General features: G+C 69.8%; 38 protein-coding genes and 3 pseudogenes (1 of these 41 cut by a window edge). 15 read left to right on the top strand and 26 right to left on the bottom strand.

The genetic code is table 11. The annotated features are described in order from the left end of the window. Positions 1–11 precede the first annotated feature (11 nt). Positions 12–869, top strand: coding sequence for a hypothetical protein (locus IEZ13_RS15965; RefSeq protein WP_183221796.1), 858 nt, complete (start codon positions 12–14; stop codon positions 867–869). On the opposite strand, the gene IEZ13_RS15960 is transcribed toward IEZ13_RS15965, so the two are convergent. The 10 genes from IEZ13_RS15960 to IEZ13_RS15915 form a co-directional block, all read right to left on the bottom strand. Beyond that, the gene (locus IEZ13_RS15960) at positions 811–1,689 is read right to left on the bottom strand and encodes an SseB family protein (protein ID WP_183221797.1); all 879 of its coding nucleotides are present in this window, start codon (positions 1,687–1,689) and stop codon (positions 811–813) included. The genes IEZ13_RS15965 and IEZ13_RS15960 overlap by 59 nt on opposite strands. Continuing rightward, the gene (locus IEZ13_RS15955; protein WP_229794727.1) at positions 1,686–2,663 is read right to left on the bottom strand and encodes an SMI1/KNR4 family protein; all 978 of its coding nucleotides are present in this window, start codon (positions 2,661–2,663) and stop codon (positions 1,686–1,688) included. Before IEZ13_RS15955 ends, IEZ13_RS15960 begins: the two co-directional genes overlap by 4 nt. A 146-nt stretch (positions 2,664–2,809) precedes the next feature. Further along, on the bottom strand, positions 2,810–3,694 hold the full coding sequence (locus IEZ13_RS15950; RefSeq protein ID WP_183221798.1) for a hypothetical protein: 885 nt from the start codon (positions 3,692–3,694) through the stop codon (positions 2,810–2,812). A gap of 61 nt (positions 3,695–3,755) precedes the next feature. After that, positions 3,756–4,520, bottom strand: coding sequence for a hypothetical protein (locus tag IEZ13_RS15945; RefSeq protein WP_183221799.1), 765 nt, complete (start codon positions 4,518–4,520; stop codon positions 3,756–3,758). Positions 4,521–4,579: 59 nt separating this feature from the next. Continuing rightward, entirely contained in the window at positions 4,580–5,164 is a 585-nt protein-coding gene (locus IEZ13_RS15940; RefSeq protein WP_183221800.1) for a hypothetical protein, read from the bottom strand. Beyond that, complete coding sequence (locus tag IEZ13_RS15935) at positions 5,161–15,192, bottom strand: WXG100-like domain-containing protein (protein WP_183221801.1); 10,032 nt, start codon at positions 15,190–15,192, stop codon at positions 5,161–5,163. Before IEZ13_RS15935 ends, IEZ13_RS15940 begins: the two co-directional genes overlap by 4 nt. Before the next feature lie 27 nt (positions 15,193–15,219). Then, positions 15,220–15,585: a hypothetical protein gene (locus IEZ13_RS15930; RefSeq protein WP_183221802.1), complete on the bottom strand. Its 366-nt coding sequence runs from the start codon at positions 15,583–15,585 to the stop codon at positions 15,220–15,222. Next, positions 15,582–15,986, bottom strand: a complete 405-nt coding sequence (locus IEZ13_RS15925; RefSeq protein ID WP_183221803.1) for a YbaB/EbfC family nucleoid-associated protein — start codon at positions 15,984–15,986, stop codon at positions 15,582–15,584. The genes IEZ13_RS15930 and IEZ13_RS15925 overlap by 4 nt, the downstream gene beginning before the upstream one ends. A 79-nt stretch (positions 15,987–16,065) precedes the next feature. After that, a complete protein-coding gene (locus IEZ13_RS15920) occupies positions 16,066–16,350 on the bottom strand; it encodes a WXG100 family type VII secretion target (RefSeq protein WP_183221804.1) in 285 nt (94 codons plus the stop codon). 14 nt (positions 16,351–16,364) lie between these two features. After that, the gene (locus tag IEZ13_RS15915) at positions 16,365–16,706 is read right to left on the bottom strand and encodes a WXG100 family type VII secretion target (protein WP_183221805.1); all 342 of its coding nucleotides are present in this window, start codon (positions 16,704–16,706) and stop codon (positions 16,365–16,367) included. Positions 16,707–16,962: 256 nt separating this feature from the next. Here IEZ13_RS15915 and IEZ13_RS15910 point away from each other — a divergent pair, with 256 nt between their 5' ends. The 4 genes from IEZ13_RS15910 (at position 16,963) to IEZ13_RS15895 (ending at position 22,290) form a co-directional block, all read left to right on the top strand. Further along, positions 16,963–17,967 (top strand): hypothetical protein, encoded by a 1,005-nt coding sequence (locus IEZ13_RS15910; RefSeq protein WP_183221806.1) that lies wholly within the window; start codon positions 16,963–16,965, stop codon positions 17,965–17,967. A 4-nt stretch (positions 17,968–17,971) separates the two neighbouring features. Then, positions 17,972–19,924, top strand: coding sequence for a hypothetical protein (locus tag IEZ13_RS15905; RefSeq protein WP_183221807.1), 1,953 nt, complete (start codon positions 17,972–17,974; stop codon positions 19,922–19,924). Between the two features lie 23 nt (positions 19,925–19,947). Next, positions 19,948–20,487: a hypothetical protein gene (locus IEZ13_RS15900; protein ID WP_183221808.1), complete on the top strand. Its 540-nt coding sequence runs from the start codon at positions 19,948–19,950 to the stop codon at positions 20,485–20,487. Between the two features lie 444 nt (positions 20,488–20,931). Then, positions 20,932–22,290, top strand: a complete 1,359-nt coding sequence (locus tag IEZ13_RS15895) for a ricin-type beta-trefoil lectin domain protein (RefSeq protein ID WP_183221809.1) — start codon at positions 20,932–20,934, stop codon at positions 22,288–22,290. Between the two features lie 108 nt (positions 22,291–22,398). Here IEZ13_RS15895 and IEZ13_RS15890 read toward each other — a convergent pair whose 3' ends face one another. The 6 genes from IEZ13_RS15890 to IEZ13_RS15865 all read right to left on the bottom strand — a co-directional run bounded on the left by IEZ13_RS15890 (position 22,399) and on the right by IEZ13_RS15865 (position 29,308). Beyond that, entirely contained in the window at positions 22,399–22,896 is a 498-nt protein-coding gene (locus tag IEZ13_RS15890; protein ID WP_183221810.1) for an NUDIX domain-containing protein, read from the bottom strand. A gap of 310 nt (positions 22,897–23,206) precedes the next feature. Next, entirely contained in the window at positions 23,207–23,560 is a 354-nt protein-coding gene (locus tag IEZ13_RS15885) for a hypothetical protein (protein ID WP_183221811.1), read from the bottom strand. Positions 23,561–23,610: 50 nt separating this feature from the next. Beyond that, positions 23,611–23,979 carry a hypothetical protein gene (locus tag IEZ13_RS15880; protein ID WP_183221812.1) on the bottom strand — a complete coding sequence of 123 codons (369 nt, stop codon included), beginning with the start codon at positions 23,977–23,979 and terminating at the stop codon, positions 23,611–23,613. 170 nt (positions 23,980–24,149) lie between these two features. Next, entirely contained in the window at positions 24,150–24,758 is a 609-nt protein-coding gene (locus IEZ13_RS15875; protein ID WP_183221813.1) for a hypothetical protein, read from the bottom strand. Between the two features lie 513 nt (positions 24,759–25,271). Beyond that, positions 25,272–25,667, bottom strand: a complete 396-nt coding sequence (locus tag IEZ13_RS15870) for a hypothetical protein (protein WP_183221814.1) — start codon at positions 25,665–25,667, stop codon at positions 25,272–25,274. A 278-nt stretch (positions 25,668–25,945) separates the two neighbouring features. After that, a complete protein-coding gene (locus IEZ13_RS15865) occupies positions 25,946–29,308 on the bottom strand; it encodes a CARDB domain-containing protein (protein ID WP_183221815.1) in 3,363 nt (1,120 codons plus the stop codon). A gap of 438 nt (positions 29,309–29,746) precedes the next feature. Between IEZ13_RS15865 and IEZ13_RS47505 the strand changes: the two genes are divergently transcribed. Continuing rightward, entirely contained in the window at positions 29,747–30,415 is a 669-nt protein-coding gene (locus IEZ13_RS47505; protein WP_183221816.1) for a TetR/AcrR family transcriptional regulator, read from the top strand. On the opposite strand, the gene IEZ13_RS15855 is transcribed toward IEZ13_RS47505, so the two are convergent. Continuing rightward, entirely contained in the window at positions 30,416–32,239 is a 1,824-nt protein-coding gene (locus tag IEZ13_RS15855; RefSeq protein WP_183221817.1) for an ABC transporter ATP-binding protein, read from the bottom strand. Positions 32,240–32,258: 19 nt separating this feature from the next. Continuing rightward, positions 32,259–33,302: a hypothetical protein gene (locus IEZ13_RS15850; protein WP_183221818.1), complete on the bottom strand. Its 1,044-nt coding sequence runs from the start codon at positions 33,300–33,302 to the stop codon at positions 32,259–32,261. Positions 33,303–33,456: 154 nt separating this feature from the next. Between IEZ13_RS15850 and IEZ13_RS46515 the strand changes: the two genes are divergently transcribed. Both IEZ13_RS46515 and IEZ13_RS15845 read left to right on the top strand, forming a co-directional pair. Beyond that, positions 33,457–33,822 carry a hypothetical protein gene (locus IEZ13_RS46515; protein ID WP_229794726.1) on the top strand — a complete coding sequence of 122 codons (366 nt, stop codon included), beginning with the start codon at positions 33,457–33,459 and terminating at the stop codon, positions 33,820–33,822. Beyond that, positions 33,747–34,556 carry an SMI1/KNR4 family protein gene (locus IEZ13_RS15845; protein ID WP_229794725.1) on the top strand — a complete coding sequence of 270 codons (810 nt, stop codon included), beginning with the start codon at positions 33,747–33,749 and terminating at the stop codon, positions 34,554–34,556. Before IEZ13_RS46515 ends, IEZ13_RS15845 begins: the two co-directional genes overlap by 76 nt. 47 nt (positions 34,557–34,603) lie before the next feature. Here the strand turns inward: IEZ13_RS15845 and IEZ13_RS15840 are convergent, their stop codons facing one another. After that, on the bottom strand, positions 34,604–35,128 hold the full coding sequence (locus IEZ13_RS15840; RefSeq protein ID WP_183221819.1) for an STAS domain-containing protein: 525 nt from the start codon (positions 35,126–35,128) through the stop codon (positions 34,604–34,606). Between the two features lie 134 nt (positions 35,129–35,262). Here IEZ13_RS15840 and IEZ13_RS15835 point away from each other — a divergent pair, with 134 nt between their 5' ends. The 6 genes from IEZ13_RS15835 to IEZ13_RS15810 all read left to right on the top strand — a co-directional run bounded on the left by IEZ13_RS15835 (position 35,263) and on the right by IEZ13_RS15810 (position 45,205). After that, complete coding sequence (locus IEZ13_RS15835; RefSeq protein ID WP_229794724.1) at positions 35,263–37,257, top strand: SpoIIE family protein phosphatase; 1,995 nt, start codon at positions 35,263–35,265, stop codon at positions 37,255–37,257. Between the two features lie 47 nt (positions 37,258–37,304). Further along, a complete protein-coding gene (gene pdxY, locus IEZ13_RS15830; RefSeq protein ID WP_183221821.1) occupies positions 37,305–38,156 on the top strand; it encodes a pyridoxal kinase PdxY in 852 nt (283 codons plus the stop codon). A 148-nt stretch (positions 38,157–38,304) separates the two neighbouring features. Beyond that, positions 38,305–39,771, top strand: a complete 1,467-nt coding sequence (locus IEZ13_RS15825; RefSeq protein ID WP_183221822.1) for a protein kinase family protein — start codon at positions 38,305–38,307, stop codon at positions 39,769–39,771. Further along, positions 39,765–42,698 carry a DEAD/DEAH box helicase gene (locus tag IEZ13_RS15820; RefSeq protein WP_183221823.1) on the top strand — a complete coding sequence of 978 codons (2,934 nt, stop codon included), beginning with the start codon at positions 39,765–39,767 and terminating at the stop codon, positions 42,696–42,698. The genes IEZ13_RS15825 and IEZ13_RS15820 overlap by 7 nt, the downstream gene beginning before the upstream one ends. A gap of 29 nt (positions 42,699–42,727) precedes the next feature. Then, the gene (locus tag IEZ13_RS15815) at positions 42,728–43,843 is read left to right on the top strand and encodes a hypothetical protein (protein WP_183221824.1); all 1,116 of its coding nucleotides are present in this window, start codon (positions 42,728–42,730) and stop codon (positions 43,841–43,843) included. A 90-nt stretch (positions 43,844–43,933) separates the two neighbouring features. Next, positions 43,934–45,205 carry a serine/threonine-protein kinase gene (locus IEZ13_RS15810; protein ID WP_229794723.1) on the top strand — a complete coding sequence of 424 codons (1,272 nt, stop codon included), beginning with the start codon at positions 43,934–43,936 and terminating at the stop codon, positions 45,203–45,205. A gap of 71 nt (positions 45,206–45,276) precedes the next feature. On the opposite strand, the pseudogene IEZ13_RS47735 reads toward IEZ13_RS15810, so the two are convergent. The 6 genes and pseudogenes from IEZ13_RS47735 to IEZ13_RS15780 all read right to left on the bottom strand — a co-directional run. Continuing rightward, positions 45,277–45,525: pseudogene (locus IEZ13_RS47735) on the bottom strand (UvrD-helicase domain-containing protein); the annotation flags it as partial. Between the two features lie 87 nt (positions 45,526–45,612). Next, positions 45,613–46,352, bottom strand: a pseudogene (locus IEZ13_RS47730) (SNF2-related protein); the annotation flags it as partial. A gap of 224 nt (positions 46,353–46,576) precedes the next feature. Continuing rightward, complete coding sequence (locus IEZ13_RS15795) at positions 46,577–48,460, bottom strand: hypothetical protein (RefSeq protein WP_183221825.1); 1,884 nt, start codon at positions 48,458–48,460, stop codon at positions 46,577–46,579. A 6-nt stretch (positions 48,461–48,466) separates the two neighbouring features. After that, positions 48,467–50,986 (bottom strand): pPIWI_RE module domain-containing protein, encoded by a 2,520-nt coding sequence (locus IEZ13_RS15790; RefSeq protein ID WP_183221826.1) that lies wholly within the window; start codon positions 50,984–50,986, stop codon positions 48,467–48,469. Between the two features lies 1 nt (position 50,987). Then, positions 50,988–54,308 (bottom strand): pPIWI_RE_Z domain-containing protein, encoded by a 3,321-nt coding sequence (locus tag IEZ13_RS15785; RefSeq protein ID WP_183221827.1) that lies wholly within the window; start codon positions 54,306–54,308, stop codon positions 50,988–50,990. Then, positions 54,305–55,522: a restriction endonuclease-related protein gene (locus IEZ13_RS15780; RefSeq protein WP_229794721.1), complete on the bottom strand. Its 1,218-nt coding sequence runs from the start codon at positions 55,520–55,522 to the stop codon at positions 54,305–54,307. The genes IEZ13_RS15785 and IEZ13_RS15780 overlap by 4 nt, the downstream gene beginning before the upstream one ends. Positions 55,523–55,676: 154 nt before the next feature. Here IEZ13_RS15780 and IEZ13_RS47885 point away from each other — a divergent pair. Next, positions 55,677–55,871 (top strand): annotated as a pseudogene (locus IEZ13_RS47885) (DUF4839 domain-containing protein); the annotation flags it as partial. Positions 55,872–56,118: 247 nt separating this feature from the next. Here IEZ13_RS47885 and IEZ13_RS15770 read toward each other — a convergent pair. Continuing rightward, positions 56,119–57,671, bottom strand: partial view of an alpha/beta hydrolase gene (locus tag IEZ13_RS15770; RefSeq protein ID WP_183221828.1) — the 3' portion only. Its footprint extends 115 nt past the window's final position; 1,553 of the gene's 1,668 nt are visible here — the last part of the coding sequence; its start codon lies beyond the right edge, outside the window — the gene reads right to left on this strand; its stop codon occupies positions 56,119–56,121.

The raw sequence follows: 57,671 nt of genomic DNA, 5'->3' as shown, positions 1-57,671 counted from the left end.
AACCGTTGACCATGTCTCGTGGACGGATCATCCTCAGCGCCGTAGTGGTGCTTCTCGGCGCGGTCGCCCTGTTCGTCGTGTCGAACATCGATGCGCCCGGCGGCTCCGCGGACGCGCGGAAGCTGCTGACCGGCGTCGAGTCCCGGCTCCGTGCGGCCGGCAGCGCCCGGGTCGGATTCACCGCCGAGATCCGTCCACAGGTCTCCGGGCCGAAGGCGACGTTCGCGGGCACCAGCCTGATCAGGTTCGGCGAGACCGACGAATGGGACACCACCTTCTCCGGCATCGTCGCCGACGGCCAGGCACCGGTCGAGGGCCGGGCCATCCGGGCCGGGCGGCAGACGTACCTCACGTCGCCGAGCCTGACGGCCGACGACGGGCGCGCCTGGTTCGCGGCGACGACACCGGCGTTCTGGGGCAACACGATGGCCAACCCGAACCTCGGCCTCGCCGATCTCACGGTCTGGACCGGCTTCCTCGCCCGCACACCCGGGCAACTCGCGCTCAACGCCGCGACCGAGGAACTGCCCGACGTCGAGGACGCCGAACACGAGTTCCGGGTGCGGTGCACGCCGACTCAGGATCCGCATTGCCCGCCACCGTTCGGCACCGACCTGGACGCGCTGTTCGACGAGGCCGGCTTCCCGGTCTACCAGGCCTGGATCGACGGCGACGGCCTGATCCGCAAGCTCGAGGTGAGCTTCAGCGTGATCAACAGCGGGACCCGCGCCGCCGACCCGCTGCGCCCGCAGGGCGAGTACCAGGCCCACCTGACCTTCACCCTGGACGATTTCGGCACGCCGGTGACCGTCACCGCCCCGCCGGCTGATCAGGTGACGCAGAGCCGCCTGGTGCGCCGGCGGGAATGAACGTCAGCAGCACCAGCACGTCCTCGGCGGAGACCTCGATGGCGCCGTCGCCGCCGGGGTCCACCGCCAGCCCGTGACCCTCGGGCCAGACCGCCAGCGCGAACGGCAGCGCCACCTCGACCGCGGGCACCGGGCCGGGATGGCGGCCGGCCAGCGCCTGCGGGGTGGTGAAGACCTCGATCATCTGATCCGGGCCGGGCAGCCACGGGAAGCCGGGCTCGACGATCTCCTCGGCGGTCACCGGCCGGCCGGCCGGGATCAGCACCACCGAGTCGAGCAGGCGGTCCAGGTAGCCGTACACGTCCCCGGCGCGCGCGGCGGCGGTCAGGGCCGCCGCCGCGTCGTCGACGGGATGGTCACCGGCCGCCTGCAGGGCACGCAGCTCCTGCTCGGCGATCTCGTCCTGCTCGGCCTCCTCGGCCAGTTCCGCCAGCGTCGGCACGGTGACATCGCCCACGGCCGCCCGCTCGACACCCTCCACCGCGAGGTACGCGTCGATCGGCGTACCCGGGTTGATCGCCAGCCGCCATCGCGGATCGGGCCACTTGCGGCGCAGCTCGGCATAGGTGGTGACGGTGTAGCCGTTGACCGCGTGCCCGAACTGTCTCGCCAGCGCCTGCACCGAGGTGAAGACCGGTAGGAACACCTCGTCGAACGCGTGCACGGTGAGGAACCGCTGCCCGGGCGAGTCGTCCCCGGCGATCTGCGGCAGGTACAGTTCGGCGAGCGCCACCAGCTGGAAGTAGGACTGCCGGTCGTCCTCACCGGCGGCCAGCAGCATGGCCCGTTCCACCTCGTTGACCGGCTCCCAGCCGGTCACCGCGCGGCCCGCCGGTGCGAGGAGGGCAGAAGAACGCCGAGGCCGTCCGTCGAGACCGATTCCGCGGCGGCCGCGGCGTTCGCCGCGAGAGCTTCCAGATCGGAGGGTACGGGCCGCAGCGCGACCCAGAACGACGCGAAGTCGCCGGTGAGCCGGTGCAGCAGACGGGCACAGACGTCGTCGGCGGTGAACCCGTCACGATCGCGGGGATCGTCGTCGTCGAGGTAGCCCACCGCGCCGGCGTCCGGGCCGCCGGTCCGCAGCACGAGCAGGCCGCCCTGGACGTGGCCGATCGCCAGCCAGTCCGCGGTCAGCCGGTCGCCGAACCAGGCGTTGCGGTAGGCCAGGTCCTGGGTCCGGTCCTCCCGGAAACCGAACAGCGGCTGGTCCAGGACGAACCCGTGGCCGGGGAAGACGGCGGGTGCCCCGGGCGCGCCGCCGTTCGTGCGTTCCAGGAAGTCGCGGTACGCCGCCGGTAGGCGTACCCCCAGGGTCTGTTCGGCCTTGACCACCGCGGCGCTGGAGAGACGCTCGGAGACCAGGATCCGCGGAGCGGCGCCGGTCCGGGCGGTGAGCCCGCGCCCGGCGGAGCGTGCGGCGGCGACACTGACTCCGCCGAGATGCCGGAACGCGGCGTGCAGTTCGGCCGGCACCAGTGCGAGGAAGCGGCCCTGCGCCGCGTGCGCCCAGGTCCAGCCGGGCGGCGTGCCGACGCTGCCGTCCCACAACGGGTCGCCGTCCGCCCGGGCGGCCAGCTCGGCGGCCCGCACGGCGACCACCCGGGCCTCGTCGATCGTGAGGTCCGCGACCGGCGGTGGCAGCGCGACAAGGGTGCGCGCATAGGGCGTCCAGTCCGGGAAACCCCATGGATCGACCGGTACGCCGTGGCGGTAACGCACCCGCAGCATCGGCGACGCCGGGTGCGCTGCCCGGAAGGCGTGGCGCGCGCCCGCGATCCGCTCTCTGGTCACCACTTCGGCTCCGTCTCCGCACCGTAATGATCGGACAGGTAGGCGTCTCCGCCGTCGTCGAGCCGGACCGCAGGCGAGCGGAGTACGACGTCTCGGCAGCGCCCGATTCGCTCATGGCCAACGCAATCTACCCGCTTGACGCCGGCCGGTCAGATGTCGGTGCGCGCCCCGGTCTCGGGATCGAGACCCATGATCTCCCGGGCGCGCCTGGTGTACTCCCAGTCCGCCTCCGGCGACGCCTCGGCGTCGACGTGGTGCACGTTGTAGTCCGGCTCGTCAGGATGCCGATCCGGGCGGAACGGGGTCGTGGCGGAGTGCTTGCGCTCCCATTCCGCGTGCCAGGCGCCGAGTGCGCGCTGACGCTCCTCCTCGGTGAGTGGCCCCGGCTGACCCGGCACACCGGTCTCCTCGACCCGCTCCGTGCCTCCGGAAGCCGCTGCGATCTCCAGCAGCCGCCGGGCGCGCTCCAGCACATCCGGGTTCACCGGCTCCGGGAAGAAGAACCGCCGCGCCCTGATGTGGTAGTAGAACAGGTCCTCGGGCGGTGCGCCCGTCGCTCGTACGTCGTCCTCGATCGATTCCGGCCACACCCACATCCCGTCGGTGCGGTAGGTGCCGGCCGGTCCCGTCGTCACCAGCGGCGCCCCGGTGAGGAACCCGATCACCTCGGCCCGGGCCTCCGCATCCAGGTCGTCATAGTTCTGGGCCCGGCCCGGCATCGCCAGCCGCAGAGGAAACGCACCGGCGCGTTGCCGCTCCAACGCCCGGCACACCTCGCGGTAACGCTTCTGTGCGGTGGCCTGCAGCGCACCCGGCAGGAGGGCGCCCACCGGCCTCAGCGTCCCCGGCAGTTCACCGCGCTCGGTGCGTGCCAGCATGTCCGACGGCCGCCACAAACCGTCGAGGCCGAGAAGCTCATCCACCGTCCCCGCCGGCGAACTCACCCGGCGCATCAGCCATGACGGCTTGGAGAGCTTGTCGCCCGGGCGCAACCGACCGAAGTAGGTGGTGTCGACGTCGTTGGATGCGTCCATAGCCATGGGAATCTACCCGCCTCACCACGCCGCGGGACAGAGTTGCCCGAGGTAGGTCGATTCAGCGTCCACCGGTTCCTCCGCCGGCGTGGGAAGGCCGCCGGAACAGGGCCGAGCCGGCGAGGGCCGCCCGGTGGTACGGCGACAGATCCTCGCCGGTCCAGAACACCTCCACCTGAGCGCCGGAGTCGCCGTGTCGTTGCAGCGCCTGCTGGACCGTACGCATGATGTCCCACGCCGCCGCGCCGGCGGCGACCTCGACCAGAACCACCCGCACGCCCGCTTCGGGCGGGCATCGCCAGGCCCTGGCGATGGACAGCACGTCCTCGTTGCCGCGCAGCACGCTCACCGGTGAGCTGTCCTCGAGGTCGGTGAGCCGGTCGGCCAGGTCGTCCAGGGCGGCCAGGGCGGGCGGCAGGTCCCACAGGTCGTCACCAGGGCGGCCGCTGAGGTCGAGCCGCGGCGGGATCCGAGCCGCGTCGGTCGCCAGCACGTCGGCCGGCACCGGGAAGAACCGGTGCGAGGGCGCCGGGATCTCGTCCGAGATCCGCACCTGCTCGATGCGCATCGGCTCCCGCCCGCCGAAGAACGTCCCCACCGTCTCCCGCAGGAGCGCCACCTGGCCGGTGGTCAGCGGCACACCGAGATCGGCCACCGCCCCGGAGACGGTGTCCGGGATCTGCGCCAGGTCCCCTGCCGCGAGCATCGCCCGGACGTGGTTCAGCCACTCGTCCGGCACCCGGCCGGCCAGGTGCAGCAGCAGCCGGTGCAGGCCGCTGAAGAACCGCCAGCCTTGCTCACCCAGCTCAGGCCGCACGTCAGCCATGTCAACGCCCCTCATCCACGCCGATGGCTCGGCGTTGCTCAGCCCGCCCACCGGCTCCGTCAAGAGGTCGCACCGACCGGCTCACCGTCCGGCCCCATGATGTAGCCGAACTGGGCAAGCGATCCAGCACGGTCGATCTCATCGAGAGCGTCGGGGGCGAAGCTGGGCATCGGCGGACTGTCGGCTCGTTTGCGCCAGCCACGCATCGGTACGGACCGGTACTCGAGGTCGACCTCGCCGTTCTCGGTGTGGAATCCGCCGTCGCGTTCGAAGAGCAGGATCAGCGGCTCGAACGGGTCTTCCAGATGAGTGGGCAGGTCGATTCCCGGCGTGGCCCGCAAGGCGGCCCAGCGGAGGATGAACGGCGTCACCTGCTTGACATTCAGGCCGCCTCGGCCGGCGGCGATCTTCTCGATCACACCGTCGAGTACGTGCTGGTCGATGCGGACACGGGAATCGACGCAGAGCGCTATGTCGAAGAAGGGAACGGGCGAGTCACATCGGTAGGCGGCCGCCCATTGCGCGGCGCGACGGAAGTACTCCTTGAGCAGGACCGACTTCGACCAGCACCGGTGCCCATGCCGTTCCCAGTCGATAGCGCCCAGGCGGTCCGCCATGGCGCGTACGGATTCTTCGGGTGTCATCGTCCCCATCCTCGCAGAGCCGCTTGGACGATCTGATCCAGGTTCGAGAGGTCGTCGGCCATCCGAAGGCCGGAGCCGTCCAAGCCGAATTTCCGCCAGTGCGCGAAGGGCGCCTCCGGCCGCCACTGGTTCGGCGCCAGTTCGTGAGCCCCGGGGTGGTCGCGATGCAGGATGCGGTCACCGTCGGCGTCGAACGCGTCCGGATGTGCCGACCGGTAGGGCAGTCCGGCCTCCATCAGCTTGTTCTCCACGTACTCGTGGGCCGCGAGGTTCCGGAAGGCGGCCATCTCGTCCGCGGTCAGGGTGCCGTTGACGGCGCTGTCCCAGAGGTCGGCGATGAGCTCGTCCGGCGTGAAGTACCCGCGCTCCACGTGGTTGGGACCAAGGGCGATGTCGTGCTGCTGCACGAACAGGTTCTGGCGCACGACTTCGACGACCGCGCGATCGATGCCGGTGTTCGCGGCGGCGAGAGGAGTGTCCTGCGGGCTGTTGCGGATGCGCACGTAAGCCTCGGCGGCTCGATCCGAGAACCCCTGGCCGTCGTCGATGAAGTCGGAGCCCCGGGGAAAGTCCGGCCGGAAGTCGCTCGCAGCCTGGTCCTTGGGCGGGCCGCCCTGCTCCTCCAGCACGATGATCCGGGTCCGGTCGCGCCATTCCGGCGGCAGCTGGTCACGGGTCTGCTGCTCCAGGACCGGATCGTGCACCTGGCGGGTGTGCGAGCCGGGCGGCAGCACCGCCTCCTGGTCGCGGGGGAAGGAGGAGAACACCGAGATGTCGCGAGCGTTCACGCCGGTGAGTTTGTAGACCGCGATGATCCGGTTGTCGCTGGCCGGGTTCTCGGCCATGAACCGGACGGCGACCTCCGGCAGGCGGCTGACGCTCAGCACGCTCAGCGCCATGCCGTGCGGGAACATCTTGTTGCCGTAGATCGGTGACCAGACCGGTGTCGACCAGTCGCCGCGGTAGGCGATCACCGGGCGTTCGGGCGTACCGATGGCCGGCAGTTGCCGCAGGGCGTCGTAGACCATGTCGGCGTGCCAGCGGACCTCCTCGAACAGGCGGGGTGCCACCTCGCCGAGTTCGCGGCCGATCTGCTCGCGGGCCGCCTGTATCTCGGCGTCGGCGCGCATGACCTCGGCCTTCGCCTGGCGGGCCGCGGCCCGGTCGCCCTCGGCCAGGTGACGCTGCACGTCCTGTCTCGCCGCCTGCATGTCGTTGGCCGCGTCGAGCCAGCGTTGCGCCGCCGGGCGCAGTGGTGACGTGGAGTCCAGGTGCCCGGGGCCGTCGTGCAGCACCGGCCGCAGCGCCAGCGGCAGGGGCAGCGGCTTGTCACCCTCGGACAGCTTGCCGAGGTAGTTGTCGACCAGCTCGCCGATCTTGCGGTCGTGCACTGCCCGGACGGCCGGCTCGGACGCCCCGAACGTCAGCATCTGGGCCGTGATCACGTTGTTGATCAGGTAGTGGCTGTGCCGGGTGTAGACGGTCAGCGCCATGACGTGCGGCTTCGTCAGGCGCTGAGCGAGCTCGGTCGGGTCGACGCCGTTGCGTTCCAGCCAGTGCGCCAGGTCGGCGTCGGTGACCCGGCCGGTCTCCAGCTGAGGCCAGAGCCGGTCGGCGATCTGCGGCACCTTGTGCTGCGTCTCGGTGAACCCGTCCGGGTCGAGCGCGTGGTTGAGGTAGCGGGCCTCGTGCGGGAACAGGGCGTCGGGCGCGATCTGGGTACGCAGTGTGTGCGCGTCGATGCCGGGGATGCCGCGGTAGAGGTCGATCGCGGTCGGTCGCACACTGCGCGAATGCACGGCGACCGGCTCGACACCGGCGATGCCGGCGCCGCGGAGCAACTCGATCAGCGAGTGGTCGCGTGCCGGCAGCATCCAGCCGATCAGGCTGTGCAGGAAGCGTTCGGCGGCCACCCCGTGGATGCCGAGCATCTTCGCGCCGGTCAGCATGCGGGTGGTGGTCGCCGAGACGCCGTCCAGTACGGGGTAGCCGTCCCGCCCGATCCGGGTGGCCCAGGTGCTGCCGCCGGTGTCGTGCCAGACGTACCCCTCACGCCACGGCAGCTTGGTGTCGGCGTCCAGCCGGCCGACGATCGACTCGACGAAGGCTCGTTCGAAGCGGCCGAGCGGCGCACCCATCCGTTCGTAGTGCCCGAGGGTGGTGGCGAGCGCCAGTTGCTCGTCCACGCCGCGGGGCCGCCGGCCGGCTTGGCTGCTGATCACCTCGGTCAGGTCCCGGAACGGCCGTTCCGAGCGCATGATGACGTTGGCGGTGGCGAACGGATGCCGATTGAAACGCGGTGATTCCGACGGCGGGAACCGCTCCTCGACGCGGCCCATGATGGCGCGGTTGAGGCTGTGGTCCAGCTGGCGTTCCATGCCGCGCAGCTCGTCCACGTCGATGCCGGCCCGGCGCGCCTCCTCCCAACGGCCGTTGTCGATCACGTCGAGCAGCGTCCTGGCGAGGGTGTGCGGGCTGTCCCGGTTGAAGTACGCGGCGTTGTAGAACGCCGTGGTCAGCTCGCGGACGTTGCCGTCGCGCAGCAGCGCGTCCAGCGGCACGCCGAGACCGACCTGGCCGGCGCTGTTGTACGCGTTCTCGTCACCGCGGAAGAAGGCTGCCTCGACGTCGCGCGTGATCGCCGCCCGGGCTGCCGGGTCGGTGACGCCGCTGGTGGCGAGGTCGGTCAGCGCGTCGCGGAGTCGGGCGACCGCGTCCCGTGCGGCGTTGAGCGCCTCCGCGTCGTTGAAGTAGTGCACGCCGAGCCGCACCTCGAAGGCGAGGGCCTCGGGCGTCCAGTCCGGATCGCGGTAGAAGCGGTCGTAGCCGAACGGTGGCTCGTCCGGTCGCCGACCGCCGATCGGCCGGTTCAGGTCACCAGGATCCGGCCGACGGCCACCGGCGTCGGTGTCACGCGTTCCACCACCAGCGTCGTGAGGTTCAGTTCGCGAGTCCGGGGAGTCTCGAACTCCACCCCGAGGACCTCCGCCGTCGCCCCGGTCACCGCGTCCACCAGTCTCTGTCCCCGCGTGATCTGCCCCGCGAGCAGCCTGCCCGTCACCAGCAGACCGCCACGGCCCGGCAGGTCCACGACCTCCTCGATCTGGAACTGTGCCTTCTCGGACACCTTCCCACCCTTCGAATCCTTGCCGGAACCGCTGGAGCGCGGCCGCCTCGCTCGCGAACGCCTCGTCCTCGAGCTGGCGCAGCGTGTGCGTGCCGGGGTCGCGGCCCTCGCGCAGTTGAACAACATGTTGGTGCTCGTGAGCGACCGTAGCCGCCAGCGTCTCCGCGTCGGCGAAGGCCGCCGGGCCGAAACGGATCTCCGCGCCCCGCATCTCGGGCGGGGTGATGGCGCTGATCCGGCCGGCGTCCATGTGCCCGAGTTCCGCCATGTCGGTCACCAGGTGGATGTCCACCCCGGTGAGGTCGATGCCCATCAGCTCGGCGACGTGGGCGACGGCGTCCGGGTGCAGCGGCACGTCGCTGCCGTTGAAGAGAACATCGAGATTGGTACGGGCGGGCTCGTGGTGTACGGGCGGCTGGGGCTCCGGTTCCGGGAACCGGTCCGGGTTGAGCGCACGGTCGATCCGGTCGCGCTGGGCCTGCCTTTCCGCATCGGAGAGAACGTCGTCGTACCGCCGGTGCAGTGGCCGGTCGTCAGTCGTCGTGTCGCCGGGCCGGACGGGCTCGTCGGCCGGGGGCCGTTCCGGGTGGGCGGCGGGAGGCTCCGGCTCGGCCCGCAGCGGTGCTTCGGGGCGCGCCCCGGGCACCTTGGTTCCGTGCCAGCTGGCGCCCATCATGACCCGCTTACCGATCCAGCCGGCGTCCCTGCCGGTCTCGCCGGCCCGTCCCACCTGGCTCACCTCGTGCGGTGACGGGAAGCCCGGACGACCGAACGTGCTGCTGTGATAGCGCTCCAACAGTTGCCCGGCCGCATCCTGTTGATCGGCCAGACGTTGCACAGCGGTTCCGGCATCGGGAAAGCCATGCTTGCGCAGGATCTCGTCCACGGTTCGCGCGTCGCCGAGGCTGTCGGCCTCGACCAGCCGATCGAGGTCGCGCTCGAGCGCACCCAGCTCGGACTGGAGGCGCTGAAACACCGATTGCGCCTCCTGCGGACCGAACCGCTGGGTGTCCCAGCCGTAACCGGCCCGCGCCCAGGCGTACCCGCCGATGCTCGATGCGGCGTGCAGGCCGACGCGGCTCACGCCGGACTCGGCGTACCAGCCCTCCAGATGGTCGTTGAACGCCCGGGCGAACCCGGATCCCTGGATGCCGTGGTCCAGGGCCAGCGTGACGTGGAAGGCCTCGAGATGCCCGGTGTCGCGGTCGATGACGAACTCGCGGGTGATCCGCCCGACCGGGTCGGGCCGGTCCGGGTGCATGACGCTCATCCGGGCGACCATGTGGCCGGGCTGGGCATGCACGCTGTCGACGCGTACGTCGAAGCCGGCGTAGTCGCGCCCGCTCAGCTCGCGCGCGAAGGCCCGCTCGGCCACCGGCCCCCAGTGCGCGGCCTGCTCCTCGGTGCGCGGGAAGAGCTCCCGCAGGGGGGTACGGGGCTCGCCGGGGCCCCGTGGACCGTCGCCGCCGGGATCGTGCGGCACCGGCTCCGGCGGGACCTCGTCGCGTGGCGCCGGGTCATGCGGCGCCCCGTCGTCGTCATGGGGCCGGCCGGTCTCCGGCCCGGCGTCGTCGAAGCGCGGCATCGCCGGTGTCTCCGGCCCGTCGTTGCGATACCAGTCCGGCACCCGGTATGCGGGATCCGGCGCCGTGTGCTGCCGCCCACCGATCACCGGGTCGAGGCCGGTTCGTGCCGGGGCCGTCGCGCCCCAGTCGAACAACTGGCGGGGAACCCGATGCCCCAGCGTCTCCAGATCCCGGTCGAGGCCGTCGATCTCCTGCCGCAGCCGCTGCTGCTCCTCCGGCCGCCCGTGTGCCCAGTCGTGCAGGCGCTGCAGATGCAGCCGCTCGTTGAGCCGCGCGGCCGTGTGCGCGTCCACCCGCGGAACGGACGTCTCCGGCCGGGGTTGCTCCCCACCACCGAAGACGCGGCCGATCGCCGACAGCGCACGACGGACCACGCCGTGCGGCTGCGCCCGGTTCTCGCTCGCGTGCTGGAGCGCCAGCGTCTCGGTGATCTCGTGCACCCACACCCGGGACAGCTGATCCGCCGCCACCCGGTTGTTGACCCGGACGATGTGCGGGTCGTCCGGCGTACCGGACCGGACCGTGGTCTCCGCCAGGGCGCGCATGCCCTGGCCGACCTCCGGCCGGAAGTGCCGGACGGCGCCATCGGTCATCTCCACCCGGACGGTCGGCCCGTCCGGCACGACGTACGCGACCCGGCCGTCGGTGAAATCGCCCGCCAGCGCGTTGTGCGCGGCCTGGCGCAGGTCGCCCACAGTCACGTCGGGCTGCTGCCATGGCCGCCCGTCCGGCACGAAGTCGGTGCCCTCGATCGCGCTGGCCGTGTGCCGGACCCCTTCCGGCCGGGCCGTCTCCACCGGGGTGACGCGGTCGAGGGCCTCGTCGCCCAGCCGGTCGACGGTCGCGGCGATCTCCTCGGCGCTCTTCGGCCGCGGTGTCCCGTTCCGGTCGTGGTCGGCGAGATGCTCGCCCGCCCAGCGTCCGAGCTGTTCCGGCCCGCCGCGGCCGGTCAGCGTCTGCCGCACGCTGTCCGGGGTGAGCGGTGGGGGAGCCGGCGGCTCCGACGGGTCCGCCCGGTGCACACCGACCCCGTCGGCGTCCCGCACCGGTACGTCGGGCGAGGTCGTCTCCTCCAGCCCGCGCAGCGCCTCCGGCCCGTCGGCGCGCGGCGGCGGGGTGTCGTCACCCGGCCGCGACGGTCCGTCCGGTCCGTCGCCGCGTGGCGGCACGCCGTCGTCCGCCGGCCGCAGCTGCGGCCCCAGCTCGTCGTGTACCGCCCGGAAGGCCGCGTCCAGCGCGTCGGTCACGTGCGGCGCGCGGGCCGCCGGATCTCCCGGGACATGCGGCGACAGCACCACACCGGCCGGTTGCGTCTGCCGCCAGCCGCCGCCGTCCAGCGGCTCCAGCGCGGGCCGGACCACCACCGACCGCCCGGGCGGCACCGACTCGTTGACCTGCACGACGACGTCGATCTCGAGCCCGTCGCCGTAGCGGACCCGCAGGGTCCGTGACTCCGCATCCCAGTCGGCGCGGTGCGGCTGGTCCGGCGCCCCGGCCTCGCGGCCGGCGACCAGCGCGCCCAACTCGGCCTCCAGCACGGCGGCGACCTCGTGCGGCGCGGCCACCGGATGGTCCGGCACGGGCCCGTCGACCGACACCAGACGGTACGGGTCTACGCCGCGTACGTCCCGCCCGCCGGCCAGCTCTCCCGTTCGCGCCGCAGCCGAAGGATCTTCGTGAGCACCGCCGCGTACGCCCGGTCCACCGTCCCGTCCACCGGGCTCCCCGCCAGCGAAACCTTCTCGATCACCAGCGCCCGGTCCATCGTCGGGTGACCGAACTGATATTCCACCTGTCTCTCGTCCTCGCGGGTTTTCCGGAAGTCGACCAGCAGCGCCATCCGAGTGCCGCCCTCCCCATCTGTTGTCCAGGTCCTCGCCGGTGCGCGCCGGCACGATGTCCTGCCAATTGTGCTGCTGGTTGGCGGCGTCGTGGGCCTCCCGGTAGTCCGCCTCGGGATTGCGGCGCATGTAGTTGGACTCGGCCAGCTCGTGGTTGAGCAGCACCAGGTCCTCGGGGAGGTGCCGGCCCTCCCGCAGCCGGATCCAGGCCTCGGCGATGTCGGGGGAGGCGTCGAAGCGCCGGATCTCGACGGTGCCGTCGTAATCGGTGATCCGGTGCGGCTCCACCATCAGGTGCTGCTTGATCTGGTGGATCTCCGCCGGCGTGTAGCCGGTCCGGCCCTCGGAGCGGGGCACGTCCCCGAGGTTTCCGGCGATCTCGGCGACGTCCGCGTCGTCGGCCCGGAACCGGTCGTACGCCCGCTCCGCCCAGTCGTACGCCGCGAACTCGTCCCGCGGCCGGATGGACGCGCCGGTCATCGCGTCACCCGGCTCGCCGGAACGGTCAGCCGGGCCGTTCTCGAAGTCGGTCCGCAGCTCCCGCAGGCGGTTCTCCAGGGACGGGATGTCGGAGAAGTGCTCGCGCCGCCAGTTCTGCGCCGCCGAGTCGCGCTGGTGCACCTTCTGGTTCATCAGCGCACGGCGTTCGTCGACCCCGGCCAGGTGCTCGCGGGCCAGCGCGGGATCCACGCCGCGTTCGAGGAGCCGGATCGCCTCCTGCAGCCGCACGTGGTACTCGACGATCGTGTCGTACTTGGCCGACAGGATCCGCTGGGCGCCCTTGAGTTCGACGCGGGTGCCGTTGGCGCGCTCCCGGTACGCCTCGGTGCCCAGTTCGCCGCCGAACCGGTCGAGCATCTGCCGGACGTGGTCGAGCTCGTGCTCCAGATCCAGCCAGCGCATGCCGTCGAGGTGGCGCACCTCGCGTTCCTCGTGCAGAAACGTCTTGCCGTCGGCGCTGTAGACGTGCCGGATGACGACCCGTGGCCCGGCCGGGTCCTCGACCAGCCGGAAGCCGTTGTCGGTGAGGAACCGCGTCACGTCCGGGAAGTCGGGGTGCAGCTCCATGCGTACCGTGCCCTGCCGGATCGACTCCGGTGTCGGCATCTCGCCGACCTCGGCGCCGGCGCTGCGCAGCGGCGGTTCCTCGCCGGTTCGATCGGCCGGCGGGCCCGCCTCGTCAGGGTCCCGTGGTGGTCCGGCGGGCGGATCGCCGTCGCCGCGGCCGCGTACGGCGTCGTCGCCCTCGCGTGGCGCGCCGGTGTCCTGGTCCGCCCGTGGCGTGGCCGGGTCGCGGGGCGTCGGCGCATCGGCGTCGTGCACCGGCCCGTCGCCGCGGGGGCCGGTCGGCGTCGTGTCGGTACGCGCCGGGCCGTCCGCCGGCCGGCCGGGCGGGGGAGCGTCGTCCGCGCGCCGCTCCGGCACCGTGTGCTCAGGCGCCCCACGGTCGGTGGCCGAGCCGGTCCGGTCACCCGTGGAGGTCGTCGTGTCCGCTGTGGTCCGCGGTTCCGCGACCGGCCCACGGTCAGCGGCAGGCGTGCGGTCGCCGTCCGGGGCACGGTCCGTGACCGGCGTGCGATCGGCGCCGGGTCCCCGGTCGGTTGCCGGGCCGTTCTCGGCGACGGGCCCACGATCAGGGGCCGCAGGCCGCGCCGGCGTCCCGGAGTCCGGCGGGTGTCCGCCATCTGCCCCGCTGCGGTCCGCTGCCGGGCGGTCGGAACCGGCGGGTGGTTCGGCGCCCCGTCCGGCCCCGGCCCCGTCCGGATCAGCCGGTACCCGTACCCGTTCCTCGGTTCTCGGGGCCGGGTCCTGCGGCCGGCCGCCGGTGTCCCGGTCCCCACCGCCCTGCCGTACTCCGGTGGTGTTGTCCCCGGACCGCGCGCCGGCGCCACCGCCGCCCTCACCGCGTGGCGCGGGCGCGTCGACGGCGCCGCTCGGGAAGTGCTGGTTCATCGCGGCGACCACATCGGAGCGTCCGGCGATCTCGTCCGGGACACTGACCTCGCCGCGGCGCTCGAACGCCACGTAACCGTCGCTGGTCAGCAACAGCCCTTCGCGGCCGTTCGCCCGGGTCGACGCGAGGTTGAAGCCGCCGTTGTCGCCCGGCAGGAACTGCACGTCGGCGCCGATGCGGACCGAGCCCATCCGGGTGTGCGGCATGCCGGGGTTGGCGTTCTCCAGGACCGTCTGGCCGCCGAAGACGACACCCGCCATCGCGCCCTCGGCCGCGCTGTGCCGCACGGCGCCCCAGTCGATCTCGTTCTTGCCGTCGCTCTTGAGGTAGTCGACGAGCTCCTGGCCGTACGTCAATCCGCCACCGGCGAGGCCGCCCCCGACGCCGTGCCCGACCACGCCGCCGAACATGCCGGCGCCGTAGGCGGCGCCCTGGATGGTGTGCGTCCTGATCTGGCCCCAGTCGAGACCTTCGGTCCGGTTGCCGGACAGTCCCTGGCCGAACTGGCCGAGCAGATTGCCGCCGCCCATGAAGCCGGCGCCGAAGGCGACGCGGACCCCGACGTACTTGGCGAACTCCTTGCCGAGCGTGACCTCCGCGGCCCGGGTGGCCGCGATCCGGCCGACGGTGGTGGTGGCGGCCTGCTGGACCCCGCGGCGGGCCCAGTTCTGCACCAGCTGCCGGCGGATCTCCTTGGAGAGCTGGCGCTGCGCCTCTCGCATGGCCTGCCGGCGCAGCACGCCGCCGACCTGCTGGGCGGCGAGCCCGCGCAGACTCTGTGCGGCGAGCCGGTTGGCGACCGCTTTGGAGATGCCGCGCGCCACGATGGTGCGGGCTCCCCGGGCGATCGCGTCCCTGGTCATCGCCGAGGTGATCCGCGGGCCGGCGGCGGCGATGACGCGTGGGGCGGCGGCCCGGATCACGGCCGGGCTGACCCGGGTGGCGATCGCGCCGGGAAGCTTGGTGAACAGCGTGGCGAGGCTGCGCATGACGACCCGCAGCTCGAGCGCCGCGATCTTGCTGACCGTGGTGGTGGCGGCCTTCGCCAGGGCGATGCGGCAGGCGGCGAAGAGGCCCGGCGCGGCGCCGAGCGCGGCGCCGGCGGTCGGGATCGCGGCGGCGATCAACATGTAGATGGAGACCGCGAGCATGATCAGGTTCAGGGCCGCCATGAACTTCATCAGCTCGACCTCGAGCCCGAAGTTCTGGGCGCCGCGCTGCATCTGGGCGGCGCTCTCGGCGGTCTGGCGCAGACCTTCGAGGTACGCGAACCACTCCTGCGTGAAGACCTGCGCGGCGCCGTCGCCCGACCAGTTCTCCAGGATCGGGTTGGCCGCCTGCATGACCTCCTGGTACGCCTCGTTGAGCGCGTCCGCGAGCCGTCCCCACTGGTCGGCCAGGTCGTAGGCGTTGTTGGCGTACGCCAGCGGAATCGGGCCGATCAGCAGGTCAGCGGCCCACGACCCGGCACCGGGGATCCACTCCTCGATCTGGCCGAACCAGTCGAGGATCGAGGTCATGACCTCGTGTTCCTCGTGGCTCATGCGTCAGCGGGCGCTCTGGTTGATCTCGGTCGCGCCCTGCTGGTCGCCGGCCTCGTAGTTGACCATCGCCTTGTTGACGAAGTCGCCGATCTCGGTGAGTTTCGTGCCGCAGTACGCGGCGCCGAGCCGTACGGCTTCGTTGGCCGGGTGGCCGTCGCCGTCGGTGGCGTCGGCGACCTTCTTGTACTGCGCCACGAACGGGTCGGTGAACTGGTCGCTCGGGAACGTCTTGGGTTCCCGCTCCTGCGCCTCGATCTCGTGACAGATGCCGGACACCGCCGTGACCAGGTCGGCCCCGCGGTTACGGAGGCCGGTGGCGATGCTGATGATCTCGGCAGGGCTGGACCTGATCTCCACGAAGTTGCTCATTCGCGATCCTCGCTCCGCAGGCGTACGTCGGCGTCGTGGCTGCCGACGAACGTGGTCATGTCGGTGTCGCCGATGGCGCGCAGGTCGCCGGGCAGGCTGCCGCTGAGCAGCTCACGGCTCTGTTCGCCGGCGTTCTCGACGGCCGCGCGCACGGTTTGCACGATGCTCGCCGACAGGGCCTTCGAGTTCGGCTGGCGCAGCACCCGCGGGTCGATGTCCAGCTCGAGCAGATGCCCGCGCGGGCCGACGACCGCCTTGATCATGCCGTCCGGTGACCAGGCCGTGCCGGTCACCTCCAGCATCCTGCGCTGCAGGTCGGGCAGGCCCTTGGTGGCCTTCTGCAGGTCGGCCATCATGCCGCGGAGCACGCCCCAGTCGGGTCGCCCCGGTACGTCCGCCAACTTCCTCGCCTCTCTCACCCGGCCGGGCGACCGGCCGGACGATCCGATGGGGATGTCCGGCCGGCGCCGGCCGGCTCCACTACATTCCGGCCGCGATCTGCTGGTCGATCTGCTGCATCCGGTCCGCCGACGCGCCGAGCTTCACGCCGACGCTGGCCAGCGCGGCCTTGATCTCGGTAGCGCCCTGGTTCCACTTCTGCCGGGCCTCGTCGCAGGCGGTACCCGCCTGACCCTGCCAGTCCTGCGCGAACAGCTGCGTGAACGCCGTGTAGAGATCGTTCAGATCCTGGTCCATCCGGCCCTGGAAAGTGCCGATCGCGGTGGCGACGTCGTTGATCTGACCGAAGTTGTAGGTGATGCTCATGTCGAAATCTCCCCTCAGCCGCGCAGGATGCTGATCACGGAACTGTCGCCGGTGGCGGCCGCCGCGGCGCGGATCTCGTTGGCCGCGTCCTCGTCGTTCACGCCGTACTGCGTGGAGGCGTTGCTCATCTTGCCGGCCAGTTCGTCGAGCGCGTTGATGATCTTCTTGAGGCCCTCGTTGAGCTGCACGGAAACGTCCTGAAGAGCGTTGTTGGCCGCGCCCGCCATGCCCCCGCCGCCGAGCGACTGGACCCGGTCCAGCAGCTGCGCCATGCCGGTCGTGATGTTCTGGCCGGTGTCCTCACATCGCTGCGCCATCGCGTTCAGCTGGTCCTGGGTGGCATGGACCTGGCCCATTCCGGGTGTCGCTGACAAAGTGGTTCACCCCGCCTCTCGGTGTCGGCTCGCTCCGATCGAAGCGGCACACGATTCTGCATCGAACGCTGACGGTAACGGTGATCGTCCAGCCGCGGCCACCCGGAGTGGCCAATTCGCGTCAACGGTTTGTGCCACGATCGACATTCAAGTCCTTCTTCGCCACCACGCTCCCGGCCGACTACCCTGGCAGCGCTACGGTGTCGTGTCGGACGGGCAGCCAGGACGGGGAGGCAGGATGGGCCACGAACCAGGGGAGACCGCGCCGTACTCCTCGGAGACGTACGCGAACACCCACGCACCGTGGGTGAGCGGCGACCCACTGAAGGTCGATGTCGAGGGCCTGCGCGACTACGCCAAAGACATGCTGGACCAGCGGCTCGACCTGGCCGGCCGCGCCGCCCACCTCAAAGAGCTGTTCAGCATGCCGGTCGAGGCGTGGAACGGCATGGTGCTCGGCGAGGCGGCCTTCCTTCGGTCGCAGCTTCTGGCCAACGCCTCCGAGCTGAGCGCCTACCTCGGCAATCTCGGCGAGACCCTGTTCAACGTGGGCTCCGCGGCGCAGACCATCGCGGACATCTACGGCAACGGCGACGCCATCGGCGCCGCGGACCTCAACGACGTCCTGTTCGCCTTCGGCGACAAGAGCGTCCCGCGCCCGGCCGGGCTGCCCAAGGGCATCGGGCAGACGTACGAGGAGGCGCTGCGCGCGGGCGCCGCCGGTGTCGTTCCGCCGACCGAGACGAGCGCCGAGTGGGGTCCGGCTACCTCCACCGTCCAGTCGCCGTACCAGTCGACGCTGACCTCGGAGAACGTGGTCACCGGTCAGACCCGCGAGGTGGTGACGACCACGATTCCGGGCACCGGCGCCACGGTCGTCACGACCACGGTCTACAACAGCAAGGGTGACGTGGTGTCGACCAGCAGCACCCGCACCACGACGTCGTACGACGCCACCAGGAACCAGCAGGTGAAGGTGGTCACGAGCGGCGACACCACGACCACCACGACGACCACGTACGACGGCAAGGGCGAGATGACCGGGGAGACCGCGCAGACCAGCACGGGCGGGCGCCGCGAGATCACGATCGACCCGGAGACCGGTGCGCGCACCGAGACGACGTACAACGCGAAGGGCGACGTGACCGACCGGATCGTGATCGGCGCCGAGACCGAGGGGCAGCCCGGCGTGCAGAAACCTCTCAACGAGAAGTACGACCCGTACCTGAACGGCAGCCTCTGAGCACATGGTCGACTACTGGGGCGCCAAGGCGGATCCGAACTACGGATACAGCCCGTACAGCGGGCAGCTGCACTACGGCCAGCACGAGTCGTCGTCGGAACCGTTCACCTCGAAGGCGGGCGACGGCAACAACATGACGATCGAGGAGATCCGGGCACGCATCCACAACATGCACCCGGAGCAGGTCTCCGCGCTGGGCGACCAGTGGCAGAACGCGTGGACCATGCTGGACAACGTCCGGACGTACGTGTTGCGGGAGAGCACCCTGCTGCACGACGAACGCTGGGAGTCGCCGAAGGCCCGGGACGCGTTCCTGCGCAAAGGCCCGGGCGAGGCCCTCGCCTATCTGGACGTCTGGATGGACGCCGTCCAGAAGAACGTCACCGCCCTGCGCCATCTCACGCAGATCACCATCGACGCCCGGCGTGACATCGACACCCTCTGGACCGAGTACGAACAGGCGCTCAAGAACGCCCAGAAGGTCGACTTCGCCGGCCAGCTCAGCGAATGGGTCGACGTTTCACGGCACTACGGCTTCGAGACCTGGGACGACTCCAAGCAACAGCAGGTCAAGGAGCAGGTCGACCAGGTCACCCGGGACTTCCAACGACGGGCCCAGGAACTCGCCTACCGGGTCGGCAACGAGCACTACGAGTACACCTCGATGGTGAACACCGGTGTCGGCCCGCCCTACCGCCCGATGAACGTGGTCCTCAACACGCCGGGCAGACCCGCCATGCCGAACGCGCCGTCGCTGCCTCCGGGCGCGCCGAATCCCGGCACGCTGCCGCCGGGCGTCCCGCCGCCGCCCCCACCGGCTCAGCAGAACCAGCCGCCCGCCCCGCCGCTGCCGGGCGAGGACAAGCCGACGATCACCCCGCCGAAGGCACCGTCCGACGCGCCGGAGGCGCCGGCGACCGATCTGCCCTCGAACCCGGGCACACCGAATCCGGTGAACCCGCCGGTGAATCCGCCGATGCTCACCACCCTGCCACCGCCGCCCCCGGCGTTCACCAACCCGGGCGTGAAGCCACCGGTCACCAACCCCGGCACCGGTCCGGCGCCGTCACAGCTGAACAAGTCGGCCGCCCCGCCGGCGCCGAACACGAGCAAGCCGCCGAATCCCGGCCAGCTGACCAAGAACGCCTTCACCAGAGGACCGGGCGGCGGCAGCCAGCTCCCGCCGGGATCCACCCAACCGCCGGGCAAGACGCTGCGCCGACCGAACGTGCCGGCCGATCCGTCCCGGGCCAACCCGGGCCAGCCGCAGCCGGGCCGGCCAGGCGAGCGTGGCCGGGACGACCGCTCGGGCCAGCGCACGCCGGTCAAGCCGACCGCCGCCGGCGACGGCGCCTTCGGCCGCCCGACCGGCAACACCGCACCGCCGGTACTGAAGAATCCCACCGGCGACCGCGACCGGGTCCGCCCCGGCAGCCGGCAGGAGATGCGCCCCACCGCGCCCACCGGCGGTGACACCACGCCGCGCGACGGCACGACCCCGCCGGTGTTGCAGCGGCCCACGCGTACCTCTGAGCCGCCCACCCCGACGCGAAGCCGGACGGCCCCCACCACTACGGCGGGTCCGTCCTGGCTCGGCGCCGAACAGGCCCGCGCGGCCGCCGGTAACCCGATCATCGACGCCCCCGCGCCGCCGCCAACCGGCAGCCGCGTGTCCAGACTCGAAGAGGTGCCGAAGGAGCTGCGCAGCCGTGCCGCGACCAGCACCACCGGTCCGGCCCGCGTGGAGAAGCCGGGGACCGTTGCGCCCGAGCTCAATCGGCGCCGAGTCGGCGACGAGCGGACGGCCGGCGTCCACCCGGCCGACGACGAGGCCCGCGGCGTGGTCACCGACGAGCAGGCGTTCGAGGTGCGGACCCCCGGCGGGGGCGTGGTCACCGGCAAGCGCGAGGAGGCGGTCTACGAGCCCGAGATCCGCAAGATCCTGGGCGGCCGCTAGCCTGCGAGAAAGGGGGTGGACCGGTGAAACTGGGGTCGGACGCCGACTACAACGTTCGGGTACGAGCGCGCGGTTGGGACGAGGAGGCCGAAAACGCCTCCTTGTACGACGGCATGTACACCTTCGACCTCAACCAGACCGTCTCGGTGTCGTTCGTGCCGGCTCCCGGCACGGAGCGCCCGTGGTCGCTGGACACGCTGCCCGAGGACATCGCCGACTTCACGACGCCCGCTCAGGCCCGCCTGCTGGAGATCCTGACGGCGCAGTACTCGGTCACCCCTGATCCGGCCCGCGCCGGCACCGAGGAGCAACTCGCCTGGCCCTTCGACTGGGCCGGCGACGGCGATCCTCCCCGGCCGACCATCTTCTACGTGACGCCGGAGGAGTTCACCCGCTACGCCGGCGACCTGGAGGCCCTGTCCGAGTTCGCCGGCGGCACCCACTCCGTCGTACGGCGCTCGGAGGTCACCGGCCACCCGGTCGTACGTTTCCTGGAGCAGCGCATCCTCGCGTCGCCGAGACTCAGCCCGCTGAGCGCCCGGGCCCTCGGCCGCCGGCCGTGAACGGGGCTGCCACGGCTGCTGGACGAGGCCGGACTGGCCGGACGTCGACCAGATCCAGCTGAACCCGCGCCTTCCGCGCCGCGCACGGTGTCCTCACGCGGTCGTGAGCGCCTCTCGGTGGCGGCGACGTCGACGCGCTGACTCCGACGAGTTCGGTCCCTGACGCGCAGAGTGTCGGCGCGTTGTGTCCGGCACGCAGGGCACCGCGTGCGCAGCCGCGCGACGATCCCGAGCGGCGGAGCGGTCACACGCCGTGCTGTCCGAGTCGCCATGCGCAAACGCGATCGACCGGAATGACCGCCCAGGCGCTTCCCCAGCGCTCGGTCCGCCAGTGCCGACCCAACGCATCGACATCTGGAAATATTTACGTAACAATGTTTACAGAAAACGCTCTCATGTCACCCCCGCAGTAGATCGACCACTCCGTACGAGAGGACGTTCTCCGTGACAAAGAATGCAGGTTTCGCGGACCGAGCGCTGTCACGCAACCTCCGGCGCCTCCTGGTCCTCCTCACCGCGGCCGTCACCGCACTCGTCGGCAGCGCGGTCGTCCAGCAGCAGCCCGCACAGGCCGCTTGGAACCTCGTGTGGGCCGACGAGTTCAACGGGTCCGGCGCGCCCAGCAGCGCCAACTGGAACTACAACGTCGGCAACGGCCTCAACCCCGGCCTCAATGCTTTCGACGGCTGGGGCAACGGCGAGTGGGAGTGGTACCGCCCCGAGAACTGCACGCAGTCCGGCGGCAACCTCGTGATGCGCGCCAACTGGCTCACGACGCCCATCACCGTCAACGGCCGCAACTTCTACCAGACGTCGTGCCGCATGACGACGGACACGAAGCGCTCCTTCCAGTACGGCCGCATCGAGGCGCGCATGGCGCTCCCGACCGCCACCGGCTCGTGGCCGGCCTTCTGGATGCTCGGTGACGCGTGCGACGAGACGTCCACGAGCGCCTACAACCCTGCACAGACCTACTACGACCGCCTGCCCACCAACTGGGCCAGTTGCGGCGAGGTCGACATCATGGAACACGCGAACGCGAACGCGACCGTGACGAACAACATCTTCTGGGATCTCCGGACCGGCGTGTTCCCGTGGACAGCGGGTCAGAACGCCAACTACGTCGCGAACCCCGCCGTCAACAACGCCGCGGCCTTCCACGTCTACGCGATCGAGTGGACGGCCGCGCAGATCCGCTGGTACGTCGACGGTGTGCAAACGCACGTGATCGACACGACACCGGCGACCCTGGAGGAGTTCCGCAAGCCGTTCCACATCATCTTCAACCTGGCGCTGGGCGGCACGTACCCCGGACAGAACCCCGTGCAAAGCCAGTTCCCGCTCACCGCATCGATCGACTACGTGCGCTACTACCAGGACGGCGGGGGCACGACGCCGCCTCCGACGGGCGGACCCGCGACGCAGGTCAACGGGCCGGGCGGCAAGTGCGTGGACGTGGCCGGAAACGACACGGGCGGCAATGGCGCGGCCGTGCAGCTGTGGACCTGCCAGGGACCTTCTCTTTCGAAGGACCAGCAGTGGAGCTGGGACGGCCAGACCCTGCGGACGTTGGGCCGGTGCCTCGACGTCACCAGCGCGGGTACGGCCAACGGCACGAAGGTGCAGCTCTGGGACTGCAACGGCAGCGGCGCACAGAACTGGGTCCAGGAAGGTAACCGGTTGCGCAACCCGAACTCCAACAAGTGCCTGGACTCCCCGAGCGGCTCGACAGCGGACGGCGCGCGACTGCAGATCTGGGACTGCAACGGATCGGCCGCACAGTACTTCGTGAAGGCCGCGTGACGGCCGGCCGAGGGGCACACTGACGGTCAGGGCGCGGAAGCGGACAAGCTCCCGCGCCCTCTTCCGCGCGTTCCGGTGCGCGCGGCGTCCGACCATGGCAGAGATCTGCTAAGAACTGATCCCCTGCACAGGGCGGCCGTCCTCGAGATAGCGCACCCGTTTGGTCTTCCAGGCGGCGCGTACCCGACGTCGGACCGGTCCGCTCAGCAGAGGCAGCGCCGTGTCGATCGGCAGGATCCGGCTTTCGGCGATCTCGACCGGCTGGGGGACCACCGTGTCCAAGACGGCGTCGTCGAAGACGCCGCAGTCGAAAAGGAAGCGCATACCACCCGGACGGCCAGGCCGTGGGCGCAGGAAGTCTACGCACACGAGCCGCCCCGTGGTGACGTTGAGGCCGCACTCCTCGTTGGTTTCGCGGCGACACGCCTCCCAGGGTGACTCGCCGATCTCGACAATCCCACCCGGGATCGTCCAACCGCCCTTGTACGTCGGCTTCAGGATGAGCAATCGGCCCTTGCGGCCACGCACCAGAGCTCCGGCAGAGGCCGGGATGGTCGGGAGTGTGAACGCCAGCTCGGGTACCTCACCGGCGGTGACGTCGCTCATGGAGATCATGCTAGATCTGGCGCGACCGATCGGCCATCCGTCGGGCTTGAGCATCATCCCTCGCGGTTCGCGTGGCCCGGCCAGTAGTTGAGTCGCGGCTACTGGTAGAGGGCCCGGGTGCACGAGGGGCACGCGAAAGCACGGAACCGGCCCGAGATGGGTGGCGGATTCGCCATGCCGTTGCTCGGGCCGGTTCGGTAGCTGTCAGGAAGCGATGCCGCGGGAATCGGCGAAACCCATGGTCAAAGCCGTATCCGTCGAGGATGCAGGACCTTACGGTGATGCCCTCGATGAATTGTTGGCGACAGGGTCAGCTGGGCGCGTTGAGGGTGATGGCAGCGCAGTCTGTGCAGGTCTTGTGCCGACTCTGCTGGATCCTCTGCCCGGAGGGCGCCGGCAGTTTCGCCTCATTGTAATCGTGCTTCCAGGCAGACCAGGAATTGTTGACCTTGATCTGGACCCAAGCATGTCCAGCGCAGTCGTTGGGGGCTGAACGATGGGTCTCCGCCTCGAATCCCCAGTTCTCCGCCGTCCAGAGACAACCGCTTCGCTCGATGATTCGTGTGGTGGGGCCAGCCGCTGCGGAGGCGGACGACGGCACCATCACAGCGACTGCCGCCAGCGCCAATGCGGTAGCCGATCCCATGAAGCTGAGCTTCTTCATCTGTACTGCTCTCCTATTCGTCGTTGAAACTGCCAAGAGGAGGTGGAGTGCTAGAAAGTCGGAGTCAGCGTGTAAACGCCGCAGTCGGAGCAGGTCTTGTGCTGGCTCTGCTGAATCGGGTGCGCGGCGCTGGGCAGAGGGATGACGATCCACCTCTCCTTGTGTTGCCAAGAACGCCAAGACCCGTCGACCTTGATTCGAGCCCAACTGTGCCCCGTGCAGCCACCATCGGTGTCGACGCGCTCGGTCTCGGCCTCTCCCGACCAGACCTCCGCATGCCACCTGCAGTCCCCACGGTCGATGAACGTGCTGTTCGCAGCGAGAGCCGGGGCTGGAAACGCGATCACGCCCGTGACGATCGCAGTGGACACCGCCAGAGCACTTACGAACGGCGGCTTAGCCGCCTTCTTGACCCCCATGGATGAAACTCCTTACTTTGGTTGACCAGCTAAGATTCCCTGCTCACGGACGAACAACGGTGAGCAGGTTCGGTACCGAGAAATGCTCTGCCGGCCAATCGGGTTCCGCCCGGCTGAGCGAGATGGGGTGGAAAACGTCGCAGTCGGAGAAGGAAAAGAGATTCCCCGCTTCACACGCCGATGTTCAGCGACCGGTTGGGATGAAGTGTCTGCGCCGACTCCTTGACGCACTTAAGGACATCGTCGAACGCAGCCTTCCCCGCGCTGGCGACCAGGTCCTCTATGTTCGTCTCGTTCCTGGTTGTCTGGATTCCCTGCTTGGACAAGCAATTCTGCGACGCTTTCAGGATCGCGGGATCCATGACGGGCTCGGACGATGCCACGAATGACTCCTGGATTCTTTCCAGGTAAACCTTCTGGCAGCCGTCTCCGTAGCCGAGAACCTCATCGTCCGAGAGTTCGGGGTTACCGAAGGTGAAATCGATCGTCTGGTTTCCAACGGGGTCCCACCCCTCGTCGGTAAACCTCAGATTGTATCGCGCGAAGCATTCGCCCACCGCTTTTACCGCTTGCTCGTAATCACTACGGCTCACGGAGCCATCGGCCATCAGCCTGTTTTGGAGATCTTCGCCTTCTTTGATGTCACGATCGTCAAGGTGGTAGGTCTGCTGATTTATCGCAGTGGGTTTCCCACTTGACGGTTCACTGACATCGCTGCAGCCGGCGAGGCCACATGCCAGCAACGCTACTGCTATCGACAATACCCTCTGGGAACGCATGACAGTCTGCCTTGGAAATAGGGAGCGCGGGGCTCGGTGGGCCTTCTCATCACCAGATCAGGTGGAGGCCGTGCGGTTATCGGTTGCCAGATCCGTGGTGGAAATCACCGGCGACAGACAGTGTCGTTGCGTCGATGACGAATCCGGCTCCAGATGAGCCCCTGCGTGCAACTGTTGACATGCGAACCCGTTCCCCCGAATCGGTTTCTTTATGTGCGCGGTCATGGCGCGGGCTCCCGGGCCATGGCCCGCGACGGCGACATCCCGTGTATCGCGGACGTGGTGCCTGCCGGAATACGTCCGGGCTGGTCAAGCGGCATGCTCGTACTCGTGGCGGGCCAGCGTGAGCAAGAACGCCTCGATGTCACGGCGGACGGCTGGGCTGGTGATGGGCGTGGAAAGGACCCGCACCACGGGCGCCTCGCTGGCGACCCACTTCACTCGGCGAGAGGTCCAGAGCAACGGACCGGGCGTAATCCCGCCACCGCGCTCTGGACCTACTCAGCGGTCAGTTCAGGCCCAGATCCCGAAACCGAAGCGGTCGGCGACGGTGCCCGTGCCCCAGTCGAACTCCATCTTGAAGGTCGTGCCGTCTGACACGTTGGTGGCGACCACGATGCGGTTCTGGGTCCTGCTGTTGTACGACTTCCAGCTGCTCTGGCAGTACCCGGCGCCGACGAAGCAGACCCGCACCCTGCCGACGGCGTCGCCGCTCTCTGCGACCTCCCCGAGGGCGAAGTTGATGTCCTGGCAGTTCGCGGTCGTCGTGTAGGTCGGCGACTTGCTGTTTCCAGCGGACGCGCTGCCGTTCACGTACCAGGAGTGCACGTTGTCCGTGGAGATGCAGGCGGCCGCGGAGGCGGACTGGCTGGTGGCGACCTGGACGCCGACCACGGCGGTCAGCGCCACGGCGGCGCTCCCGAGGACGGAAAGTGCCTTTTGACCGATTGACCTACGCACAGAAATCCCCCGTACTAGAAATGTGAATCGTCCAAGTCGATGACTGGACGGGAAGAAGATACACGTTTCGCCCATGTGATGTGGTGGTGACATAGATCACCGGCTATGGGCGGTTGTCCTCCGAGTGCGGTGTGGGCGCGGTGGTGGTTGGGCGTTCTGGGGGAACGTCGTTCAGGGCCGGCCCCGGCGTACGCACCGGGGGCCGGCCCTGAGTTGGAGCCTCGACCTCAGCGTCCGGTGATGGTGAAGCTCGAGCCCGGCTGGATGACGACGTCTCCGTCGGCCGAGTTCGTCATCGTCACGTTGGACAGCGTCGCGTTGCCGCGGGCGCCGCCCATGGCCAGGATTCCCGCGCCGTTCCTGGAGCCGTCGATCTTGACGTTGGTGATCGCGACGTTGGGCATGTTGCCGCCGCCGGTCTTGAACTGGATGCCGTCGTAGGTGGAGTCGGCGATCTCGGTGTCCCGGATGGTGACGCCGGTGATGTCCCGCGACGACGGGAACAGCGTGATCGCACCGAACTCCTGCGCCTCGCCCCAGAACGCGCCGCCGGTTCGGTAGAGGCCGTTGTTGGCGATCAGGGTGGTTCCGCCGAACGGCAGCGGGCTGTGGTCTGTCGCCAGCATGATGCCGGGGTAGTTCATCGTGTCGTAGACCAGGTTGTTCTCGATCGCGTTGTTCGATCCGCCGTAGATGGCGAGGCCGTTCGCCCGCCACGGCAGTTGCACGGTGTTGTTGACGAGGCGGTTGTTCGACGCGATGTCCACCGCCTGGTCCTTCACGTACGGGTTGGCCCAGACCGCCAGTGAGTCGTCGCCCGTGGTGCGGAACGACGAGTTGAACACCCGCGAGTTGCGTGTGCCGTTGCTGAAGTTGATGCCGTCCGCGTAGGTGTTGCGGATGCGCATGCCGGAGAATTCGAGCCCGTCACCGGGGTTCCAGTAGGCGGGGGTGTCCGAGTAGTCGCGGCCGACCCAGGCGCCGACGTTGACGTGCTCGATCCAGACGTTGCTGATTTCGGTGTTCTTGCCGAACCGGCCGTTGAGGGCGTGGCCGCGGTTCGCCCGGTTCTGGGTGTTGCCGAAGATCGCCAGGTCGGAGATCTGCGTGTTGTCGTCGATCTCGAAGCCGACGTTGCCCTCGTGCGGGTGGTTGATGTTGCCCACCACGTTTTGCGGCTGGGTGTTCGAGTAGAGCTGGGAGTGCCACATGCCGGCGCCCCGGATGGTGACGTTGCGCAGGCCCTTCTGGTTGTACTGGCCGCGGGCCGGGTCCGGCGTGAGGATCTTCTGCTCCTGGCGCCACTGCCCGGCAGGTATCCAGACGCAGCTGATCACGCCGTTCTGGTTGTCCGTCACGGCCCGCTGGATGGCCGCGGTGTCGTCGTTGCCGTCGTTCGGGACCGCACCGTACGTGGTGATCGAGGTGCAGCCGGCCGGTTGGCTCGCGGCCGGCGCCACCTGCTCGAGGTCGATGAAGTCGATGATGTAGAACGACGCGTTGTCCCCGGCGTCGCGCTGCAGCTTGAAGCGGGTACCGGCCGGATACGACTGGGCGAGCAGCGCGTGCGACTCGTCGAACAACCGCCGCGCGTCGGCCGAGGGCGAGTTCGACAGGCTCTCGGTGTCGTCCGTCGTGCCGTAGACCCAGCTGTTGCGCGAGGAGAGCGTCAGTTTCCGTACGAACTGGTCGTTGACGTAGAGGCTGATGCTCGCCTCCTGGCCGCCGCCGCCCGGCGCGTCCGGGACGGAGTTGCGGACCACGATGGAGTTCGCCTGGTTGGTCGAGGTGAACTCGACGAACTGGCCGGTGCTGTTCAGCCGTACCGATCTGCGTCCCGAGGACTCGGTGGCGAAGTTGGTGTGCCCGAAGGTGCGGAGTGCGTCGGTCTCCAGCAGGGTGCCCTGGTAGCGGGCGGCCTCGGCTTCGTACTCGACGTACGGCACCGCGGCGCCCCGGCCGACCACGACCGAGCGGGTCAGCACGTTGTTGTTCTCGTTCGTCTCGGCGACGGCGTCGGTCGCGTCCGCGGTGGCGGTCAGGGTGGCTCCGCCGCTGGTCGCGGTCCAGGCGCCGGTGATGGCCACGGTGGCCGTCGCGTCGGCGCCGATCGCCGGGGTGGTGCCGCTCAGCGTCGTGCCGCCGACCGTGAGCCGGGTCGTCGAGGCGCCGGCGCCGCTGGTGCCGCGGTTGTGCACCGCGACGGTGAACGAGACCGCCGCGCCGACGGCCGGGTTCGCCGGGTTCGTCGTGATGCCCGTGACCCGCAGGTCCGGACCCGGTGCTTGACCGACCACCAGCTGCGTGGACGCGGTGAAGGTGTTGTTGCCGTTGTTCTGCTCCGCGACCGTGTTGTCCGGGTCGACGACTGCCGCGACGGGGTAGCTACCCATCGGCTGGGCGCCGATGTTCGCCGAGACGGTGGTCGACGCGCCGGGTGCGAGGGCGCCGGCCGGTGCGCTGCCGACGACGTTGCCGCCCAGCTTGAAGTCCACGGTGGTCGCGGCCGCGGCGGCCGTGCCCTGGTTCTTGACCGTCGCCGAGAGGGTGATCGCGCTGGTCTCGCCCGGTGACTGGGGTGTCCAGGTCGCGGCGGTGACGACGAGGTCGGGGTTCGGTGCCCAGCCGCCGATCACCTGCAGGTCGGCGACCTGTCCGCCGGGTGCTCCGGTGTTGCCGAAGAACTGCAACTGGACGTCCGCCGCGCGACCGGTGACCGGGATCGTGATCGAGTTCTGATTGGTCGCCGGGTTGAAGGTGTAGTCGGCCCGGGCCTTCAGCGAGGTGAATCCGGTCGCGGTCTGTGCCCGGCCGAGGACCTGGAGATTCTGGGTACGGGTGCTCCAGACCGGGTCCGGGTTGAGCTTGACGATGATCGCGGTGACGTCGGCGTCGGCGCCGAGCTGCACGGTCAGCGTCGCCGGGTAGCCGTTGGACTCCCAGTAGCTCGTCGGGCTGGTGTCGTTGGCGTTGCCGGCCACGAAGTCGTACCTGGACGACGACGCCGCGATCGGTTTGCCGCCGGCCAGGTTGGTGCCCGCCGGCGGCTCGCCCGGATCCCCGCCCCCGTCCGTACCGTGGATCTCGAACTCGGCGAGCTGAGCGGCCGGCCACCCGGTGTTGCCGCTGATGTTCACCCGGACGTACCGGACGGTTGTGGTGTCGAAGTCGAGGGTGACCGTGTTGGACGTGGCTGGATCGAAGATCCGGCCGGCCGAGGGGGAGAGCGCGCTGAAGCCGCTGCCGTCGGCGCTGCCCTGCACGCTGAGCGTCTGGGTCCGGGTGGCCCAGGCCGCCGCGGGTGGCAGCTTGAGCACGACCTGACCGACGCCGACGGCGCTGCCGAGATCGATCTGTACCCATTGCGGGAACGCGTTGGCCGGGCCTTCCCAGTACGTCTGCGGGTTGCCGTCGTTGACGTTTGCCGCGACGTAGGGGCCGTTGGCGCCACTGGCGGTGACCGGCTTGCCGGCGGCGAGATCGGGTCCGGCGGCCGCACGTGCGGGCGTGGGGGCGAGCGCGACGGCGGCGGTCAGGCCCGCCGCGAGGAGACGGGCCAGCAGCCTTCGGCTGAGTTGCTTGCGTGTCATGGCGTCTCAGTTCTGTGAGAACGACGGGGAGGACGGCGAGGTGCGGGCGACGCAGATGAACGGAGCAGGGCGGGCGGGGGCGTCCGCCTGGATCTTTCGGACCGTGCAACAGAAATTTCGTGGTGTTTGCCAGCTTCTTGCGGCATAGCGAATTCAAAGTTTCAGATTCATCACTGTTTTGTCAACGTCGAGTACGGCCGCCGGCGGATCTCGGCAGTAGCGCCGCGGCCGGTCCTGGTTCGGTGTCGAGCCGGGCAGGATGCGGGCCGACCCCGTTGGCGCTCGACGCGACCCGGCGATTTTTGCAGCACCCAGTCCATCTTTTTCAGCACTGTGAGGCGGTTGTTGCAGGTGTCGGAGCGATGTATTAGCGTTCATGAATGCCATGGGTTGAGGCGGATAAGTTGAGCACCCACCTCCGGTTGCTAGGCTGGGCAGGTGACTGACGCCACCCGAACCGCGCGGCCGCTACGCCGGGACGCCGAACGCAATCGGCAGCGCATCATCGAGGCCGCTCGTGAGGTCTTCGCGGCGCGCGGCGTGGCTGCCACCCTCGACGACGTCGCCCGCCAGGCCGGCGTCGGGATCGGCACGGTGTACCGGCGCTTCCCGACGAAGGAGGCTCTGCTGGAGGTCGCGCTGGAGGAGAAGCTGCGTGAACAGGTCCGGGTCGCCGAGGCGGCACTCGAGGCGCCCACCGGCTGGGACGGACTCACCATGTTCCTGCGAGCCGCGGTGCGGATGCAGGCAGCCGATCGGGGCCTGCGGGATCTGGCGCTGGGCGCCGAGCTGAGCCTCACGCTGTACGACCGCATCCGCGAACGGGTGGAACCACCCATCACCGCGCTCGTCGAGCGCGCGCAGAGCGAGAAGTCCCTGCGACCCGACATCACCGTCCACGATGTTCCACTGCTGCTGATGATGGTCACCGAGATCGCCCACCACAGCCATCAGGTCCGTCCCGACCTCCATGACCGTTACCTGCAACTGCTCATCGACGGGCTGCGCCGCTCCGAGAGCGCCGGCGCCCTCGGCCGGCCACCGTCGTCCGACGACGTCGACGCCGTCGCGAAAGCGTGGCTGCCCAGCGCTGCCGCGCGTCGCTAGTCAGTGGCCGCCGGCGCGGTGCCCGGGCCGGGTAGGTCGGTCGGCGGGGTTGTGGCTGCTCGGAACCCTTCTTGGAACAGGGTCAGCACCATGGTCACGCCGCCAATATCGAGTAGACACTCTCGCGGTCAGCTGCCCGTCGCGGACCTCGACGATCCGGTCGACCCGGGCCAGCGCGGCGGGGTGGTGCGAGATGACGAAGGTGGTGCGGTTGCGGGTGAGCCGGTGCAGGCCGTCGAGCACCAGCGCCTCGGAGTCGCGGTCCAGGCCGGTGGTGGGTTCGTCGAGGATGAGGATCGGGGCGTCGTGCAGCATGGCGCGGGCGATGGCGATGCGCTGCCGTTGCCCGCCGGAGAGGGTGCCGCCGCGTTCGCCGATCCTGGTGTCGAGTCCCTGGGGGAGCCGGTCGAGGAACTCGGTCACGTGGGCCCGCGTGGCCGCCTCCCACACCCGGTCGGGCGACGCCGTGGGATCGCCGTACCGGATGTTGTCCATGATCGTGCCGTAGAACAGGAACGGTTCCTGCAACACCAGGCTTATCTGCCGGCGCAGGTCGGTCAGGTGGAACTCCCGGATGTCCATGCCGTCGAGCAGGATGCTGCCGGCCTGCGGGTCGTAGAACCGGGGGATCAGGCTGATCAGGGTGGACTTGCCGGCGCCGGTGCGGCCCACGATGCCGACGTGCTCGCCCGGTTCGACGGCCAGGCTGGCCGCGTTCAGCACCCGCGGTTTCGCCGGGCCGTAGGCGAAGGTGACGTCGCGCAACTCCACCCGCCCGCGTAGGCGGCGGACCGGCCGGGCGTCGCGGGCCTGGGGGATCGTGTCGTCGGTGCGCAGCATGGCATCGACACGTTCCGCGCTGGCCACCCCTTGACTCACGACGTAGGACATCTTCGACAGTGCCCGCATCGGCCGGTACAGCGACCGGAGGTAGCTGAGGAACACCAGCAGCACTCCCAGGCTCATCCGGCCGTCGAGTACGCGCTGGACCCCGACGTAGGTGACCAGCAGGGTGCCGGCGAGTGACACCAGGTCGACCAGCGGTGGCAGGCCGGCCCGGAGCTTGATCGCGCGGAGGCCGGCCGTCAGGCTTTCCCGGCTCTGGCCGGCGAACCGGTCGTCCTCGAGTCCCTCCCGGCCGAACGCCTGCACCACCCGGATCGCGCCGAGCGTCTCGCTGGTCATCGCCGCCAGGCCGGCATCGGCTTCCCGGGCCGCCCGGGACGCGCGCCTGATCTTGCGGGTGAAGTGGTAGGTCACCAGGAACAGCGGCGGCGCGATGCTCAGCGCCAGCAGTCCGAAGGACGGTTCGACCAGCACCATCACCACGGCGAGCCCGGCCAGCATCACCGCGTTCGGGATCAGCGTGCCGAAGATCGCCACCAGCATGTTCTGCGAGCGGTCGATGTCGGTGGTGAGCCGGGCGACCAGGTCGCCGACCCGTTGGTTGAGGTGGAACGACAGCGAGAGGCGCTGGACGTGGGCGAACAGCGCGCCGCGGATGGTCACGGTGATCCGCGCGCCGGACCGGTTCATCAGCAGGTCGCTGATGTAGCCGATCAGCGCGGACAGGCCGACCAGCAGCACGGTCGCCGCCAGTGCCCGGATGAGGACGACGGAGCGGTCGCCGCCCGATCCGGCGATCAGGGTGGGAAGCCAGCCGTCCTGGGGCCGGCCGCCGACGACCCCGTCGACGATCACCTGCAGTGGCCACGGCTGTGCCAGGGCGAGCAGTGTTCCCAGCACCACCAGCAACGCGCCGGCGCCGAGGGCCGGCGCGTGCGGGCGCAGGAACCGCCGGAACCGCCATGCCGCCGTCAACATGCACGTGCCCCGGGTACGGTCATGCGGCGGCGACCGGTGCGGGCCGCCCGGCGTGCCGGTCACCCAGTTGCTCGACCAACGATGCGACGACGGTGCCGAGACCCGCGGTAGGGATGCACGGCCCGGCGCCGGCCAGGTCGACCTCCTGGCAGGCGAGTGGACTGTTGGTCACGACCCCGGTGACCGCGAGAACGTCGTGGCCCATCTGGCGCAGCTGCCTGACTCCGGCGACGGCCGCGAGGCTTTCCCGGGTCGCGAGCACGATGTGCGCCGGTCCCAGCCAGCCGGAAAGTGCTCGCAGGATCAGCTCGGTCTCACGTTGCAGCAGGCCATCGGCGATCTCCAGCACCCCGACCTGGACCGCCGCGGCCTGGAGCTGCCCGGTCAGTCCGGCGACGATCGCCGCGAGGTCCGCCCGGTCGCAGCCGTCGGTCGACGGCCAGCCCATGTCCAGGAATTCGAGGACCGGGTCGGCGCCGGCGTCGCGGTACGACGACAGGTCGCGCGGGCTCGCCGTACCGGTGAGTTTGGCGGCGCCGACGCGATATCCGGCGCCGGTCAGACCGTGGATGATCGACGCGCAAGCGGTCGTCTTGCCGGCATCCATCGCCGAACCGGCCACCACGATCCAGGTCGGCTTCGGGCCGATCGGCTGGGCGGGCGGCAGGAGGAACGACCGGACGTTGAGCGGGCGGCCCGCGTGGTGGGCCTGAGCGAGCACCCGGAGCGTCGTCGGCGGGGCCACCTCGGCGCTGCGCCCCACCACCTCACCGCAGAGGCCGGACGCACTGAGCATTTCGGTGACGTCCCCGGTGACGCGGGCGCGTCCTTGCAATATTGACGTCGAGTACCGGGCACCGACCACGCACGTGATCCGGTCGCCGGGGTAGAGCATGGCGCGCCGGCCGTCGGCGGTGTCGAGGTGCCGTAGCAGGGACGGGGTGATCACCTCGCAGGCCAGTACGTCGCCGACGATCGGGGACCCGATCGGCAACCAGGTCACGTCCAGCCCTGCCGGTATCCGGCGGGTCATCCAACCCGTCTTGGTGGGCGCGAAGTCCATGTCCTGCCCCTTCTCTGCACCGCCGTGCGCCCCGTCTCGGCGGGCACGGCGCCTGTTGTCCAACGAGGTCGCGTCTCCGCCCCGAACTTTGATGATCTTATGCGGCAATTGCGATTGTTCCGATGATTTGGGTGTCGCCCTCACCGTTCCGGTCGTGATCGTGCTGGTCGTGCTGGTCATGACCGGCACCGGGCAGCTGCTGTACCTGCTCGCACCGGGCTTCCTCGCCGTGCTGACCGTGCCGTTCGGCATCGCCTGGATCGCCCGGCCGAGCCGGTTGCCGAAGGCGGATCCGGTGCTCGACCGGACCGGCATCCGGCTCAGCGCGGACGGCCGGTTGCTGCGCCGGGACGTGGTGCTCCCCTACTGCCCGGCGCGCGGGCCGCAAGCCCGGCGGCGCTGGCGGCTGCCGAGTCCTCGCTGGGTGCCGCACTGCCCGCGGACGTGCGGGCACTGTACTTGTCGGCCGGCGCCGGCGACCTGGTGCTGCCGGCGGACCCGGACCTGTTCTACGGCATGAGCATCGTCGCGCTCGACGACGCGGCGGCCCGGGAGTTCCTCGAGCCGCGGTCCCGGTACGGGTCCTGGTCGGACGGTGCGATCGAGGTCGTCGTACCCGACCCGGCCGAGCGGGTGCAGCCGTTGGCGGCCTCCCCGGCATGGGTCGCCGTCGGTGACGACTTCGGCGGCAATCTCCTCGTGGTCGACCTGGAACCCGGCCCCCGCGGACACGTCGGACAGGTCCTCTACGTGGACCACGAAATCCCAGCGGGCGCCCGCTGGCTCGCGCCGTCGCTGACCGAGCTGCTCACCGGCCGGCCGAGCGAACCGGCCGAACTCGGCCCGGAGGGCGGCCTGGTGGTCCGGGTCGGCCCGCGCGGCCGGACTGTCGCCGACGTCCGCCCGGACACCGAGGTGGTGGTCGTCAGCGCCGCGCCGGAGCCGGCGGACCTGTCCGGCCTCGCCGGCAACAAGACGATTCGGACCCTGGTGGTCAGCCACTCCGCCACTGTCACCAACCTGGACGTGGTCACCACGCTGCCGGGGTTGGAGTACCTGGAACTCGGCACCGCGAGCTGGCAACAGCTCCTGCGCACCGACCGGGTGCCGCCGACCCTGCAGGCCGCCGGGATGCAGGGTCGCGCGGACTGGGGCACGACTGTCGAGGTCGTCGACGCCCTGCTCGCACGCTGGGACCGCCCCCGAATCGACGTGACGCGCATCCGGGTTTCCCCGGCTGGCACGTTCGGGTAGCGGGCCGATGCCGGTCCCAGCCCGCCTCGCCGACCGTGAACAGCGGCTCACCGATCTTCGGCGTCTGAGGTGCCGGTCTGGCGGATCGCCCGGCTGCGCTCGACGGCGTCGCGGGCCCGCAGTCGGGTCTCCGCGGCCTCCCGGCGGACCCGTTGGGACCATTCCCGCCAATCGCCCGGGCCGTGGTGGCCGGTCGACGCCGTGCCGGCCCGGCCCGGCTCCTCGGTGACGGGTCCGGCGACGCCGAGACGGGCCAGCAGACCCATGGCTTGGAGTACGCGGACGACCGTGGGCGCCGGATCGCACAGCACCATCGCGACGCCCGCCGCGTCGGCCGCCTCCCGGCAGGCGAGCAGGCATCGTACGCCCACGGCGTCGATGAACGTCAGCCCGGCGAGATCCAACTCCACCTCGGCGACAGTCCCGCCGGCGAACGCGTCGGCGACAGCCGTCATCAGCAGGTGTGTGGTGTGCCTGTCCAGGTCACCGCGAACACGCAGCCGCACCTGCCGCTCGGGCGTGGTGGCGATGCGGTCGATATCCAGATCGTTCGGGGCAGGAAAGAAGGTCATGCGACTGTCCCGACGTCGGGGGACTTCCGGCCGAAATTGTATCCGCCACCGCGGCCGGCGCCGGACGACGCTCGGACCCGTACCGGGTGATAAAGATGAAAGGGACGGGACTCCACGCTGGAAAGGCTGACGAGGTGGCCGAGCAGGTAGGTGACCAGGACGAGTTGTCTGCCGTGGCCGGTGACCCGTGGGTGGTTCGTGCCGCGTTCGAGCAGCTGCCGTTCGTCGCCTACGCCACAGAGGGCCCGGATCACCGGTTCGTGGCGTGCAACGCCATGTTCCGCGACTATGTCGGCCGTGACCGCATGATCGGCGCCAGGCTGCGGGACTCGTTCCCCGAAGCGATGGGCCAGCAGATCGAGCCGATCTACGACCAGGTGTTCACGTCGGGGCAGCAGGCCCACATCCGCAACTTCCGGGCGCAGATAACTCTGCAGAACACCGGCGAGCAGGTCGAGATGTACGTCGACCTGCGACTGCATCCCCGCCGCGATCCGGACGGTCGCGTCGTGGGCGTCCTCGTCGATCTGGTCGACGTCACCGAGCAGGTTCGCGAACGGCAGGCCGAACGGCAGCGGGCCGCCGAGACCGAACGCCGCCTGGAACAGGCCCTCGACGTCATCACCACCCTGCAACGGGAGCTGCTGCCCGCCGGAGTGCCGATCCTGCCCCGGGTGCAGGTGTCGGCGAGCTACCTGCTCGCCGACACCGACACCGCGGCCGGCGGTGACTGGTTCGACTCGTTCGCCCTCGCCGACGGCCGGGTCGCCCTGATCGTCGGTGATGTCGTCGGGCACGGCGTGGCCGCCTCGGCGACCATGGGACAGCTACGGGTGCTGCTCCGGCAACGACTCGCCGCCACCGCGGACATCGCCGCGGCGATGTCGGCGCTGGACACCACCGCCGCCGAGATCCGCGGGGCGCGGGCGAGCACCGTGTGCGTGGTGCTGCTCGACCCCACCAGCGGCAAACTGGAGTACTGCACCGCCGGCCACCCCCCACCGCTCGTGCTGTCCACCGACGGCCGGTTCCGCTACCTGCCGGCCACCGGCGCCGGACCGGTCGGGGTCGGCCGGACGTTCACCGACGCGTCGACCGGCGCCGCCGAGCTGGCCGACGGCGAACTGGTGCTGCTCTACACCGACGGCATCCTCGAGCGCCCCGGCCGCGACCTGCCCGGCAGCACGATCGAACTCGCCGAGGCGGCGGCCGCCATCGCCGCCGACCGGGCGTTCCGCGGAGACACCGACATCCCGGCCGAGCGGGTGTGCGTGCAGACGCTGGAACTGCTGACCCGGGCCACCGGCCACACCGACGACATCACGCTGCTGGCCGCCCAACGCGTCACCGCGCCGCCGCCGCTGAACCTGCCGGTGATCGCCGACCGCACCGCACTGAGACCCCTGCGCGCCCGCGTGCAGGCGTGGCTGACCGAGGCACGTGTCGCCCAGCCCGACGCCGGCGCCATCACCCACGCGATCGTGGAACTCGCCACCAACGTCGTCGACCACGCCTGGATCGACGTGGCAGCACAGCGGAATGCGTTCACCGTCACCGCCGCCCTGACCGGCACCGGCCACGTCGAGGTCCGGGTCACCGACCGTGGCCGTTGGCGCGAACCCGCCCCGTCACCCGACCGCGGACTCGGCCTGCACATGACCTCACAACTGGTCGACAGTCTGCGTATCGAGCACGACGAGACCGGCACCACCGCCACCGTGACCCACCGCGTGAGCCGGCCGGCCCGCCTGCTGACCGCCGACGACCTCACCTGGGCGACCACCGACCGGCCACCCGTCCCGGCCGACTTCCTGCTGATTCTGGACCAGCCCTCCGCGCCCGGGCCCCGCCTCCGTGTCGACGGTCCGGTCGACGCCGCCACCGTCACCGAGTTCGACCGCGAGATCCGCACCGCAGGCTCCACCGGCACCCGCTCGCTGACCGTCGACCTCACCGGCGTCACCCACCTGGCCAGCGCCGGTGTCGCCGCCCTGCACCGGCTCAGCGCACTGCACCGCGACAACAACACCCACCTGCGCCTGTACGCGCCGGCCGGCACCCCCGCGGGCACCATCCTGTCGCTCGTGACCCTCGACCACCACACCCGCGACCCCGACATGGTCGGCTGAACCCGGGCGTGAGGCGCGCGCCGGAGGCGGATCTCTAGGCTGGGGGCATGAAGGTTCTGTCCATCCAGTCGGCGGTGGCCCACGGCCATGTCGGAAACTCCGCGGCCGTGTTCCCGCTTCAGCGCATCGGTGTCGAGGTCGTCCCGGTTCCCACGGTCAACTTCTCCAACCACACCGGGTACGGGGCCTGGCGCGGGCCACTCCTGCCGCCGGCGGACGTCGCCGAGATCATCCTCGGCGTGGAGGAACGCGGAATCTTCCCGCAGATCGACGCGGTACTGTCCGGCTACCAGGGCGGGGCCGGCATCGCGGACGTCATCATCGACGCGGTGCGCCGGGTGAAGGCCGCGAACCCCTCGGCCGTCTACGCCTGCGACCCGGTGATGGGCAACGCCAAATCCGGCTGCTTCGTCGCGCCCGAGATCCCGGTGCTGCTGCGCGACCGGGTCGTGCCGGTGGCCGACATCATCACGCCGAACCAGTTCGAGCTGGGCTTCCTGACCGGCACCGAGCCGGCGACCATCGAGTCGACGCTCGAGTCGGCCGACCTGGCCCGTGCCATGGGGCCGTCGACCGTGCTGGTCACCAGCGTGGCGCGCCCGGACCGGGAGGCGGGCACGATCGAGATGCTCGTCGTGGACGCCACCGGCGCGTGGCTGGTCACCACCCCACACCTGCCGTTCAAGGCGAACGGATCCGGCGACGTCACGGCCGCGCTGTTCACCGCCCACTACGTGGCTACCAAGGACGCGGCGGTGGCGCTGGAACGTACCGCCTCCAGCGTTTTCGATCTGATCGACATGACCTACCGATCCGGCGAACGCGAACTCCGATTGGTGCAGGCCCAGGACTTCTACGCCACGCCGCGCATGCAGTTCAGCGCCGAGCAGGTGCGCTGAGGTACGCCGCGGTTGCGGCGTGTCGTTGCTTAGATGCGGAGCGTGCCCCTATGGTGGCCGGGTGAATTCGGCTGACGTCGATATGTATTTCGATGATCGCAATACCGCTCGGGCCACCCGGGGGCGCTTTCGCTATCAGGACGAATGTGTGGCCCTGCGCTGCATCCTGAACCTCGCGTCCGGTGGGTTGACCTCGGTCGTCGTCGAATGGTCCACCGACTACATCGCGACCTTCGAGGACCGGGACCCGGAACTGGTCTCGGTCAAACACCGTGATCCCGGCACTGGTGACTGGACACTCAGCAGGCTGCGCGAGCCGCTTCGGGACCTGCACATGGTCTGGCGAAAGATGGACGAGCGATGCACCTGCGCGTTCGTCTCCAGTTCCGGTGTCTCGGCGGGAGCCCTCAAGGGACTCCCGAATATCGAGTTCGACGGAGTGGGCGCCGCGGAGAGGGACCGTTTCCTCGGCGTTCTCTCGCTGCCGGATCCGCCGCTGCCGCGACGCTCGGAGATGACCACGATGGGCATCAGCGCCATGTCCGGGGCGCTCACCCTGCTGGGCCGGGACGAGCAGTACGCCGCCGAATGCTATTCCGTGCTTCTGCGCCGTATCGAGCGGGCCGCCGTCGAGGAGCCGGTCGATCCCGTCGAACGGATCGCCCGGCTCACCAGATCGCTGCGTGACCGGCGATGGCCCGACCAGGAAGCACAGACCTTGCGCATCGACGACCTGCGGGAGCTGGTCCTCGCCACCGAAGCCACCGCCGCACGTCGTACGCCGTCTCCGATCCGGTCAGCCGTGGTGGTGCGGGATCGGGGCGATCGGGAGGTCGAGGTCGGCGGCTCGCGGTTTCGGCTCGTCGGGGAACCGGAGGAACAGGAGGCGCCGGACGGGTCCTACCGGCTGCTGCGGTCGAGTGCCCGATACGTCACGGCGCCGTCCCGCGAAGTGCGGGTGACCCGGTTGGAGATCCTGGCCGAGACTCGGAAGGTCGCGGAGTTGCGGCAGGAGGCGAAGCTCCACGACACGGTCGCCGGGTTGCCGAGGGTGCTGATCAGGGCGGAGACGCCGCACTCGTTCGCCTTCGTCACCGCGTCGCCGCCGGGGGAGCCGCTGCCCAGCGCCTACGGTCGGCCGCCCTGTCCCAGGATCGCCCTGGACATGCTGGTGCGTGCGTTGCCACAGGTCGCCCGTACCCTCGAAGGACTGCATGCGTCCGGACGGGCGCATCGCGCGCTGCGGCCCGAGGCACTGATCGCGTCGCGTGATCGGTTGTGGCTGCGTGATGCCGGTCTGGCCGCGACACCGGCGGTCGCGGGCGAAGGGCCGGCCGAGTACCGGGCACCCGAGCAGGACCGGCCGATACTCACGCCACCCGGTCCGGCCAGCGACGTCTATCAGCTCGCCGCGATCGTCTACCACCTGGCGACCGGGGAGCCGCCGGGAGGTGACCCTCCGCCTCCCGGGCTGTTGCGGCCGGAACTGGCCCCGGAGCTGGAGGAACCGCTGCTGCGGGCGCTCGCGGACGAGATGGATCAGCGGCCGGCTCTGGGAGAGTTCGTGCAGGCTCTCGGCGCGACGCTGCGGCGGGGTGGGACGGTCCGGTGCTGATCGACGCGCCGTCGCTGCTCACCCTGAGCGGTCCGGTCGCGCTGGTGCCGGGTCTCTCCCTTCCCCAGTCGTACGCGAAAGCGCGCCGCGAGAATCCCCACCTCGCCGATCCCGCGTCGCTCGTGGCGGACCTGCATCTGCTCAGCGGGCAGGGCGGGTTCCCGATCGCCTTCGACGACAAGAACCGGTGGCTCCGCCTCTACGCGCGACGCGGCTCGGTGGCCGTGCGGCCGACGAAGCAGGGCGACGCCTACTCGATCGAGTTCGTCGAACCCATGACGCTGCGCAATCACGGTCGGCTGGCTCGTAGCAGGCTCCGGCTGACCGGTCCGGGCTGGTACTACGTGGCGCAGCTACGCGACGTGCCGTCCGGCTACCGGGCGCCGGACGCACAGATCCGTGCTGCCTGGCAGAAGGCGCAGACACCCCGCGAGGTGCCGGTGGCGCCGGCACGGCCCGCCCGCCATGACGCCTTCTGCGACGCACTGGACCTGGTCATCGAGGGCGGTCGGCAGATCGAGGCGGCGAAGGATCCGGCCGAACGGATCCTGCCCTACTACGAGGTGCGCAGCGTGGCACAGCCTCGCCAGTCGGCCGCCGGGATCTACGACTTCCTGCTCTCCCGGCCCGGACCGGCGCAGTCGGGTTCGATGGTGCAGATCCAGGGCCAGCCCGACCTGCGGGGCCGGGTACGCGAGGTCGACGGCGAGCGGGTGACCGTCGCCTTCGACAGCCCGGTCGACCGGCGCAGGATCCCGGAACGCGGTGAACTCATGACGACCGCGAACGATGTCGTGCCACGGGTGCAGAGCGACGCGGTCGCCAAGCTGCGCAACGGGTCCGCGCCGAATACGAGCCTGGCGGCGATTCTCATCGACGGGACGTTCGCCGGGTACCGGGAACGGCCGGTGAAACCCGCCGAACCCCTCGATGACAACCAGGCTGTCGCGTTGCGGCGGGCACTGGCCGTACCGGATCTGCTGTGTGTGGTCGGACCGCCCGGAACCGGCAAGACCCGAACGATCGTCGAGATCGCCCGTGCGGCGGCGGCCCGGGGTGAGCGAGTGCTGATCGCCTCACAGACCAACACCGCCGTGGACAACGTCATCGAACGGCTGCCGCCCGAGCTGACCGCCGTTCGCGTGGGCAACGAGGACCGGATGAGCGAGGCGGCCCGGCGGCGGACCCTCGCCCAGACCGCCGGGGAGTTGCAGCGCCGTATCGCGGACCGGACCGGCTCGACCGCGCAGCGGCTGGAACCCTGGCTGGGCGACTCGCCTCTCGCCGTACGCTGGCTGGATCGGCTCAGTGGAGAGCTCGCCTCGGCTGACGCGTCGATGGTGGCGCATGACGCGGCACTGGCCGATCAGCGATCGGCGGAGGCGGCCGTCGAGGCCCGGCACGGTGAGCCGGTACGGGCGAGCCTGGCCGGACTGCGAGCCGCTGAGCGTGCCGCGGAGTCGGCGTCGGAAGCGGTGGACCGGCTGGAGACGAGGCTGCGCCGGGCGGAGTCCCGTACCGGGGGCATCCTGGGCTTCTGGTACCGCTCGGCGGCTCGCCGGCACCGCGGGCGGCTCGCCGAGGCAGCGCCCCGGGCCGTCGCCGCCGACGCCGCCGGCCGATCCGCACGGCAGGAGTACGAGACGCTGCGCGCGGGCCTCGATCGTACGATCAAAGATGATCTTTCGGTGTGTGCGGAGAGGGACCGTGCGACGCAGGCGGAGGCGGCCGCACAACGGTCGCGGGAGGCGGCTCGCCAGGCGGCGCGGCGGTTGGCCCGCCTGGTGGCCGGGCTGGAACCGGCGCCGCCACCCGAGCCCGACATCGCCGCCTTCGCCACCTGGTGCCGGGCACATGCGCCGATGCTGCGGGAACGGGCGCAACTCCTCGCCGACTGGCGAGCCAGGCTGGAGCAGCCGAGCGAACAGTTGCACGCCGAGCTGATCCGCTACGCCGATGTCATCGGAGCCACCTGCATCGGGGTCGGGGTGCAGCGCAACCGGCTCGCGGACCTCGACTTCGACCTCGCCGTCGTCGACGAGGCGGGGCAGATCCCGCTGCCGTCCACCCTCGTTCCGCTGACCCGGGCCCGCCGTGCCGTGCTCGTCGGCGACCATCACCAGTTGCCGCCCTATGTCGACGACGACGTCCGGGAGTGGCTGGCGCAGCGGGACGAGACCGGCGTGGACGAGAACCTGGTACGGGAACTGCTCACCCACAGCGCGTTCGAGCGGCTCCTTCTCCGGGCGCCGGACGACAACCAGGTCCTGCTCGACCGGCAGCGCCGGATGCCGGCGGTGCTGGCCGACTTCGTCTCCGGGCAGTTCTACAGCGGCCTGCTGAAGACTGCGGACGGGGACCGGCCGCCGTCACCGCTCTTCCGCAGCCCGCTCGCGATCGTCGACACCTCCGGGCTGCCCGAGTCGCAACGGTCCGAGCGGCGCCGGGAACGCACCGAGACCTGGCAGGCCGCCGGCTGCGACAACCGCACCGAGGCCGGGCTCGTCGTCCGGCTGGTGCAGTGGTACACCGCGCACGGATGCGACTGGGCGGTGATCGCGCCGTACAAGGCCCAGGTCCAGCTGATCGACATCCGGTTGCGGACGCTGCTGGGCGACGAGGCGACCCGGGAACGGGTCGGCACGGTCGACACCTTCCAAGGTCAGGAGCGCGACATCGTGATCTTCAGCTTCACCCGCAGCAACGCGGGTGGATCGGTCGGCTTCCTCAGCGAACTCCGCCGACTCAACGTCGCGATCACCCGGGCGCGGGACCAACTCGTCCTGGTGGGGGACCGTGGCACCCTGACCCGCGCCAAGGATGCCGGTTTCCGTCATCTGGCCCGTGAGTTGTTCCGGTACGCGGATCAGCACGGCGACGTCCTGCCGGCCGAGGCGCTGCGGGACCGTTTGACGGCGGCGCGGTGACCGGGCCCGCTCACGTTCCCGTTCGGAGAGTGCTGGAACGGGTGGCCGGCATGCCCGGTGTCCAGCCTCTGCGTGTCTTCCCGGTGTTGCTGCCGATGTGGGCTGTGGAGATCCGGACCGTGGTCCTCGACGCGCAGCCCTACGAGGTGTTCGACCAGTACGTCTCACGAGCCGTCGCGGGAGCGGGACTTCGGGAACCGTCGCGCCTCGCCGCGTTCTTCGGTGTCGAGGTCGGCCTGATCGAGCGGGCCGTGCGGTTCCTGGAGTCCGTCGGTCACCTGCGCGGCGACGGTGCCGGGGTGGTGCTCACCGAGCTCGGTCGCCGGTCGGTCGCGGACGGGTGCCGGTACGTTCTCAAAGAGGATCGGCAGGTCGTCTACCTGGACGGGTTCACCTGTGAGCCGTTGCCGAAGAGCCACTACGCGGGAACGGAGTGGTGCGACGAGCCTTCGCTGCGGCTGGCCGATCGGACCGCGTTCCATCCGGTGACGGCGTCGCCGGCCTTCCGGGTCGGCGCGATCCAGGAGCTGGCCGACCGGCCCGATCGGGAGCGGTTCAACCTGCCCGGGGCGCTCACCTCGGTGGAGCCGCTTGAGGCGTGGCAGGCCTGGTTGCCGGCCTACATCGTCGAGTGTGTGTCCGAGCTTCTGGTCTTCATCAAAGCCGTCGACGGGCCGGACCGTCACCTCGGGAAGATCGTGACGCCCTATCTGTCCGAGGTCCTGGCCGCCGAGCCGCGAGTCGACGACATGCAGGTGTGGCTCACCTGGCTGGAGGCCAAAGGTCTTCCGGGCGCCCGGATTCGGCGAATGCCCAACCGGGTGCTGCGGGCCGGGTTGCCGGCGGCCGTCTTCGGTCAGGCGGTGCGGTGGGCGCAGCTCGGGTCCTTCGAGGTGCGGCAGCAGACGTTCATGCAGCTCTGGTGCGAGGACGTGGCGGCGCGGCGACAGGCCGTGCTGGTGCGCGCGGCGGCGATCACCGGGGCCGGCGGGGTACGCCGCCGCGCCGAGGTGGAACAGCGACTGGCCGACCTGGCGGGGCAACTGGAGGTGGCGGCTCCCGGGTGGGACGACCTGTACCGGTACGCGGAGGAGGCGGACGACCGAGCCCTGCTCGACCGGCTCAATGTCCTCGCTTCCGGCTGATGGAGTGCCGTTCAACAGCCCTACTTGCGGCGCCCGGTGTGCTCTGGTGGAGGATCAGGCTTCGATCGGGCGCATGTGCGGGGAGGGCCAGTGAAGCTGATCGACGGTCGTTACGAACTGGAGCATGTGCCGCTCGCCCGTGGTGGGATGGGGGACGTCTGGCTCGGCCGGGACGTCCGGCTCGACCGCGAGATCGCCGTCAAGTTCCTCCGGTTCCCCAACGGCGTGCCGGACGAGGCCTTGATCCGCCGATTCGATCGGGAGTCGCGCATCACCGCCAGGCTTGAGCATCCCGGTGTGCCGGCGGTCTATGACGTCGGTGTGCATGAGGACCGGCCGTACATGGTCATGCAGCGGGTGCACGGCGTCAGCGTCGCCGACCTGGTCGCCGAACAGGGGCCGCTGCCGGTGGGATGGGCTGCGGCCATCGCCGCGCAGGTGTGTGCCGTGCTGGTGGCCGCGCACGCGGCCGCGCTCGTGCACCGGGATCTCAAACCGAGCAACCTCATGTTGGAGCCGGACGGTGCGGTGAAGGTGCTGGACTTCGGTCTGGCCGTGGCGCCGACGCTCACCGACTACTCCACGATCACGCACACCCACCAGTCGCTGGGCACGCCCGCCTACATGGCGCCGGAGCAGGCGGAAGCCGGCACCAGCGAGGCCGCGACGGACCTGTACGCGCTGGGCTGCACCCTGCACGAGATGCTCACCGGGGAATGGGTGTTCCGTGCGCCCACCTCGTTCTCGTTAATGATGAAGCAGGTCAAGGACACCCCGCCACCGTTGCGGTCGCTGCGGCCAGACGCTCCCGCCGAGCTGGAGCGTCTGATCCTCGACCTGCTGGAGAAGCGGCCGCAGGACCGCCCGGCGGGTGCCGACGCGGTCCACCGGCGTCTGTTGCCGTTCGTCACCGGGCTGGGACCGCTGCCCGGCGCACTGCACCCGGCCGGAACCCTCAGCTCGGCCCGCCTGTACGCGGGTGTCCTCGCCGAGATCCCCGACAACCCGGACGGTACGTCCCACGACCCGATCGACCCGGACATGCTTCTTCTCAGCCGGCACCTTGCGACCGCCATCATGTCGCCGGAATGGCGCCAGGTGATCCGGCAGGCTGATCCGTCCGTCGCGGGACTGCTTCACGACCTCGCCGTACGGGATCTGCCGGTGCCGATCGTGGACTTCGAGCTGGCCGGCACATCCCATCGGGCGGCGCTGGCCTGGCCGGAGCGCAAGGTCGCGGTGCTGCCGCCGTCCCAGCCCTGGACCGCGGATCGGGCCGAAGCCTTCATCGCGGCGGGCTGGGACGCCCGACCGGCGAACACCTGGACCGCCGAAGGGCTGGCCCGGCGGATCGCCGGCTGAACGACTACTCCCGGCGGACGATGGCCAACTCGTCGCGGGCACGGGTCGCCGCGACATAGACCAGCGACCGGGCCGTCGAGGATCGCCATCGCGTACCGAAGGTTCTGAGCGGTCGTCCGGTAGTTGAGCGTGAGCCGCCGGGACCGTCCGACGGTCTTGATGCCGTAGCGGCCCAGGACCGAACGGGTGCCGTAGATCCGCTGGTGCGAGTCCTCAGCGATGAAGAGATCATCCGGCCCTTCGGCGACCAGGGCGCGCAGCATCTGCCAATGCGTGGGGGACAGGTCCTGACCCTCGTCGACGAGCACATGGTCGGCCTGGCCAGCCCTGCCGCTTCTCCTTCGGCCACAGCCAGACGTTCTCCAGCTCATGGGCCACCGCGTCCTCGGCCAGTGTCGCCGGAACCAGTTGTGGGATTCGTCGATGACGACCGCATCCCAGCGCTGCTTGCGCAGGCTGGCGACATGACGCTCGGACTTGAGCGTGTCGATGGAGATGATCGCCCGCCGGAAGTAGGTGAACGGATTGCGGTTGGCCGGCAGTTTCTGGCGGACGCGCTGGATTCCGGCGGTGTCCAGCCGGACGAACGGCAATGCGAACCGTGACCACAATTCCTGTTGCATCTGTTCCAGAACATGGCGTGGGGTGACGATGAGAATCCGGTCGTCCCGGCCGCGGCGAACCAGTTCCGACAGGATCATGCCGATTCGAGTGTCTTGCCGAGCCCCACCGCATCGGCGAGCAGAATCCTCGGCCGGAGATTGGCCGGGTCGAGAGCCTTCTTCACGGCGGTCTGCTGATAGCTCAAGGGCCGGGCGAGCGCCTGAGTGGCGACGGTCAGGGAGCGGTCGCCGAGCGGCACCGCCGTCTTGCGGAAAGTCGACTCCACCCAGAGCCGAGCCTTGCGGTACTGCGGGCTGTCGTCCGCCACCACGTCGGCGGCCGCGGGATCCAGGGGCTCGATGGTGTCCAGGCGGGCGAAGAACGATGCCGTGGTGTCGCGGACCAATTCGCTGAGACCGCGGACATGGACGAGTTGTCCGTCGGCGGTTTCTTCGACGGCCTGGACGAGCCATTCCTCGTCGCGAACGAATACCACGGATCCCGGTGCGGCATCAAGCTTTTCCCCGGAACGGATGTCTTCCATGGTTGTCCCCACGTTCCATCGAGCCGCTAGCGGTGCGGCCGACCGTATACTGATCAACAGGAGTGGATGAATTCGCACAATCGGTTCGTATCGAACCAGTCAACGGATTCCAGGGTCGGGCGAATGGCCGAATCGTTGCAGGTCAGCCACGCTCGTGAGTTCAGAGCACTTCCTGTACCTCTACACGTAAGGGTTGCTCCGCGACGGATTCCGGCCGTTCCGTACTACTTCGGCGCAGGAGGATCCGGCCAGGCGCCACCGCCGACGGCTGCATCGAGGATGTCACCGAGCCGTAGCCACGCGGTCGGCCCTGAATAGGAGGCCGGGCCACCCGCGAACCGTGTCCAGGCGTCCGCGTCGTCGCGCAGGGCGGTCGTCACCAGGGAGACGACCCTCTCGTGTGAGGGCCGGTATCCGTTGCTTCCACCGACGGTCATGGCGGACCAGGCCGGGAGCGCACGGATGACCGCCGAATCGCAGTCGGGCAGTGACAGCACCGCGCGCGTCCAGTTCTCTCGATTGCTCGGACCGCCTCCGACGTGCCGGCGTAGGCCGAGGGTGAGTCGGAGGAGCGCCTCATCCGGCTGGGAGTGACGACCGAGAACCGACGCGAATGTGAGCCTGTATCTCGCGTGGTGGCTGAACGACAGGAGTGCCTTCTCGATCAACTCGTCGCCGGCATGCCGTTGCAGGTAGTCCTCCAGCACATCCTCCGAGGTGCCGGCCAACTCCCGGACCGTGACGCGGCCGGGGTCGCCGAGAGCAGAGGAGCGATCCGGGCCGTCCAGGTCGCCGAGGATCCGCTCGATCGCTGCGCGGAGTTCGGCCGCTCGGCGTTCATCCTCATGCCAAGAGATGCGGTGATACCGCGGGTTGGCCTTGAGCACGTCGCGTACCCGTTGTTCGACCTCAGCGGTCACTTCGGGAAGGTGCAACAGCAGTACGTGCACCCACCGCAGCTCACGGACACGGTCGGCTCCGCCGTCGGACGACGGTTCCCAGAGTTCCAGCGCTTCGACGGCGGCCTCGGCGAAGCGGCGTCCGAGTTTGCTCAGCAGCTCGTCGGAGGCCTGCCAGGTGTGGGCTTCGCCGAATCGGCTCTTCGCCTGGGCCGGTGAAAGGATGTGCCGCCACGTCTTGTCCACCGCGCGGGATACCCAACGGACCGCGGCGTCGGCGCCGTACTCAGACAGTTCGAGAAGCTCGGTTACGAAATCCCGGGCGTCAGGATCGAGGCCGTTCATCTCAGCGTCGAAGGCGGCAAGCGTCTGTTCGGTGGTAGCCCCGTCACGTTTGAGCCGGTGCATCCGGGTCAGCAGGGCGTGCTTCGGGAACTCGGTCAGATCGTCGGCGGCGAGTTCCTCGAGCAGTAGTGGGTCGACGGTCCAGGGAAGCTCACTGAGAAGGGACTCCCGGATGGTCGAGTAGGTCTTGGTTCCGCGTGCCCACTCGACCAGCCAACGATGGCGGGAACTGTGCACGGCCAGGAGCCGTTCCCACATGAGTCGCCATGCCTTGGAGTGACCGATCCAGGCTTCGAAGTCATCCTGCTCCTTGAATTTCGGATGTGCGGGGAGCAGTACGACAGCAGCGGAGAAGACCACATCATGCAGGGCGGGATCGCGAAGGACCGCCTGCGCCGGTCCGGGGTTCTCCAGTAGATCTACCGTCATCTCCAGTGGCTGGGTGCATCGTCGCTGTAGCTCGGTCACCACCGCCTCGGTGAGGACCTCGGCGCTCGTGGACCGACCGAAGACGCCGAGCTGATTCGCGGAGCAATCGCTCAGGGTCTGCGCTCGCATCGCGGCCGGGCAGGACGGATGTGCTAGCGCCGTCGTCGCCGATTCCAGCCGGCTGTAGCCGTATCCCTGATCCTTGTCGGTTTTGAGGTCACGTTCGATGGCGGCTTCGAGCATCCACACGGGTGCGCTGTCCTTCAGCGCACCACGGAGCAGGGCGAGGATCAGACCGTCTCGGACCGTGCCATCGGCCATGGATCGGAGGCGTTCGACAGCCATGCCGGTCTGCGGGGAATCGGCGCTCGCACCGGCCACGACAGCGTGGAGGAACTCCACCGGCAGGCCGGACTGTGGTTCGTTGGTCGACATCGATCCCTAGCCTTCGATCCTGTTCGGCATGAGGTACTCCTCGACCTGTTCGGCGAGGTGCAGGGGCCAGGGCAGGTTCGTGGTGTCGCGGACGTAGGGTGCGGCGTTGCGCAGGTCGTGGGCGAGTGCCGCCCAATCCTCCGGGCGGTCGCCGTCCTGGATGCCGGCGACCAGCAGTTCCACGAACTGGGCGTTCCAGACGTTGCCCTGCGGGCGGGGGGTGGTCGGCTTGCCGTCGTAGTCACCCGGGACGACCTTGGATGCACCCTTGAGGGCACTGGTCTGGGTGACCGGTTTGGCGGCGGTGCTGCCGTAGAGGCGGGGGACCAGGTAGGCCCACAGTCCGCCCGGCTGGCCCACCTCGTCACCGCTTACGCCGAAGCATTCGGGGGTCTCGTCGCCGGGGTTCACCGTGCGTACGCGGACGTGCCGCAGGCCTGGCAGTTTGCTCATCGGCACCGGGTCGCCGGCCCCGAAGTGGAGGGCGTCGAGGACGAGATTGCCGTTGGTGAGGGTCTTCCACGGCCCTCGGAGGTTCTGTGCGTGGGTCAGCAGCAGCGTGTCCGGATAGGCCGCGACGACCCCCTCGATCGCCTCTTTGATGAAGCGGACCGTGCCATCGGCGGTGTACTTGAGATCGGCGTTCAGGTAGGCGTCGCCGATGCCGAGCAACCCGGAATGCAAGGGCTGCCAGTCGACCTTGGGGGCGCGGACCTGGACCTCGCGGCCGGTCGGGTCCACCAGGACGGCGATCGGGATCTGGCGTTGCACCCCGCGCGAACGGCCCTTGTTCCGACGGATCATCCAGAGCGCCAGCAACGCCGGCTGCCTTTCCAATGTTCCGGGCGCCGGGAACGGGAAGGCACTGGGACGTAGTCCGAGCTGGCGGAACAACTCGTCGACCGCGGCATTGCAGCGCTCCCGGTCGGCTTTGACGTCCGGTTCGGTGACCGGGGTGACGAACTGACTGAGCCGGCCGGTGCGGAGCAACCCGTGCCGGATGGCGAACTTCGGATCGTCGGCGGTACGGGTCTCGTACTCCTTCGGGCCACCGATCTCCACCAGGGCCGCCGTCGGGCCGGTTGCCGGGCGCAGGGCGGCCGCGATGTCGTCGAAGCGCTCCTGGACGGCCTCTTGCACGGTGCGCCCGCCGCGGTCGAGTGCGCTGCGCATCCGACCGTCACCGACGTGGCGGATGGTGACCGTGGTGGGTCCAGCACGGACGACCGTTTCGGCCCTGTCGAGGTCCGCGGCTGAGGGCAACGCACGGCCGAGCCGCATGGAGAGCCGCTCGAGGGCGTACTGCATGGCCTCTCTGCCGGTGAGGAGTTCGATCGTGAGTCGTGATCCGACCACCCGTTCGAGTTCAGCCGGGGCGATCGCGCCGTCGGCGATGCCGGAGAGGCCCGGATATACGGTCCGTTTCACCCGGGGAAGGGGGCCGACCTGGTGTAGACGGGGCGCCAGCTGCTCGGTGATCCACTGCAGGATCGGCACCCGGTCGGCGAGGGGCAGGCCGGCGCTCACCTTCTCCCTGCGGCCGTTGAGCATGCCGTTGCGGTACACCAGAGCGGCGGCGTCTCCGGTCCGCTGCAGGTAGTCCATGGGGGTGGCGACCACCTGTTCGGGGTCGGGCAGCCGGTTAAGACAGCCTGCCTGCTCCAGCACGTTCGCCAGGCTGTCGTCCCATCGCGCGGGGTAGGAGGTCTTGCCGTCGGCATCCTTGACACGCACCGAGCGGATCTTGGCCGTGCCGAAGTGGCGTGAGTTCTCCAGCCCGGCCAGGTACGGCACGGTCGGCGCGAGATAGACGGAATGCCCGTGATCCGAGGCGAGCCGGCCGCGGGACGGCAGCCAGCGGCGTACCCCGAAGGAGAGGTAGACGAGCCACTCGTCGCTGGTCGGGACCGTCTGCACGGTGATGCCGATCTTGACGGAGAAGGGGCGGCCGTCCTCGGTCCGCTCGGGCGGCCAGGACATCAACTCGGCACCGGTGGCGGCCGGGCAGCGTACAAATCGAAGGTTGCCGTGCGGACAGACCGATTCGGGCCGTGACAGAGTCGCGGCGATCTCCATCGGCAGAAGGCGGGAGATCTGGGCGAAACCACCGCGCCCGGTCAGGTCGATGCGCACCGGTGACCAGGTGAGGTCGGAGGCGTTCAGCTGCGAGAGGGTCCGGCGGATCTGCTCCGGATCCGCCTTCTGGGCGCGAACCCAGGCGGCGACCAGGTTGAACAGGGCCGCCGGATTGATCTCCCGGTAGGCGAGCAGCCAGTCCTCGTCGTCGTCGCCTTTACCGGCGTAGGCGAGGGTGACCACGCAGTCGGGTACCAGCGCGGTGATCGCCTCGTTCAACGGGGCGATGGGAACGGTCACCGGTCCGTCGGCCCGGCGGGTGCGCATCAGGGCCCGCAGCGGTTCCTTCCACCGGCCGGGGAAACGCATGACGTGATAGTCGCGCTCGAACGGATGCTCCGAGTTCAGGCGCAGGACGGTGACGGCGAGCTGGTCGTAGCGGGGTGCCATGTCAGCGGTCTCCCATCGTGGTGAGGGCCTGGTAGAGGGGTTGGTAGAGGGCTTGCACCAGGTGCCGGTTCGTGTCGGCGCCGTCGGCGGTGAAGTAGGGGGTGAGCACTTCGCGCATGCCGAGGAGCAGGCTGGTGCTCGCGTCGTCGAGGTCGGCCGGGTCGTCGCCGCCGTAGGCGGTCTGCGGGGCGAACGCGGCGTCGCAGAAGTAGACCTTCGCGGCCTGCCCGCCTCGAAGGAGACGGCCGACGACCTGCCAGATCGTCACGAGTTGAGTCCAAGCCACCCGGTTGCGCTCGTCCGTGCCGAGCCGGCTGTAGGCCACCAGCGCACGCAGCAGGCGACGCCACTGCCGTTGTGCCGACCGACGCCGTTGCCGTCCGGCGGTGGCGAGCCGCTCCGACTCCGGGCAGTCGTCGGCGAGAGGCTGCGGGCGGAGCTGCTCTATGGCGTACTGGTTGATGCGCTGGGTGACGTATCCCAGGTCCTTCGGCCTCGGGTGCGGTCGCACCAGGAAGAAGGCGGCGCCGATCGCGGCGATGCCCTCCTCGTTGAGGATGTTGTGGCCACGCTCCACGGCCAGTACCGGGGCGACGAGCAGCCAGGCGTCGTCGGTGCCGAAATCGGCGACCCGATGGCGGCGGAGCAGGTGTGCGTCGTCCCATCCGCTCTCCTGCTCGTCGTCGCCGACCAGGCATTTGACCTGATCGGCCCACGACGACTTCAGGCGCCGGATCTCGTCGGTGACCGTACGGGCCTCGGCGTAACTGCCGACCAGCAGCATGATCTTCCGGCGATCCGGTGGCAGCGTCGCGCGTTCTCGTTCCAGCCGGTTCGGTTGTCCCGGGCCTGGCCCCGGACGGGTCAGGGCCTCGACCACCTGCCGTAGAGCCGAGGTGCGTGCCTCGCCGTAGCGGCCGGAGATCCAGATCGGGGTGCTGCGTTCGCCGCTGTGCTGAATGTCGAGAGTGAACGTGGTCCGTCCGATCTCGGCGAGCTTGCCCGCGGTCGGGCGCAGGATCGCGGTCACCGGCACGTCGATGTGATAGCGCGGTGAGGTGCCCGCCCAACTGGTGCCCGAGAGCAGCAGGACGCCGGGTCCGGGCCCGTCGGTGGGGAACAGGTCCGGCAGGTTGATCAGGAGTGCGCGGCCGACACCGGTGTAGCGGAAGAAGCGGAACTCACCGAGCTGTCCGTCGCGGCTGCCGTTGTCGTCCTCGACGTACTGGAATCCGAGCACGTTGCCCATCGGGGACTCCGGCACCGCGACGGCGAGGTCGACGGGCGCTCGTCGTACCTCGGTGGGCAGGCTGTCGAACAGCTCCAGCTCGGCCGCGACCTCGGGCCACATGGTGAGCATCTGGTTGAGCCGGTTCTCCAGCACCGCGACCGCGACGGCCAGCTCCAGGCGCCACACGTTCGTGTCGAGGTCACTGGGGGAGACCTTCGTGTCCTCGGCGAGTTCAGCCAACCAGGTTCGGACGTTCTCTTCGCGAGCGTCCTCGTCGGTGTTGGTGAGCAACACTTCGGCCAGTTCCGCGAGCCCGGACGAGACGCCGTCGCCGGAGGTGTCGGTGGGCGCGTCGATGAAGTCGTTGAACCCGTCACGCAGCGACCGGTATAGCGGATCGCTCTCCCAGCCCGGCGCCGGCCGAGCGCCGAGGCCGGCCCAGTCCTTGGCGAGGTCGTCGAACAACGACCAGGCGGTGAAGTAGTTGGGGTCGACCCAGCTCAGCACCGGGCGGTCGGGACGGACGCGGTCACGGTGCAGGAGCTGATAGATGATGTCGGCCGCGGTCCGCGCATTGTTCAGCGCCAGCATGAACCGGCGGACCTGCCGTGAGCGGACCTGAGCCCGGCCCTCGGCTCGTAGCGTCTCTCGGACTCGCGCGTCGATCTCGTCGATCCACGCCTCCTCGCTCGGCCCGAGGAGAACCTGCGAGTTGGCGAACATCGCATCGAGGTTCGTCTGCACCTGGTCGGCCTCGTCCACCAGGAAAAGGTCACTGCGCCGCCACGCCGCCTCCAGGTAGCGCATCTGCTCGGCCGACAGCGGATCCGGCACCCGGGTGTGCACCAGGCTCCACGGCGTGGCGATCCAGACGTTCGCCGTCACGAGCCGGCGTGCCGCCTCGTGACGCTGACATCCGTGCCACAACGGGCAGGTACGGCGGGGACGGTTACGCCAGCCGTCCACCGGCTCGTCGTCGTCGGTGGCGATCAGGTCCTGGCAGGGTGCCTCCCGGATCGCCAGTGGTGGCGCCGCATCCCGCAGCGTGTTGAGAGCGCATGCGGTGCTGACCAGGTCGAATCCGTACGGTCGCCGCGGAAGTAGCTGTCCCGGCGCCGCGGGTTGAAGGTGATGCAGGCGCTCGGCGTGCCGCTGGCGGTTCTGGCCCATGACCGGGGCGGCGACCACCCCCGGGTAGCCGGACAGGTCGTGGGCGGCCCGCAGCGCGGCGGAGTTGTCACCCATCACGATCGTGACCCGGCGGTCGTGCTGAGCCGCCCACACCGCCAGGATCATGACCAGGGTGCTCTTGCCGACACTGACCATTCCGACCAGGTGGAGGATCCGGTCGATGCGGAGCACCGTGCCGTCGACGAACGTGTCGTCATCCAGACGCACCTGCAGAGTGACGTCGCGAAGTCGTTCCGCCCAATGGTTGTCGTCGCGACCGAGCCGCCGGTCGTCCCCGTCCATCGCGACCGCGGTCGCCTCCAACTGGTCCCAGGTCACCTCGATCGGCTCACGGGTCCGCACGGTCAGATCGTGCAGAACCGGATCTGGAAGGATGGGCAGGTTCTCGGGGATGTCGACACCGACGCCGCGCGCCGTCGACCTCATCCGGTGCCGTCCGGGTTCGGCGGGCCGTGCCGCGGTGACGGTGAACGGCAACGGCTCGGTGAGCAGCCGCTCGTACCAGGTCCAGCGATCCGGAGCGACACGGCACTCCTGCCGTACCGGGCGTCCGAGCTCGTCCAGCCGGTAACCGCGGACGTCCGCGGTCACCGACAGGTAGCCGCGAAGGGCGCTGTCCCACCCGTACGATCGCTGATTGGGCCAAAGGAGAGTGCGGGCGTTGGCCAGCCGCACTCCGGCATCGACCGGGATCAGGGAGACCGCGTCCCAGAGCGCCCGATAGCCGTCGAGCAGGGCCGGCACACCGGTGGCGGCCTGGCCCTTGGCGACGGTCTCCAGGAGATACAGACACAGCTCGACATCCATCAGGCCACTCGCCGACGGCTGACCGTCGGCCGGTGTGTAGACGCCGGCCAAGGCTCGGCGGAACCGTGCGCGAAGGTTCTGGATCTGCCTCACCGTCGTGCCTCCACCTCGCGGCGCACCGCATCCAGGAACTGCTTCTCGGCGACGGCGGTCACTCGCTTGCCCGGCTTCAGCGCCGGACAGGCCCGCCGTAGCACCGCGACGTAGCGGGGGTGCATCCGTACCTGCTCGCTGCCGATGACGATGTACGCCTTCTCGGCCTCCGGTGGCACCCTGAACATCCGCTCGCGCAGCGCCCGGCCCAGGCGGGTGGGGTTGCGCCATGCCTTGATGTCGGCCACCCATGGCCGGTCGGCGAAGACGGCCAGGTCGCAGGAATCGAAGTCGGGCCAGAGCTGTACGGGCACGCCCATCGCCTCGATCGCCTCGGCGATGCGCAACTCCGCCCGCCCCGGACCGGTGACGAAGGTACGGAGCTCTCGGCGCAGCCAGTGCACGCCCTCGGCCGCTGAGTGATCGGGACCCGGTGTGCCCGGCGCCGGGCAGGAGTAGTCCTCGCACACCCACGTCCGGTCGTCGTCGAGAGGCAACCGCAGGCCGTTACATCCGCCGCAGGTGCGGACGATTCCGTCGGCCCTCGCCTCCGGCGGAGCCTCCGGATATGCGAGCCGAAGCTCGTCGGCGACGACGGCAAGCTCCGGGTCGGCGAGTCGGGCGTCGAGCCCCAGTGCGGTGATCGCCGGACGTTCGATCAAAAGGCGGCGGAAGGCGACGTACGAATCGGGCGCGCCCGCCGCGCGGGTTTTGTCCATCACCGCGAGCATCAGTGCGTTCTGGCGCATCTCGGCCGCCACGTCGCCACCAAGGCCGCCGAGCTCCTCGCATGTGACGGATGGGCGTCCGTAAGCGAGCAGGGTCTCGCCGGGATCCACATCGGCGTCCGAAAGCCGGATCGGCCAGGATTCGAAAGGCCTCGCCGCCAGCTGAAGGAGTTCCACGACGTTGCTGGGTGGCTCGGCGTTCTGCTGCCAAGCCACCATCGTCAAGCGGTCGAGGGCGAGTTGAAGGTTCGGGGGGTACGGCAGCCGAAACGTCTTGCCGGCGGACATGGCGGCTGCGTAATCGAGGACGCCGGCTGCCAGCTGGGCGATGACGATCCGTTCTGAAAGCCGCGACGAGTCGGTGGTCAAGTCCTTCAGCTCCATCGAAGTAATCGTGAGCAGACGGTGGATTTGATGTCGGACGAAGTGTCCGACGAGGTGAGGGTGCCGCCCAGCCTCGGCGACGCACTGTTTCGGCAACAACATACGCCTTATGTATCCGTTGTCAACATGCTATACATGTCGAGTGTTGCTCACGGATGGGTGAGGGGCACCGTTCGAGGGCGTTCGGCATTCATTCAGATCAGGGAGGGCGTAGCCGCATGGCCGACGAGATCAAGTACGAGTACATGACGCGAACCTGGATTTCGCGACCAGATACGAGGGCCGGAACGTCGCGTTCAACGGCTCGATCGTGAACCTGACGCCCCACGGTGACTACGACACCCGCTACGACGTCCTCTTGGGACCAGGCGACGAGGGGCCGAAGACGACGGCGGGCCCGGCCTTCAAGTACGAGAACGTCGGCATCCTCGACCTCAACCTGACCGGCAAGAACATCCCCGCCGCGGTGGGCGAAGGCGACAAGTTTCGCTTCGTTGCGGAGGTGGCGAGTTCAACGCGGACCAGTGCCTCTTCCTGCTCGACCCGGTCTCGACGGAAGTCCGGTAGCCGGCATGGGCCCAATAGCAGGGGCACTGTCCGGCTCTGGGAACGAACCATCCCCATTCGATGCAGGTCCCAGGCTAAGGAAACGGCGTGGGATTGTCGCCGGGCCGCGGTGGGCGACCCGGCGACCACGATCACGGCCAGACGTACGGTGACCGGACCGGTTTCGGCTCGTGCGGCTGCTTTACCGGATGGGCCGCGAACTGTTCGGCGTGCAGCCCGAAGGACCGGTCCAGCTTCGGCATCCAGTACGCGTCATCGTGCCGCCCGGCGCCCAACTGGTAGTCGTGCCGCACACCCTTGGCGGCCAGCGCCGTGCTCATCTGCTGTGCCGCCGCCCCGAACCGGTACTCGTCGGAGTCGCCGCCGTCGAAGTAGTACCGGTGCCGGTTGAGGTCGTCCACCGGCATCCCGGCGACCAGCGTGAGCGGCCGCAGCCCGGCGTTGGCGGCCTGCTCGGCGGACGTCCCGACCAGCGGCGGCAGGCTCAGCGCGCCCATGTGGCTGGCGATCGAGCTGAACACCGCCGGGTTGGTCAGCCCGAGCGTGAACGCCCCCTGCCCGCCCATCGAGACGCCGCTGATCCCGCGGTGCTCGCGGTCGGGAATCGTCCGGTACGCCCGGTCCACCAGCGGCACGATCTCGTCCACGATCATCGTCCGGTACCTACCGGCAGACGTGTCGACGTACCAGCCGCTGCCGCCGTCCGGGAACACCACGATCGCCTCGACGCCGAGCCCGTCCAGGACACTGTCGATGTCGCGGGCCTCCCACTCGATGTTGCTGCCGTTGAACCCGTTCAGCATGTAGACGACCGGGAACCGTTTGGCGCTGGTACGGGTGTAGCCCGGCGGCAGGTACACGTTGAACTGCGCACGCCGGCCCATCGCCGCCGACTGGTAGTCGTCGCGAAAGAACCGGGAGTGGTCGCCCAGTTCGACCGGCCTGCGCGGGTCGAGGTAGAGCAACTCCCGGGTCGGCGGCAGCCCGGTCCAGGTGCGGATGGTGTCGACGACGAGGCGTCGCTGGCTGTCCACATACACCTCGGCCTGCGCGTCGGTCAGTGTCACCTTTCCGGCCTTGAGCAGCTGCCGCAGGTCGGCGACGCGGCGCGAGGCGGTGTCGCCCTGGTGGAAGAACCCGTCGGCCAGCGTCGCGGCATAGCCGCGGACGTCCCCGGCGGCGACGGCGCGATGCTGCCGGTCCAGCACGGCACAGGCATGAGCCAATTGGGTACGGGTGGCAGCCGTCCCCGTGTTGCCGGCCAGCGCTCGTAGCCGCGCCTTCGAGTAGAGCCCGACCGGTCCCTGGTAGAAGCCCCCGCCACCGGTGCCGTCGTAGACCCGTACGGCGAGGACGTTGGTGGCGCCCCACTTCAGCAGGCCGTCCGCCGGGTAGTACTCGCGCGGCACCTCCCACGTGGAGTCGAAGGTGGGCGGGAAGCCCCCGGTCCGCCCGATCTCCTGCCCGTTGAGGAACGCCTGATCCGCGTCGTCGATCTTGCCGAGCGCGGCGACGACCGCCGAGTCGGTCACCCCGTCCGGTCGCGCGGGCAGGGTGAACGTCTTGCGATACCAGGCGAAGCCGTCGTACGAGGTGAGGTCGGTGTGCGCGCCCCAGTTGTCCGGAACCGTCCAGTCCCGCCAGCCCGTGTCGGCGAAGGAAGGATCCGACCAGGCCGGATCGT

It is taken from the genome of Actinoplanes campanulatus (genome assembly GCF_014647795.1).
Lineage (GTDB): Bacteria > Actinomycetota > Actinomycetes > Mycobacteriales > Micromonosporaceae > Actinoplanes > Actinoplanes campanulatus.
Note: the sequence above shows the minus strand (reverse complement) of the source record. Positions and strands in the feature narration are given on the sequence as shown.

Bases quoted from the DNA above. Each gene is read 5' to 3' on its own strand.
- IEZ13_RS15855 (WP_183221817.1), bottom strand. From the start codon at position 32,239: ATGTTGACGGCGGCATGGCGGTTCCGGCGGTTCCTGCGCCCGCACGCG.
- IEZ13_RS15880 (WP_183221812.1), bottom strand. From the start codon at position 23,979: ATGGGGGTCAAGAAGGCGGCTAAGCCGCCGTTCGTAAGTGCTCTGGCG.
- IEZ13_RS15910 (WP_183221806.1), top strand. From the start codon at position 16,963: ATGGGCCACGAACCAGGGGAGACCGCGCCGTACTCCTCGGAGACGTAC.
- IEZ13_RS15920 (WP_183221804.1), bottom strand. From the start codon at position 16,350: ATGAGCATCACCTACAACTTCGGTCAGATCAACGACGTCGCCACCGCG.
- IEZ13_RS15840 (WP_183221819.1), bottom strand. From the start codon at position 35,128: ATGACCTTCTTTCCTGCCCCGAACGATCTGGATATCGACCGCATCGCC.
- IEZ13_RS15950 (WP_183221798.1), bottom strand. From the start codon at position 3,694: ATGGACGCATCCAACGACGTCGACACCACCTACTTCGGTCGGTTGCGC.
- IEZ13_RS15780 (WP_229794721.1), bottom strand. From the start codon at position 55,522: ATGTTGTTGCCGAAACAGTGCGTCGCCGAGGCTGGGCGGCACCCTCAC.
- pdxY (WP_183221821.1), top strand. From the start codon at position 37,305: ATGAAGGTTCTGTCCATCCAGTCGGCGGTGGCCCACGGCCATGTCGGA.
- IEZ13_RS15890 (WP_183221810.1), bottom strand. From the start codon at position 22,896: ATGAGCGACGTCACCGCCGGTGAGGTACCCGAGCTGGCGTTCACACTC.
- IEZ13_RS15875 (WP_183221813.1), bottom strand. From the start codon at position 24,758: ATGCGTTCCCAGAGGGTATTGTCGATAGCAGTAGCGTTGCTGGCATGT.
- IEZ13_RS15850 (WP_183221818.1), bottom strand. From the start codon at position 33,302: ATGGACTTCGCGCCCACCAAGACGGGTTGGATGACCCGCCGGATACCG.
- IEZ13_RS15935 (WP_183221801.1), bottom strand. From the start codon at position 15,192: ATGACCTCGATCCTCGACTGGTTCGGCCAGATCGAGGAGTGGATCCCC.
- IEZ13_RS15885 (WP_183221811.1), bottom strand. From the start codon at position 23,560: ATGAAGAAGCTCAGCTTCATGGGATCGGCTACCGCATTGGCGCTGGCG.
- IEZ13_RS15905 (WP_183221807.1), top strand. From the start codon at position 17,972: ATGGTCGACTACTGGGGCGCCAAGGCGGATCCGAACTACGGATACAGC.
- IEZ13_RS15965 (WP_183221796.1), top strand. From the start codon at position 12: ATGTCTCGTGGACGGATCATCCTCAGCGCCGTAGTGGTGCTTCTCGGC.
- IEZ13_RS15945 (WP_183221799.1), bottom strand. From the start codon at position 4,520: ATGGCTGACGTGCGGCCTGAGCTGGGTGAGCAAGGCTGGCGGTTCTTC.
- IEZ13_RS15930 (WP_183221802.1), bottom strand. From the start codon at position 15,585: ATGAGCAACTTCGTGGAGATCAGGTCCAGCCCTGCCGAGATCATCAGC.
- IEZ13_RS15865 (WP_183221815.1), bottom strand. From the start codon at position 29,308: ATGACACGCAAGCAACTCAGCCGAAGGCTGCTGGCCCGTCTCCTCGCG.
- IEZ13_RS15795 (WP_183221825.1), bottom strand. From the start codon at position 48,460: ATGTCGACCAACGAACCACAGTCCGGCCTGCCGGTGGAGTTCCTCCAC.
- IEZ13_RS15940 (WP_183221800.1), bottom strand. From the start codon at position 5,164: ATGACACCCGAAGAATCCGTACGCGCCATGGCGGACCGCCTGGGCGCT.
- IEZ13_RS15790 (WP_183221826.1), bottom strand. From the start codon at position 50,986: ATGGCACCCCGCTACGACCAGCTCGCCGTCACCGTCCTGCGCCTGAAC.
- IEZ13_RS15915 (WP_183221805.1), bottom strand. From the start codon at position 16,706: ATGGGCCAGGTCCATGCCACCCAGGACCAGCTGAACGCGATGGCGCAG.